51 protein-coding genes, 1 tRNA gene and 2 pseudogenes (1 of these 54 only partly in view) are annotated in these 57,671 nt (G+C 39.8%); 21 read left to right on the forward strand and 33 right to left on the reverse strand.

Features of this window, described 5'->3' with window-relative positions:
- From dnaG to ATS71_RS04650, 11 genes and pseudogenes are all read left to right on the forward strand, one after another.
- Positions 1–390: pseudogene (gene dnaG, locus ATS71_RS18800) on the forward strand (DNA primase); the annotation flags it as partial.
- Between the two features lie 124 nt (positions 391–514).
- A complete protein-coding gene (rpoD, locus tag ATS71_RS04605) occupies positions 515–2,359 on the forward strand; it encodes an RNA polymerase sigma factor RpoD (protein ID WP_058403752.1) in 1,845 nt (614 codons plus the stop codon).
- Between the two features lie 67 nt (positions 2,360–2,426).
- Positions 2,427–3,308: a 50S ribosomal protein L11 methyltransferase gene (prmA, locus tag ATS71_RS04610; RefSeq protein WP_058403753.1), complete on the forward strand. Its 882-nt coding sequence runs from the start codon at positions 2,427–2,429 to the stop codon at positions 3,306–3,308.
- 281 nt (positions 3,309–3,589) lie between these two features.
- The gene (gene dusB, locus ATS71_RS04615; protein WP_201020856.1) at positions 3,590–4,561 is read left to right on the forward strand and encodes a tRNA dihydrouridine synthase DusB; all 972 of its coding nucleotides are present in this window, start codon (positions 3,590–3,592) and stop codon (positions 4,559–4,561) included.
- Between the two features lie 19 nt (positions 4,562–4,580).
- Positions 4,581–4,871, forward strand: coding sequence for a DNA-binding transcriptional regulator Fis (fis, locus tag ATS71_RS04620; RefSeq protein WP_002957804.1), 291 nt, complete (start codon positions 4,581–4,583; stop codon positions 4,869–4,871).
- 325 nt (positions 4,872–5,196) lie between these two features.
- A complete protein-coding gene (gene purH, locus ATS71_RS04625) occupies positions 5,197–6,783 on the forward strand; it encodes a bifunctional phosphoribosylaminoimidazolecarboxamide formyltransferase/IMP cyclohydrolase (RefSeq protein ID WP_058403754.1) in 1,587 nt (528 codons plus the stop codon).
- A gap of 101 nt (positions 6,784–6,884) precedes the next feature.
- Positions 6,885–7,706, forward strand: coding sequence for a class I SAM-dependent methyltransferase (locus ATS71_RS04630; protein ID WP_058403755.1), 822 nt, complete (start codon positions 6,885–6,887; stop codon positions 7,704–7,706).
- 16 nt (positions 7,707–7,722) lie between these two features.
- Positions 7,723–9,006 carry a phosphoribosylamine--glycine ligase gene (gene purD, locus ATS71_RS04635; RefSeq protein WP_058403756.1) on the forward strand — a complete coding sequence of 428 codons (1,284 nt, stop codon included), beginning with the start codon at positions 7,723–7,725 and terminating at the stop codon, positions 9,004–9,006.
- A gap of 109 nt (positions 9,007–9,115) precedes the next feature.
- Entirely contained in the window at positions 9,116–11,656 is a 2,541-nt protein-coding gene (locus ATS71_RS04640) for an EAL domain-containing protein (RefSeq protein ID WP_058403757.1), read from the forward strand.
- Positions 11,657–11,679: 23 nt separating this feature from the next.
- The gene (locus tag ATS71_RS04645; protein WP_058403758.1) at positions 11,680–12,489 is read left to right on the forward strand and encodes a DUF2797 domain-containing protein; all 810 of its coding nucleotides are present in this window, start codon (positions 11,680–11,682) and stop codon (positions 12,487–12,489) included.
- A gap of 2 nt (positions 12,490–12,491) precedes the next feature.
- Complete coding sequence (locus ATS71_RS04650) at positions 12,492–12,785, forward strand: hypothetical protein (RefSeq protein WP_058403759.1); 294 nt, start codon at positions 12,492–12,494, stop codon at positions 12,783–12,785.
- A 15-nt stretch (positions 12,786–12,800) separates the two neighbouring features.
- Here the strand turns inward: ATS71_RS04650 and ATS71_RS04655 are convergent, their stop codons facing one another.
- The 5 genes from ATS71_RS04655 to ATS71_RS04675 form a co-directional block, all read right to left on the reverse strand.
- Positions 12,801–13,718 carry a histone deacetylase family protein gene (locus ATS71_RS04655; RefSeq protein ID WP_058403760.1) on the reverse strand — a complete coding sequence of 306 codons (918 nt, stop codon included), beginning with the start codon at positions 13,716–13,718 and terminating at the stop codon, positions 12,801–12,803.
- Positions 13,719–13,818: 100 nt separating this feature from the next.
- A complete protein-coding gene (locus ATS71_RS04660) occupies positions 13,819–15,360 on the reverse strand; it encodes a serine hydrolase (RefSeq protein WP_058403761.1) in 1,542 nt (513 codons plus the stop codon).
- Positions 15,361–15,373: 13 nt separating this feature from the next.
- Complete coding sequence (locus ATS71_RS04665; protein ID WP_058403762.1) at positions 15,374–15,865, reverse strand: gamma-glutamylcyclotransferase family protein; 492 nt, start codon at positions 15,863–15,865, stop codon at positions 15,374–15,376.
- Between the two features lie 26 nt (positions 15,866–15,891).
- The gene (locus tag ATS71_RS04670; RefSeq protein WP_058403763.1) at positions 15,892–16,518 is read right to left on the reverse strand and encodes a LysE family translocator; all 627 of its coding nucleotides are present in this window, start codon (positions 16,516–16,518) and stop codon (positions 15,892–15,894) included.
- On the reverse strand, positions 16,502–16,762 hold the full coding sequence (locus ATS71_RS04675) for a hypothetical protein (protein WP_152995665.1): 261 nt from the start codon (positions 16,760–16,762) through the stop codon (positions 16,502–16,504). The genes ATS71_RS04670 and ATS71_RS04675 overlap by 17 nt, the downstream gene beginning before the upstream one ends.
- A gap of 260 nt (positions 16,763–17,022) precedes the next feature.
- Between ATS71_RS04675 and ATS71_RS04680 the strand changes: the two genes are divergently transcribed.
- Positions 17,023–18,216: a hypothetical protein gene (locus tag ATS71_RS04680; RefSeq protein ID WP_058403765.1), complete on the forward strand. Its 1,194-nt coding sequence runs from the start codon at positions 17,023–17,025 to the stop codon at positions 18,214–18,216.
- Positions 18,217–18,524: 308 nt separating this feature from the next.
- Here the strand turns inward: ATS71_RS04680 and ATS71_RS19320 are convergent, their stop codons facing one another.
- From ATS71_RS19320 to ATS71_RS04690, 4 genes are read right to left on the reverse strand one after another with little or no spacing between them, the layout of a single operon-like run.
- Positions 18,525–18,647 (reverse strand): hypothetical protein, encoded by a 123-nt coding sequence (locus ATS71_RS19320; RefSeq protein ID WP_257903615.1) that lies wholly within the window; start codon positions 18,645–18,647, stop codon positions 18,525–18,527.
- Between the two features lie 12 nt (positions 18,648–18,659).
- The gene (locus tag ATS71_RS18615; protein ID WP_160327100.1) at positions 18,660–18,818 is read right to left on the reverse strand and encodes a hypothetical protein; all 159 of its coding nucleotides are present in this window, start codon (positions 18,816–18,818) and stop codon (positions 18,660–18,662) included.
- An 8-nt stretch (positions 18,819–18,826) separates the two neighbouring features.
- The gene (locus ATS71_RS04685) at positions 18,827–19,588 is read right to left on the reverse strand and encodes a hypothetical protein (RefSeq protein WP_058403766.1); all 762 of its coding nucleotides are present in this window, start codon (positions 19,586–19,588) and stop codon (positions 18,827–18,829) included.
- 18 nt (positions 19,589–19,606) lie between these two features.
- Positions 19,607–20,089: a CreA family protein gene (locus ATS71_RS04690; protein ID WP_058403767.1), complete on the reverse strand. Its 483-nt coding sequence runs from the start codon at positions 20,087–20,089 to the stop codon at positions 19,607–19,609.
- Positions 20,090–20,293: 204 nt separating this feature from the next.
- On the opposite strand from ATS71_RS04690, the gene ATS71_RS04695 reads away from it, so the two are divergent.
- Positions 20,294–20,623: a 5-carboxymethyl-2-hydroxymuconate Delta-isomerase gene (locus ATS71_RS04695; RefSeq protein WP_058403768.1), complete on the forward strand. Its 330-nt coding sequence runs from the start codon at positions 20,294–20,296 to the stop codon at positions 20,621–20,623.
- A gap of 18 nt (positions 20,624–20,641) precedes the next feature.
- Here the strand turns inward: ATS71_RS04695 and ATS71_RS04700 are convergent.
- Positions 20,642–21,310: pseudogene (locus ATS71_RS04700) on the reverse strand (substrate binding domain-containing protein); the annotation flags it as partial.
- A gap of 176 nt (positions 21,311–21,486) precedes the next feature.
- Here ATS71_RS04700 and ATS71_RS04705 point away from each other — a divergent pair.
- On the forward strand, positions 21,487–22,302 hold the full coding sequence (locus tag ATS71_RS04705) for a DUF4437 domain-containing protein (protein ID WP_058403769.1): 816 nt from the start codon (positions 21,487–21,489) through the stop codon (positions 22,300–22,302).
- Between the two features lie 72 nt (positions 22,303–22,374).
- Here the strand turns inward: ATS71_RS04705 and ATS71_RS04710 are convergent, their stop codons facing one another.
- From ATS71_RS04710 to ATS71_RS04720, 4 genes are all read right to left on the reverse strand, one after another.
- Positions 22,375–22,956 (reverse strand): porin family protein, encoded by a 582-nt coding sequence (locus tag ATS71_RS04710; RefSeq protein WP_058403770.1) that lies wholly within the window; start codon positions 22,954–22,956, stop codon positions 22,375–22,377.
- Between the two features lie 202 nt (positions 22,957–23,158).
- Positions 23,159–23,235 (reverse strand) — tRNA-Ile (locus ATS71_RS04715).
- Positions 23,236–23,521: 286 nt separating this feature from the next.
- On the reverse strand, positions 23,522–23,680 hold the full coding sequence (locus tag ATS71_RS18385) for a YqaE/Pmp3 family membrane protein (RefSeq protein ID WP_006791179.1): 159 nt from the start codon (positions 23,678–23,680) through the stop codon (positions 23,522–23,524).
- Between the two features lie 63 nt (positions 23,681–23,743).
- A complete protein-coding gene (locus ATS71_RS04720) occupies positions 23,744–24,307 on the reverse strand; it encodes a BON domain-containing protein (protein WP_058403771.1) in 564 nt (187 codons plus the stop codon).
- Positions 24,308–24,626: 319 nt separating this feature from the next.
- On the opposite strand from ATS71_RS04720, the gene ATS71_RS04725 reads away from it, so the two are divergent.
- Entirely contained in the window at positions 24,627–25,283 is a 657-nt protein-coding gene (locus tag ATS71_RS04725) for a LiaF domain-containing protein (protein WP_058403772.1), read from the forward strand.
- A gap of 59 nt (positions 25,284–25,342) precedes the next feature.
- Here ATS71_RS04725 and ATS71_RS04730 read toward each other — a convergent pair whose 3' ends face one another.
- Positions 25,343–25,759: a VOC family protein gene (locus tag ATS71_RS04730; protein ID WP_058403773.1), complete on the reverse strand. Its 417-nt coding sequence runs from the start codon at positions 25,757–25,759 to the stop codon at positions 25,343–25,345.
- A 250-nt stretch (positions 25,760–26,009) separates the two neighbouring features.
- Here ATS71_RS04730 and suhB point away from each other — a divergent pair, with 250 nt between their 5' ends.
- Complete coding sequence (gene suhB, locus ATS71_RS04735; protein WP_058403774.1) at positions 26,010–26,813, forward strand: inositol-1-monophosphatase; 804 nt, start codon at positions 26,010–26,012, stop codon at positions 26,811–26,813.
- 63 nt (positions 26,814–26,876) lie between these two features.
- On the opposite strand, the gene ATS71_RS04740 is transcribed toward suhB, so the two are convergent.
- From ATS71_RS04740 to queA, 7 genes are all read right to left on the reverse strand, one after another.
- Complete coding sequence (locus ATS71_RS04740; RefSeq protein ID WP_058403775.1) at positions 26,877–27,686, reverse strand: substrate-binding periplasmic protein; 810 nt, start codon at positions 27,684–27,686, stop codon at positions 26,877–26,879.
- Positions 27,687–27,698: 12 nt separating this feature from the next.
- On the reverse strand, positions 27,699–29,486 hold the full coding sequence (locus ATS71_RS04745; protein WP_058403776.1) for a bifunctional diguanylate cyclase/phosphodiesterase: 1,788 nt from the start codon (positions 29,484–29,486) through the stop codon (positions 27,699–27,701).
- A gap of 129 nt (positions 29,487–29,615) precedes the next feature.
- On the reverse strand, positions 29,616–30,569 hold the full coding sequence (gene secF / locus ATS71_RS04750) for a protein translocase subunit SecF (protein ID WP_058403777.1): 954 nt from the start codon (positions 30,567–30,569) through the stop codon (positions 29,616–29,618).
- A gap of 9 nt (positions 30,570–30,578) precedes the next feature.
- Entirely contained in the window at positions 30,579–32,438 is a 1,860-nt protein-coding gene (secD, locus tag ATS71_RS04755) for a protein translocase subunit SecD (protein WP_058403778.1), read from the reverse strand.
- Between the two features lie 19 nt (positions 32,439–32,457).
- Positions 32,458–32,793, reverse strand: coding sequence for a preprotein translocase subunit YajC (gene yajC / locus ATS71_RS04760; RefSeq protein ID WP_006791188.1), 336 nt, complete (start codon positions 32,791–32,793; stop codon positions 32,458–32,460).
- Positions 32,794–32,818: 25 nt separating this feature from the next.
- Positions 32,819–33,946, reverse strand: coding sequence for a tRNA guanosine(34) transglycosylase Tgt (gene tgt, locus ATS71_RS04765; RefSeq protein WP_058403779.1), 1,128 nt, complete (start codon positions 33,944–33,946; stop codon positions 32,819–32,821).
- Between the two features lie 184 nt (positions 33,947–34,130).
- A complete protein-coding gene (gene queA / locus ATS71_RS04770) occupies positions 34,131–35,162 on the reverse strand; it encodes a tRNA preQ1(34) S-adenosylmethionine ribosyltransferase-isomerase QueA (protein WP_058403780.1) in 1,032 nt (343 codons plus the stop codon).
- Between the two features lie 193 nt (positions 35,163–35,355).
- On the opposite strand from queA, the gene ATS71_RS04775 reads away from it, so the two are divergent.
- A complete protein-coding gene (locus tag ATS71_RS04775; protein WP_058403781.1) occupies positions 35,356–37,872 on the forward strand; it encodes an EAL domain-containing protein in 2,517 nt (838 codons plus the stop codon).
- A gap of 193 nt (positions 37,873–38,065) precedes the next feature.
- Positions 38,066–38,278 carry a hypothetical protein gene (locus ATS71_RS04780; RefSeq protein ID WP_058403833.1) on the forward strand — a complete coding sequence of 71 codons (213 nt, stop codon included), beginning with the start codon at positions 38,066–38,068 and terminating at the stop codon, positions 38,276–38,278.
- Positions 38,279–38,308: 30 nt separating this feature from the next.
- Here the strand turns inward: ATS71_RS04780 and ATS71_RS04785 are convergent, their stop codons facing one another.
- From ATS71_RS04785 to ATS71_RS04815, 7 genes are all read right to left on the reverse strand, one after another.
- On the reverse strand, positions 38,309–39,238 hold the full coding sequence (locus ATS71_RS04785) for a hydrogen peroxide-inducible genes activator (protein WP_058403782.1): 930 nt from the start codon (positions 39,236–39,238) through the stop codon (positions 38,309–38,311).
- An 82-nt stretch (positions 39,239–39,320) separates the two neighbouring features.
- Positions 39,321–40,589, reverse strand: coding sequence for an inorganic phosphate transporter (locus tag ATS71_RS04790; RefSeq protein ID WP_010556661.1), 1,269 nt, complete (start codon positions 40,587–40,589; stop codon positions 39,321–39,323).
- Between the two features lie 39 nt (positions 40,590–40,628).
- Positions 40,629–41,306: a TIGR00153 family protein gene (locus ATS71_RS04795; RefSeq protein ID WP_058403783.1), complete on the reverse strand. Its 678-nt coding sequence runs from the start codon at positions 41,304–41,306 to the stop codon at positions 40,629–40,631.
- 144 nt (positions 41,307–41,450) lie between these two features.
- The gene (phoU, locus tag ATS71_RS04800; RefSeq protein ID WP_058403784.1) at positions 41,451–42,152 is read right to left on the reverse strand and encodes a phosphate signaling complex protein PhoU; all 702 of its coding nucleotides are present in this window, start codon (positions 42,150–42,152) and stop codon (positions 41,451–41,453) included.
- A 46-nt stretch (positions 42,153–42,198) separates the two neighbouring features.
- Entirely contained in the window at positions 42,199–43,026 is an 828-nt protein-coding gene (gene pstB, locus ATS71_RS04805) for a phosphate ABC transporter ATP-binding protein PstB (protein ID WP_006791197.1), read from the reverse strand.
- A gap of 27 nt (positions 43,027–43,053) precedes the next feature.
- Positions 43,054–44,703 (reverse strand): phosphate ABC transporter permease PstA, encoded by a 1,650-nt coding sequence (gene pstA / locus ATS71_RS04810; protein WP_058403785.1) that lies wholly within the window; start codon positions 44,701–44,703, stop codon positions 43,054–43,056.
- 15 nt (positions 44,704–44,718) lie between these two features.
- Positions 44,719–46,953: an ABC transporter permease subunit gene (locus ATS71_RS04815; RefSeq protein WP_058403786.1), complete on the reverse strand. Its 2,235-nt coding sequence runs from the start codon at positions 46,951–46,953 to the stop codon at positions 44,719–44,721.
- Positions 46,954–47,317: 364 nt separating this feature from the next.
- On the opposite strand from ATS71_RS04815, the gene ATS71_RS04820 reads away from it, so the two are divergent.
- The 3 genes from ATS71_RS04820 to ppx all read left to right on the forward strand — a co-directional run bounded on the left by ATS71_RS04820 (position 47,318) and on the right by ppx (position 51,487).
- A complete protein-coding gene (locus tag ATS71_RS04820; protein WP_058403787.1) occupies positions 47,318–47,824 on the forward strand; it encodes a glycine cleavage system protein R in 507 nt (168 codons plus the stop codon).
- Positions 47,825–47,919: 95 nt separating this feature from the next.
- A complete protein-coding gene (gene ppk1, locus ATS71_RS04825) occupies positions 47,920–50,007 on the forward strand; it encodes a polyphosphate kinase 1 (RefSeq protein WP_058403788.1) in 2,088 nt (695 codons plus the stop codon).
- Positions 50,000–51,487 (forward strand): exopolyphosphatase, encoded by a 1,488-nt coding sequence (gene ppx, locus ATS71_RS04830; RefSeq protein ID WP_058403789.1) that lies wholly within the window; start codon positions 50,000–50,002, stop codon positions 51,485–51,487. The genes ppk1 and ppx overlap by 8 nt, the downstream gene beginning before the upstream one ends.
- A gap of 65 nt (positions 51,488–51,552) precedes the next feature.
- Here ppx and ATS71_RS04835 read toward each other — a convergent pair whose 3' ends face one another.
- From ATS71_RS04835 to ATS71_RS04850, 4 genes are all read right to left on the reverse strand, one after another.
- On the reverse strand, positions 51,553–52,008 hold the full coding sequence (locus ATS71_RS04835; protein ID WP_058403790.1) for a hypothetical protein: 456 nt from the start codon (positions 52,006–52,008) through the stop codon (positions 51,553–51,555).
- Positions 52,009–52,185: 177 nt separating this feature from the next.
- Positions 52,186–55,305 (reverse strand): efflux RND transporter permease subunit, encoded by a 3,120-nt coding sequence (locus ATS71_RS04840; RefSeq protein WP_058403791.1) that lies wholly within the window; start codon positions 55,303–55,305, stop codon positions 52,186–52,188.
- Positions 55,302–56,801, reverse strand: a complete 1,500-nt coding sequence (locus ATS71_RS04845) for an efflux RND transporter periplasmic adaptor subunit (protein WP_058403792.1) — start codon at positions 56,799–56,801, stop codon at positions 55,302–55,304. Before ATS71_RS04845 ends, ATS71_RS04840 begins: the two co-directional genes overlap by 4 nt.
- Positions 56,801–57,671 carry the 3' portion of a TolC family protein gene (locus ATS71_RS04850; RefSeq protein ID WP_058403793.1) on the reverse strand. It continues 488 nt past the right edge of the window, so the window shows 871 of its 1,359 coding nt (coding positions 489–1,359); its start codon lies beyond the right edge, outside the window; its stop codon occupies positions 56,801–56,803. Before ATS71_RS04850 ends, ATS71_RS04845 begins: the two co-directional genes overlap by 1 nt.

Genomic DNA, 57,671 nt, shown 5'->3' on the forward strand with positions numbered 1-57,671 from the left:
ATCGGTATTTTAGTTCAACATCCCAACTTAGCTAAAAGCGTTCCTTATTTACCAGAACTTGCACAAATGAACATTGCAGGTATTGGTTTATTGCTTCGCTTGCAGCAACAAGCACTTGAAAAAGAGAATATCACTACGGCTCAGCTACTCGAGTTTTTTAGAGATACTGACGATTATGAGCCTCTTATTAAGCTCGCTACTTGGCAACATGAAATAAATGAAGAGCGTTTAGAGACTGTTTTTAAAAATACTTTTAAATTTATTGAAGATCAGTGTTTAAATTATCGACTAGAGACCCTATTAATAAAGGACAAGACACAAGGTCTAAATAGCGACGAAAGGCTAGAATGTCATTTACTAATGACAGCGTTAAAAGCGACTAACAGCTAGTCAGATCTAGTTTTGGATGTTATACTGTGCTATTCACTGCGTCACATTGTTCTGGTTGGCATTAATGTAAACCAAGTGATGGCGCCTGTTGTATCAACTTATCAGAGTGGAAGAAACAATCTCTATGGATCCAACTCCTCAGTCACAATTAAAACTTCTGATTCAAAAAGGTAAAGAGCAAGGCTACTTAACTTTTGCAGAAGTAAATGATCACCTTCCACAAGACATAATTGACTCAGATCAAGTAGAAGATATCATAAGCATGATTAATGACATGGGTATTAAGGTTAGCGAAAATGCGCCTGATGCCGATGAATTAATGATGCAAGAAACAACGACAGACGAAGACGCAGCTGAAGCTGCCGCTGCTGCACTTGCTACGGTAGAAAAAGAAATTGGCCGCACTACCGATCCCGTTCGCATGTACATGCGCGAAATGGGCACCGTTGAACTTCTTACACGCGAAGGCGAAATTGTAATCGCTAAGCGTATTGAAGAAGGGATCAACCAAGTACAAATTTCGGTTGCTGAATACCCTGAAGCAATCACTTACCTACTAGAGCAGTGGGATAAGTTTGAAGCAGAAGAAATGCGTTTAAGCGATATCATCGTAGGATTTATTGATCCAAACGAAGACGAAGCGCCAATTTCAGCAACTAACATTGGTTCAGAATTAAGTGAAAAACAACTTGATGACGACGATGACGACGAAGATAAAAGCGACGACGATGAAGATGAAGAAGAAGTAGACACAGGCCCAGATCCTGAAGAAGCTCGAATTCATTTTGAAAACTTACGTGATTTATACAATAAAGCACGTGATACGTTTGAAGCTAAAGGTCGTTCACATCCTGATTCACAAGCTGCTATTTTTGAAATTGGCGAGCTTTTCAGAACCTTTAAACTAATTCCTAAACAGTTTGATCGCATGGTAAACAACATGCGCGAAATGATGGATCGCGTTCGTGTTCAAGAACGCCTAATCATGAAACAAGCTGTACAAATTGCTAAGCTACCTAAAAAAGCATTCGTTAAGCACTTTGCTAATAACGAAACTGACGCTTCGTGGGTTGATTTAGAAATTTCAAATAATGAAAAGTACTCAGCTAAACTAGAAGAAGTTAAACCTGAAATAATTCGCTGTATTAATAAGCTATCTATTATTGAGCAAACAACAGGTTTAAGTATTGAGCGTATTAAAGACATTAACCGTCGAATGAGCATTGGTGAAGCAAAGGCCCGCCGTGCGAAAAAAGAAATGGTTGAAGCAAACTTACGTCTTGTAATTTCAATTGCTAAAAAATACACCAACCGTGGCTTACAATTCTTAGATTTAATCCAAGAAGGTAACATTGGCTTGATGAAAGCAGTAGATAAGTTTGAATACCGCCGTGGTTATAAGTTCTCTACTTATGCTACGTGGTGGATACGCCAGGCTATTACTCGCTCTATTGCTGACCAAGCAAGAACTATCCGTATTCCGGTACATATGATTGAAACGATCAATAAACTTAATCGCATCTCTCGTCAAATGTTACAAGAAATGGGTCGTGAGCCAAATCCAGAAGAATTAGCAGAACGCATGATGATGCCTGAGGATAAAATCCGTAAGGTACTTAAAATTGCTAAAGAGCCAATTTCGATGGAAACACCCATTGGTGATGATGAAGATTCGCACTTAGGTGACTTTATTGAAGATACCACCATTGATTCGCCAATCGATTCGGCAACAATGGAGTCGCTTCGTGGCGCAACTAACGATGTACTAGCTGGACTTACAGCGCGTGAAGCAAAAGTACTTCGTATGCGTTTCGGTATTGATATGAATACCGACCACACTTTAGAAGAAGTAGGTAAGCAATTTGACGTAACACGTGAGCGTATTCGTCAAATAGAAGCGAAAGCACTGCGTAAATTACGCCACCCTTCTCGCTCAGATTTACTGAAAAGCTTTTTAGACGCTAAATAATTTAGCGCTATGTAAAAACCAAAAAGGCCGCTGTAGCGGCCTTTTTTCTATTTAAAGGAAAAAAATCATGGCTTGGATCCAAATCCGTATCAATGCCAATGCTGCAACGGCAGATGCAGTAAGTGACCTATTAATGGAGTCAGGCAGTGCGTCTGTTACTTTTATAGATGCTAAAGACACCCCTATTTACGAGCCTAAAATTGGCACTGTAGAGTTTTGGGCAGACACCACCGTAATTGGTCTATTCGAAGCTAATCACGATATGAACGAAGTGATTGCATTATTAAAGCGCCATGATGAAATAAACGAATCACTCATATACAAAATTGAGCAGCTCGAAGATAAAGATTGGGAACGTGAGTGGATGGATAACTTCCACCCTATTCAATTTGGCGAGAAGCTATGGATTTGTCCTAGCTGGCGCGACATTCCAGACCCTGAAGCTGTTAACGTTTTGCTTGATCCAGGCCTTGCGTTTGGCACAGGCACGCACGCAACAACTGCTTTGTGTCTAAAATGGCTAGAAAGCCAAGACCTAACCGGTAAAACCGTAGTCGATTTTGGATGTGGCTCAGGCATTCTAGGTATTGCTGCTATTAAACTTGGTGCAGAGCGCATGATTGGGATTGATATTGACCCACAAGCACTCGAGGCAAGCCTTGATAACGCAAATAGAAATGGCGTTGCAGACAAGTTAGAAGTATACCTTCCGGAAAATCAACCTGAGTTTACTGCCGATATTGTTGTTGCCAATATTTTAGCTCAACCGCTACGCGAACTGCACAGTGTAATTTTAGGGTTGTTAAAACCCGGTGGTAAAATTGCCATGTCGGGTATATTAGAAGAGCAAGCTCAGTCAGTAGCTGATATCTATGCCCCTTTTATTGAGCTAGATGATATTGCCGTTGAAGGTGATTGGACCCGTGTTAGCGGTACAAAAAATAGCTAATCACGTACATTAACAATTTTAGAGTATTAACTCAAAAGTCGCATGTAAAGCCTGTATTTAACAGGCTTTACTATTTTTTTACAAAATAAAAAATAAACATTATTTATTATAAAAACATCATTCGTTCAAATTTCATCCAAATAAACCCTTTCGTCATACGGTTATCAAATGTCAATACGAAAAGAGCAAAAAAAAGTCACTTTTGTTCAATTTATAGCCTTTGATTTTTGTCAAAAAAGCCGTAAACTTAGCGCCCCTTGAAAAGAGGCCTATTGAATACAGTGCGTATCGGTAAATACCAACTTGAGAATAATGTAATTGTTGCGCCTATGGCCGGCATTACAGACAGACCATTTAGACAACTCTGCCGTCGTTTAGGCGCCGGGCTTGCTGTGTCTGAAATGTTATCGTCAAACCCAAAGGTCTGGAAAACTGAAAAGTCGATGAACCGTATGGATCACAGCGGTGAGTCGGGCATACGCGCGGTGCAAATTGCAGGAGCTGATCCTGAGCTTATGGCGCAGGCCGCACAATTCAATGTTGCTAACGGTGCACAAATCATAGATATAAATATGGGGTGCCCAGCAAAAAAAGTGAACAAGAAACTCGCAGGCTCTGCCTTATTACAGTTTCCTGAACTCGTGGAAGAGATTATTGATGCAGTCGTTAATGCTGTTGATATACCTGTGACACTTAAAATCCGTACTGGATGGGATCCGGATAACCGTAATGGTGTAGAGATTGCGAGAATAGCTGAACGTTATGGCATTGCATCACTGGCTGTACATGGGCGAACACGCGCATGTATGTATAAAGGTGAAGCAGAGTACGCCACGATTAGGGATATAAAGCGTTCAGTGTCGATTCCTGTTGTTGCAAATGGTGATATAACTTCACCAGAAAAAGCAAGACAGGTTTTAGACTATACGGGTGCAGATGCCATTATGATTGGTCGAGCCGCCCAAGGTCGCCCTTGGATATTTAGGGAGATAGACCACTATTTGCGAACTGGTGAACACATGCAGCCACCTGCTATTGAAGAGGTGCGCAGTATTTTAATGGAGCATTTAACAAACCTCCATGCGTTTTACGGTGAACCAATGGGCGCGAGAATTGCTCGCAAACATGTATCTTGGTATTTGCAAACCCATGACAGTGATGGTCAGTTTAGGCGAGTATTTAATGCGCTCGACAACCCACAAGCACAGGTCGTCGCATTAGAGCAATACTTTAAAACACTAGCAGCTAACTAAGAAAGAAAGAGACTTTATAATGTTCGAACAAAACGTGACTTCTCCATTTATCACAAACCCTCATGTTCAGTCACACGAGAAACCGCAGCCATTGCGTGATGCAGTAAAAAAAGCTGTTCACCACTACTTAAAACAGCTTAACGGTCAAGATGTGCAAGACGTATACGACCTTGTTCTTTCAGAGCTAGAAGCGCCATTACTTGAAGAAGTAATGACATACACACGTGGTAACCAAACTCGTGCAGCTATTTTACTAGGTATCAACCGTGGTACTTTACGTAAAAAGCTTAAAAAATACGGCATGAACTAATACCAATTATATTGAAAGCGTAAGCATTCTAACGAGCTAAACAAGCCCATAACGGCGTTAAAAAGTTCTTATGTAGAATAACTACACTGTAAAATTTTTGCCTTGTTATAGACTTGTTTTTCTATCGTTATAACTGATTACTAATCCAATACAATTGGTATCATGCAAAAAAAGCACCTTAGGGTGCTTTTTTTATGCGTACAATTTAGTAGAGATGTTGCAAAATGCTCACGCTTATTGGCGCTTTATAAGTCGTTTTTTGAGTCGTAATCAGTTAAAATGCCCGCTTCTAAGCTAGCTCATTAACTGAGGAAATCAAACTACAATGGATACTCATCGTCCCATTCGTCGCGCACTATTAAGTGTGTCTGATAAAACCGGTATTGTTGAATTTGCACGCGCACTAGAAGCGCAAGGCGTTGATATATTATCAACTGGCGGTACGTGTAAACTCCTTGCTGATAACGGCATAAAAGTGACTGAAGTTTCAGATCACACCGGTCACCCTGAAATCATGGATGGCCGCGTAAAAACCCTTCACCCTAAAATTCACGGCGGTATTTTAGCCCGTCGCGGACAAGATGAAGATGTAATGGCAGATAACAACATTTCTGCAATCGACATAGTTGTAGTTAACTTATACCCCTTTGCGAATACTGTCGCTCAAGAAAACTGCAGCCTTGAAGATGCCATTGAAAATATTGATATTGGCGGTCCTACCATGGTTCGCGCAGCAGCTAAAAACCATAAAGATGTAACAATTGTGGTAAACGCGAGCGACTACGACCGTGTTATTAGTGAAATGCAAAACAACAGTGGCTCAACAACGTATAAAACACGTTTTGATTTAGCTATTGCCGCTTATGAGCATACAGCACAGTACGATGGCATGATTGCTAACTACTTTGGTAAAATGGTGCCTGATTACACCGAAGAAGCTGCTGAAGATACTAAATTCCCTCGCACTATTAATATGCAGTTTACTAAAAAGCAAGACATGCGATACGGTGAGAACTCACATCAAGACGCAGCTTTTTACGTTGAAAATGATGTAAGTGAAGCATCAGTGGCAACAGCAACTCAGCTACAAGGTAAAGCGCTTTCGTTTAATAACATTGCAGACACCGATGCAGCGCTTGAGTGTGTTAAAGAATTTGATGTACCAGCGTGTGTCATTGTAAAACATGCAAACCCGTGTGGCGTATCGATTGGTGAAAACATTCTTGCAGCTTACGAGCGTGCATTTAAAACAGACCCAACATCAGCGTTTGGCGGAATTATTGCCTTTAACCGTGAGCTTGATGCGCAAACAGCTCAAGCTATTGTTGACCGCCAATTTGTTGAAGTAATTATTGCACCAAGCGTTTCGAGCGAAGCCGCAAAAATTGTTGAAGCGAAAAAGAACGTGCGTTTATTAGAGTGCGGGCAGTGGAGTGGTAAAGCAACCGGTCACGACATTAAACGTGTAAATGGCGGTGTACTAGTTCAGGACCGTGATTTAGGTATGGTTACCCAAGGCGACTTAAAAGTCGTCTCTAAGCGTCAACCTTCTGAGCAAGAACTTAAAGATTTACTATTTTGTTGGAAAGTCGCTAAATTTGTTAAATCAAACGCGATTGTTTATGCCCGTGACGGTATGACCATTGGCGTAGGCGCAGGTCAAATGAGCCGTGTTTACTCTGCAAAAATTGCAGGTATCAAAGCTGCTGATGAAAACCTAGAAGTCCCGGGCTCTGTTATGGCGTCGGATGCGTTTTTCCCATTCCGCGATGGCATAGACGCTGCTGCAGAAGCAGGGATTACTGCCGTAATTCAACCAGGTGGCTCAATGCGGGATGAAGAAGTTATTGCCGCAGCTGACGAAGCAGGCATGGCCATGGTCTTCACTGGCATGCGTCACTTTCGCCACTAATCACAAAAAGGGTTAAGCTCAACGTTTAACCCTTTTTGTTTGCAAGCAATTCACGTATTCTGATTATTCTAACTCCTAATTTTAATGTGAAGGAACAAACGATGAAATTTGCACTAAAGTCTCTACTTGTTGCTAGCCTAGCACTTACTTCAACAATGGCATTAAGCCATAACCATGAATCAAGCCTAAGCCACGCAATAAAAGCAAGCGAGCGAAGCGCTAAAAATAGTGCTCGTGATGAATATCGCCACCCTGAGCAAACATTGGCATTTTTTGGCTTTAAACCGTCAATGACCGTTGTTGAAATTGCGCCAGGCGGTGGTTGGTACAGTGAAATTTTAGCGCCAGCATTGAAAGAGCAAGGCTTATATTACGCTGCTCATTTCCCTAGCGACTCATCGGTTGGTTACTATCAACGTTCATTAGCTGCGTTTAAACAAAAAGTAGCTGAAGACGAACGCTTTAGTAATGTTAAAATTACAGAGTTTGCCCCTTTAACCCACCTAGATATTGCACCTGCAGAATCTGCCGATATGGTACTTACCTTCCGCAATGTGCATAACTGGTATATGGGTAAAGATACAGACGGTGCATTAAGCGCATTTAAAGCGTTTTATAAAGCACTAAAACCAGGTGGTACATTGGGTGTAGTTGAGCATCGTTTAGCCGAAAATCGTGCTGACGACGACCAGAAAACATCAGGTTATATGAAACAGAGCTACGTGGTTGACCTTGCAAAGCAAGCAGGATTTGAGCTAGCAGCAACTAGTGAAATTAATGCTAATCCAAAAGACACAGCCGATCATCCTAAAGGGGTGTGGACGCTACCACCTAGCTTAAGACTTGGCGAACAAGACGCTGAAAAATATAAAGCTATTGGTGAAAGCGACCGTATGACGCTTAAATTTAAAAAACCGCTTTAAATAGGAATAGTACGCCATGAATGTATTAGTCATTGGCAGCGGCGGCCGCGAACACGCACTTGCGTTCAAAGCCGCTCAAAACACAAAAGTAAACACGGTATTTGTAGCTCCAGGTAATGCGGGTACAGCCCTTGAACCTAAACTCGAAAATGTTGCAATTAATGTTGAAGATTTAGATGGGTTATTAAACTTTGCTCAGCAAAATAATGTTGAACTTACCATTGTAGGGCCTGAAGTACCGTTAGTATTAGGTGTTGTGGATAAATTTCGTGAACATAATATGGCTATATTTGGTCCAACAGCGGGTGCTGCCCAGCTTGAAGGTTCGAAGTCATTCACGAAAGATTTTTTAGCACGCCATAATATTCCTACTGGCGACTACCAAACATTTGAACAAATAGACCCTGCCCTTGCATATTTAAAAGAAAAAGGCGCGCCAATTGTAATTAAAGCTGACGGTTTAGCCGCAGGTAAAGGCGTTATTGTCGCAATGGACGAGCGCGAAGCTGAAGACGCTATTCGCGATATGCTAGCGGGCAATGCCTTTGGTGATGCAGGTAGCCGCGTAGTAATTGAAGAGTTTTTGGATGGCGAAGAAGCGTCTTTCATTGTGATGGTAGATGGTAAAAACGTTCTACCGTTTGCAACAAGCCAAGACCATAAACGTGCTTATAATGGTGATGCAGGTCCGAATACTGGCGGTATGGGTGCCTACTCTCCTGCGCCAGTGGTGACAAACGAAATCCACCAACGCATTATGGATGAAGTGATCATCCCGACAGTAGAAGGCATGGCAAAAGAAGGTCATCCGTACACTGGCTTTTTATACGCAGGTTTAATGATAGACAGCTCAGGTACACCTAAAGTGATTGAGTATAACTGTCGTTTTGGCGACCCTGAAACACAACCTATGATGCTACGTTTACAATCAGATTTAGTTGAGCTGATAGAAGCGGCTAATCGTGTAGAGCTTGATAAAACCACCATTGAGTTTGACCCACGCGCAGCGGTAGGTGTCGTGCTTGCGGCTAAAGGTTACCCAGGAGATTATCCTAAAGGTGATGCTATTTCAGGCTTACAAGTTAACTACCCTGCTGGCGAAAAAGTATTTCATGCAGGTACTAAACAAAGCGGTAATGACGTTGTGACTGCTGGCGGACGCGTTTTATGTGCAACTGCGCTAGGTAATACCGTAACCGAGGCTCAAGCACGTGCTTATGAGCTGATTAAAGGTATTAACTGGGACGGCATGGAATACCGTACTGATATTGCTTATCGTGCCATTGCCCGTGAGCAGTAAGTTAGTAATAATTGATTGGTATAACCAGTTAATTTAACTAAAAAAGCGCAGTTCGCCTGCGCTTTTTTAGTGCTACACTAATTAAAAGTTTTTAAAAAGTAAGCATACATTGGAACTTAGAACTTTACGCTACCATTCACTAGCTGTTGCCATTTTGATATTTATATTTTTTATTATCAATACATTGGCTTCTAATTTAGTAGTGCCTACTCGTTACACAATTGATAAAACATCACCAATGTACCTCAATCACGCCTACTACATTGATGAAACCAAAAGCAAAACATTCGATACAATTATTAAGCAACCGAATTTACTCACCCATGCCCCTTTTTCAGAAATTCCTTGGAGCTTTACTCAGCAAAATTATTGGCTGTTTCTTGATTTAGAAAACAAAAGCCAAAAAAGTCAAAAGGTGGTGGCTCACTTTGATAACCCAATGGCCGATCACTTAACAGTCTATCGCTTAGACAAACAAAACCAGATACTACAAACATATAAATTGGGCGATAGAGAAGAAAAACTGACTTTGTTTCAGTACAGCGTGCCACACATCAACTTTTTAATGGAGCAAAAGTCATCGCAGCGCCTCGTAATTAAGGTAGATACGGTAGGCATTAGTAAAACACCTATCAATTTATACCGCGATAAAGAATTTGTAGATCTCATGCGTTCTCAAACAGGTATTTGGGGAATATTTGCTGGCGTATTACTCATGGCTGCACTGTACAACCTAGTACTCTATTTTGGCATAAAAGACCGTGTTTACCTTGTTTATATTGGTTACATAATTAGCGCACTGATACTAATGGGTATTGTGCTTGGATTTGGTTTTTACCTCTGGCCTTTAGAGTGGCAACTATTTTTTCATCACAAAGTCATTGTGAGTAATTACGCAGTTTCGTTTTTTACTCTCGCCTTTTGTACTATGTTTTTACGCTACCATAAAGATAAGTGCTGGCGATACACAATGAGCAAAGCCTTGCTTTATCTTATGTTTATTTTGGGGGTAGCTAGCTTTTTTATTCCTGAAAACATTGCTGCGCCACTCTTTTTTTGTGTATTAGCACTACTATATGTTGCATGTTTTATATTAATTTATAAAAAACTGCGTAGTGGTTTTAGATGGGCTAAATTTTACGTTTTTTCGTGGGTGCCACTTATTTTAGGTGCATTAATACAACCACTAGAGCTCACAGGCGTTATTGATTACAGTTTTACCTCTCGCCACGCCTTTTTGGTGGCAATTTTATGTGAAATTGTATTAATGGCTATGGCGCTGGCAGATCGCGTACGCTATCAACGAGAACGTGCTTTATATCATGCTACCCACACTCAGCAAACTAAGTTGCTCAATAGCTCTAAGCTCAAACAAGCATTTATGGCACTGCAAAGCCAAAACCGCTCTACCACTTTGTGCCTAATTAAAATATGTCATTTCAATTCGCTTAATACCATTATTACATCAACCCAAGGTTATACCCTCATAAAGCATATTGCTGAGCGACTAGAAAATGAATTAATGCATGAAAGAGAGTTTGCAAATCTTGAAACCGATTTAAATAACAGTCCTCGGCTGGCTGATTTAAACAGTGGTGTATTTGCTTGTATTTCAACTAAAACTCAAAACTCAGATATACTCAAAACGGTGCTTGCAAAAGTAATTAGTAACCTTCCTAAACAATATGAAATTAAAGGTTTAAGCCTGCAGCTCAATTACACAATAGGCATTAGTAGTGCAAACCAAAGTAATGATTTTGAATACTGGTTAAAGCGCGGTTATTTAGCCTTAAAAGATGCAAAAGGGCGTGTAGATCGCGTTGCGTCGTCCGCGGTTAATAACAACATAATAATGGATGTTAGTTTGGCAGCTCATTTGCAAAAAGCGATCAAAACAAACCAACTTGCCCTGTATTACCAGCCACAAATAAATTTAGTCAATAATCAAGTCACAGGAGCTGAAGCACTTCTTCGCTGGCCTGACCCAACCTATAATAATATTTCGATTGAAGAGCTTATAACTTTGGCTGAACATACAGGCATAATTAACGAGCTCACCTTATGGGTTATTGAACAAGCTTGTAAAGATATTGTAGAGCTAATAAACAGCGGCCATAAAGAGCACACGATTAGTGTTAACTTAAGTGCTAAAAACTTAGCCATTAATAACTTAGCTGAAAAAATAGAAAATATATTAATTAAGCATCAGGCTCCCGCTCACTTACTTAAGTTTGAATTAACTGAATCTGCTTTTGTAGAAAGCCAAAACGTGCTTATTAAATTAGTTGATGAATTATCAGCTTTGGGCATAAAAGTTGTACTGGATGACTTTGGCACAGGTTACGCATCATTGAGCTACCTTGTTAATTACCATTTTAGCGAACTAAAAATAGACAAGTCATTCGTTTTTGACTTAGTCAATAATCCAGCTCACCAAGTCATAGTGCAAACATCAATTGATATGGCGCATCAGCTTAATTTATCAATTACTGTAGAAGGTGTTGAAACCCAAGAGATCCACCAGCTATTAAAACAAATGAATGCAGACCGCGCACAAGGCTATTTATACGCTAAAGCATTACCTTATCCTGAGTACATTAACTTCTTAAAAAGCCAATACAGTTTAAAAATGTTAGACTCTTCTTTTTAAACATCTTTAGGGGCTATGTAAAGATGCAAGGCACACTGCGTAAATTAAAATCGAGTTTAACAGAACCCGTTCAATATCATCTTCCCGTTGGTGAAGAGCTAGTTGACTTAAATGCCTTTATAGGTAAAGAGCTAACGCTTACTTTTAGCGGCACTATTTTGTGCGCTAACTGCGGTAAAAAAACCAAAAAAAGTTATTCTCAAGGCCATTGTTTTGTGTGCATGCGTAAGCTGGCTAGCTGCGATATGTGCATCATGAAACCTGAAACTTGCCATTACGATCAAGGCACATGCAGAGAGCCACAGTGGGGCGAAGAAAACTGTATGATCCCACATTATGTGTATTTAGCTAATACCTCAGGCTTAAAGGTGGGAATCACACGCCATACACAAATTCCTACGCGTTGGGTTGATCAAGGCGCCACTCAGGCTTTACCTATATTTAAAGTGCAAACACGCTTGCAGTCGGGCTTGGTAGAAGTTGCATTAGCCGAGTTTATTGCCGATAAAACTAATTGGCGTAATATGCTTAAAGGTCAGAACGAAGTTATAGATCTCAAAGCCGCTGCCGCTGAACTTATTCCGCAAATTAGCGAAAAATTAAACGAGCTTAGTGAGCTATTTGGCGCAACAGCCATAGAGCAATTAGATGAAAACGTGGTTGATTTAAACTTTCCAGTCACTGAATACCCAACCAAAATCAGCTCATTTAACTTTGATAAAAACCCCGTTGTAAGCGGTATTTTACAAGGTATTAAAGGCCAATATTTAATATTTGATAACGGCGTTATTAATATACGAAAATTTACCTCATACGAAGTAACCGTAGGCTAACTATGTTAAACAGCTTTCCACAGTTAATGGTTATCTATAATGAGCTTGAAATAGCACACAACCAGCAAGAGCAAAATGAGTGCTTACATGGCATTACATCAAGTGAACTGAACGATGTGAGAGTGATTAATAAACAAGGTGAATACCTTAACTTGCAGGGTCAACTTTTCTCAGCCTTAACTGAAGAACAGCTAGCACAGCTTGTTACTGCTCATTTACTAAATGAAGGGCGTTGTTGTCTAGGTAAAATTAAAACGCTAACTACTTCACAGGCATTTGATTTACTCGGGCTTTAAACACAGTGTTAATCACTATTTCTCGCTAAGCACTTTAATATGCGCTACAGCACTTCTACCCAATGCTGATAGCGCATAACCTCCTTCCAGATACGATACAATCCCGCTACAGCCGTTTTCTTTTGCAACTTTGCATAGCTGTTCAGTTAACCAAATATAATCGTCTTCTACAAAGTTCAGACTTGCCATGTCATCTTCTACATGTGCGTCAAAACCTGCACTTATAAATAACAACTCGGGCTTAAAAGCCTTTAATTTTTCTAACCATTGAGTATTAAACACCTCTTTTAAATCGTCGCCATTACTGGCAATGGGTAACGGCGAATTAACAATATGGCTATTGTTTTTTACAGCTGTATTTGGGTAAAACGGGTATTGAAATAACGAGCAAAGCAATACACTTTCATCATCAATAAAAATATCTTGGGTTCCATTGCCATGGTGCACATCAAAATCAGCAATCGCAATTCGTTTAACTCCTTTGCTTTGGGCATACTTAACAGCAATAGCTAAGTTGTTAAATACGCAAAATCCAGATGATGCGTTTTTGTTTGCGTGATGACCAGGCGGGCGTACAGAGCAAAAAGCCGCATCTAGCTTATCTGCTAGTATTTCATCTACAGCTAACAGCCCGGCACCTACAGCGCGCTCAATCGCTTTAAATGAGTCAGGGCAAAGCCATGTATCGCCATCGAGGCTATTTAACCCCTTTTGAGGAATTAAGCGCTCAACTAAGTTTACAAGCGACTCATCGTGCGCTAATAAATAATGTTCTCGCTGAGCTTTAGGGGCTTGTAAATGCTTTAGCCCCACATCGACGCCACTGGCGAGTAAGCGGTCGGTAATTGCATCTAAGCGCTCGGGGCACTCTGGGTGGTCGTCTATCATTTTATGTTTACGGCAATGAGGGTGTGAAATAACTGCAGTACGCATAAAATGCTCCTAAGTAAACTAGTATGAGCGTTTAATATAACAAAGCCACCTAACGGTGGCTTTGCGACTTTGGTGTATAACTATATAACCCGAGCGTTAATCATTTGGTTTTTAAATTTAGGTTTCTAAAGTCAAAACTAAAGTCGGTAACCGCTGTTGAAACCGCCTGCATGCTCGCACGCTTTACACGGTTTGCAGTGCTCATTCCAAAATGTATAAACGCATCGGCCTCAAGTAGCTTTTCGTCCCACTTAACAATAAACGTGTTGCCAGTGTAGTGCTCAAGCTCCCCTTTTAAACGCTTTGTATGAGTAAAATCAATTCGTAACTTACCATCTAGCTCTTCAATAATGACATCGCCATACCAATCGTCATGCAATGTGCCCGTGTAATTTATATTAGGTAACTGTGGCTGATAATCCGCAGGTGCAGATGGTGTAGCATTAGCGTACGCATATTGTTTTCCTTCAAAATGCTTTTTGGCCAAATCTTCGACCCAATCTTTGTCCTCTAGATTGAGCACATCCTCAAGTACTTCGTGTGTAACTGCACTTAAGGCACTAAATGCTTGCTGGTTAGACAAAATAACAATACCGAGTTTTTTTTCTGGAAGCAAAGTGACTTGCGACACCATCCCTAAAATACCACCACCGTGGCCTAGTTTTTTAAACCCGTGGTAGTCCTCTATACTCCAACCTAACCCATAGCCTCTAAACTGTTGATGATATGCCTCAAAGGCACTTTTAGACGCCATAGAGGTTATATGTGGGTGCCACATTTGCGCTTGTTGTTTTTCACTAAACAATTGCTCGCCATTGGGCATTTTGCCACCAGCGAGTTGAGTTAGTAGCCATTGACTCATATCGCTTACACTGGATGCGATAGCGCCTGCTCCTCTAAAATCTTCTAAGTAATTTACAAAAAATGGATGCAGGCTCCCCTCCATTGGAATATGCCCTATTGCCCAGTTTTTGTTACTTTTTGGAATACGCGAAAAACCTGCGCGTGAATTGGTCATTTTTAGCGGCTGTAAAATATGTTTTTCAACGTAATCGTTCCAACTCATTCCAGATACACGCGCTACAACTTCACCCGCAGTCACAAACATTAGGTTGTTATATGCGTACCTACTACGAAAACTGCTAGCTGGTTTTAAATATTTTAACCCCGATAGAATATCATCGACTGATTTATCTGTGCTTGGCCATATCATTAAGTCGCCTTGCCCAAGCCCTAAGCCACTGCGGTGGCTTAATAAATCACGAACTCGCATTTCACGGGTTACATATGAGTCGTATAACCTAAATTCGGGTAAATGGTCTATTACGCGGTCATCCCAGCGCAATTTCCCCTCATCGACTAATTTAGCTAACGCGGCACTGGTAAATGCTTTTGTATTTGATGCTATACCAAATAACGTATCTTTATTTACTTCAGCCTTTGTATTTAGGTTTGCCGTACCAAACCCCTTTGCTAGCACAACCTCGTTATTTTCAACAATCGCAACCGCCATTCCCGGTACATCAAAGCGTGCCATAGAGGTTTTAATTACGTCTTCTATTTTGTTGGTATCAACCTGTGCCCAACTGCTAAAAGTAGTACTGGCTAGCAGTGCAAAAGCCGCTAATTTGGTCAGTTTCATATCAGTCCTTTTATTATTGATGCACTGCAAATTCTATTGCCGCGCGCTCTTTATTAGGATCGCTCTTTTGTGGGCGATTAAGTATGGCATTACTGTAAGCCTTTGGTACGCCCGCTTCAAGTGCTCCGCGATGAACGTGTTTAACGTACCAATCGTAGGGTAAAATACTTTCGTCATGAGTATTAGCAATATAACAATGAGTATCAATAATTTCCCCGGTTAACAGCTCAACCTTTATATCTACACAATCGTAACCAGGGCCTTCTATTGCATCTAAAGTGACCTTTTCGTTAGCGTTAATTTCATATACTACACCGTATACTAAGGCATCCGCTTTATCAGCTTTTTGAATGCTGCATTTACCTGAGCCATCAGAAAAAAGCATATCAAAGGTCAACTCATACCCTTTAAGCACTGCTGTACCAATACGCTTAGCATTTGGCAAACGTGCCAACAAACGATTAGACGACATGTTAGATCCAAACGAAAAATTATATAAGGGCATATTTACTCCTACTTGTATTGCATAAATTAAATAACAACGCGAATAGCCAACGCAATTAAAATAACGCCAATACCTCGGTCAAACCAGTAGCCGTGTTGCTGAAAAAAACCACGAACATAGGCTTTAGAAAGTACCAACGAGAGCGCAGAAAACCATGCCCATGTGGCAAGCGCCATATAAATACCGTAACCAATTTGTATACTCAGTGGCGTTGTTTGGCTTATCACCAAGGTAAATAACGACATAAAAAATAACGTTGCTTTTGGATTTAGTGCATTAGTGAAAAAACCACGCCTAAAAGCAACCCAAATAGACTCTTCAGGGGCTTGTTTGTTTTCAATATTTTCGGCTGATGATTCACTCGGCTTAGCGGCTCTTAATGCTTGTATGCCAAGGTAAGTCAAATAAGCGCCTGCAACATACTTAAGTGCCATAAATAAGCTGGGCGATTGAGATAAAATAAGCGCCACACCTAATACACAATAAGCGATGTGTAACAAAATAGCGCCGCCAACACCTGCACTCGTCCATAATGCGTTTCGCCTACCTTGTTGTACACTTTGCTTAAGCACAACAGCAAAATCAGGACCTGGGCTCGCAACAGCAAAAAAGTGAGCAATCACAATTAATAAAAATTCATCTAGGTATTCCATACTTGTCCTTGCTAGTTTGGCGAAATGGCGCTAAGGTTTTTTCCTCCAATGCTAAGGATGGGTGATTGGGTGTAGTAAATATTGCTGCACCTAAAGTGGCACCCACTAGAAATTTATCCGCGTACGCATCTTTTAAGGTCATATTACGACTTGGTTGAACAGCGGTTTGCTCTGCTACTATTTGTGAACAACTACACAAAATAAGTGTAAAAATGGCAATTAGCCCAAAATGAGGTCTTTTCATGTGAGTCATAGTATCAACTTTTTGGTCAATTATATTTTATAAGATTCATTGTAATGAAAATTACCTTCATTGCAGTTTATTTCAATGGTACTGCTATTATGTTTTTTAGTGAATTTACTCTGCTCAGGCTTTATAAAAGGATGTCCAAAATAGAGTGGCTTAAATTTTTTGTTGACGTTATTGCGGGGGGGGGGGTAATTTATGTTTAGGCAGTGTTTTTTAGCCTATTAACTCAAATTAAACAAAAAAGGAATTTTAATATGAAGGAGCTGTTTTCTAACATGATAAAAGGATTATTTTCAATTATAGTCGTTTTATCCATATTCCCAACAATCGCTGAGGCGAGCGGTCGTACAAAAACCCTTGCTTGTGATACTTGTAACTACAACGATGCCCTTGACTTGGCACAACAGTATCATGTAGCTCCATCATGTACTGCTTCTGATACTGATATATTCTTAGGACAAACGACATTTACTTGTCCAGCTACATCCAAAGATATCATTGTCTCTAATCCAATCACACAACGTAGTTTTAAATTTACAGTGCGTACAGAGCAGCTTTATAATTGGGCCCCAGCATATGATATTGTCGTTGAAGACGCTACTGTAACCGTTGCTGAAAACAATGCATTGCATATGTTTTATGACATTGACGACGACTTCAGACAAGCAATGGCGCACAATGAAACTGTTGGTTTTTCTGCAGCAACCTCTTCATTCGCTATTCAATCAACTAAAATATTCAGCACCAGCTCAATTACCGCTTCTACAAACTCTGACGCAAGTTGTAATAGCCATGCCTCAAATGTATTTGCCAATGACCCTAGCTTTCGAAACGATATTCGAAAGGGCTTTTCTGACAGAATTACCGAGGCGATGGGGCTTCAGTCTTGGGGTGAATTCACGTCCGAACGGAGAACTTCGGGGAGTTTGAGTATAGGAATGAGTACTGGAATAACTATCGATTTCAGTCACGTCGAAAGAAAATACTTTGTCACTCAAACTTGGCCAAACGGTGATAAGCTTGTATATCAAGTCAATTATAATGGTGAAACGCGCAATATAGTGCAAAAAGGAAGAGCGCGAACAATAAGGGAGCGTTTTCTTAATCTTTCGTACAGCCTAAGGCCAGGCTCATCTCGTATTGATAACCTTCCGCTTACTGAACTCACGAGAGGAATTATAGATTTAACCAATCTTCCCATTTCAGTTTGTTTAGCTAATCAACTTTCAGAGGTATTAGACGATGTGAAAGTAGTAGGGGGAGCTGCTGGTGATGGTGATTTGATTGACATCGTAGGTGCAGCTGCATCAAACGGTGGAACCCTAATTCCACCGGCAGGTATCTGGGTTAACTTAGCGGGTTGTCGTATTGTTGAATCAAAGGGAAGAATTTGTAGAGATGATACAGGCGACTGCATTCATGTCGTTGCTCGATATGTAGACTGCTAAGTTGAAACGTAAAGTCTTGGTGTTAGTACGAATTAGTTGTGGCAGCCTATTGGTTGTCACAACTTGTTTTTATGAATTCAATGCTTCAAAAAACTCATGTTTTGTAAGTGGAATTAATGTTATTTGCTACCCTCTGTTACAGCTGAATTTAAGATTGCTACAAGTCTTTGTGAAGATGATCTAAGAATTTTTGATAATGAAACAGTTTTTAGTCTTTGAACGCAAGCATTGTCACTACGGCAGAGCCTATTTCTTGTGTCGGTGACAATAATCAGACTATTTAAGTATTAATCTAGCTGAATTGTAACTCATACCAAGCTGTGTTCAGACGACACTTCTTTGTCGCTGCCTCTATCACCAAGGCGTTTGTCGTTAAACAGCAAACTGCCTTTTTCATTTTCACCGCGCCAAAACACACCAGAATCAAGCACTTTTAAATTAGCTTAAGGCACACTGTAGTCAGCCCTAGAACCAAAAGTTGAAGTGCGAGTATGCGAAAAAGGATGAGGTCTGCGGGCCTTGGCTTGTTTACCACCCACCGAGCTAGGCACAAATTTACTTCTTGCTTGCGATACCGATTGATTGACCAAACTGTTTGCCATAATACGTGCTAAGTTAATAACAGCGGGTTAGCTGAGTTATTTACCAATGCTTTAATCTCTTTTTGTGCTTTTTTAAACTCACCACGTAAGTGGGGCTTTAAGTGTTTTTTAGAGAGGGTGTCTTTTTTAAAGTAGCAAACTAATGCATGCATAAATACCGTATGTGTTTCGCTCAATTGTGCTTCACGGTTTGCGTACGGGTTATAACAAGAGCCACATCCGCCTTTAAACTGATACACCGTATTGCTCATCATTACACCAAACCCTAAAAAGCAGGCAAGCGCATCAGCTGCTTGAGGTAAAAATTCTTTTCCACCTGGGGGTAATACACCAACATGATGAATCATAATTGTAGCCAGAGTTCCGGCAAAGCTGGCTACTAAATCTTGCGGCTGATTTATTTGATTAGGGTTAAACGAAATATTAATAGCATGGCTCGGCGGCACAATTAACTGACAGCCCTCACCACGAATTGCACTACTAAACTCAAAACGTGGAAACACTTGCGGTTGTAATTGCTGGGGCGCAACTAATTGAATTGGCCATGCGCTCATTCCCGCATAAGAAGTGACTCGTTTAAATACGCTTGTGGCCATTTGCTCAATACTTGATACCGAATCAGGAAAGTATTGCCCTGTAGGCAATATTATTTGTGTGTGTTTGGTAAAAAACTCAGCATCAAAATTTTCGACAGCCCAAATAAAAGTATCAATAAGCCATTGTTGCTCTTGTTGCTCTAGCAAGGGCGCTGATTTAAATAACGCTAACATAGTGTGCTCTTAATTTAGTTATTCTTGTTCTTTTGCCCATTGCCACGCCTTTGTGTTATATAGCGGTACAGTTGATAATGCATGGTGATGGCTGCCGCTCGACTCTTTTGTTGAATACGACAAGTACAATAAAGTACGCGTTTTTGCATCGTATATTCGACGCACTTTTAACGATTTAAATAAAATGCTTTTTGATGACTTAAACACCACCTCTCCAGACTTACTACGATCAATTTCTTGTAATTGCTCCGCGGTGATAGGCCCTGTTTGACGACACGCAATCGACATATCTGACGGATCAGAAAAGTCTAAGTCGGCCTCAACATGACTGATGTGACACGTTACGCCTTTAATAATCGGATCTTGCTGCGAGTTTACCACCACATCTTTTGTAGTAAACAAACCTAAACTCACTGACGCAACATCATCAGAGCAGGCACTTAACGTAACCACTGCGCCCATAAGCAGGGCTAAACGTTTAATTTTTTGCTGAAGTTTCATATTCATCCTTAACTTAAACTCGGTTTTTATACGCTTATTTCAATAAGCTTGGGTTCACCTGTGTGTTTTTATACTAACATCAAAAATCAGCACAATTAAATTTGTTTAAAACAAACATTTTAGCCGTATGGGGTTTAGCGAGTCCTCGTGTATTTGTTACAATTAACGACACGCTTAATGCCGTAACCAATAGGAACCACCCACATGCCGCACATTATTATTGAGCACTCAGAAGACCTCCCTGTATTACCTCAAGTACTGGTTGAAAAAATTCATAACTGTACATTCGAAAGCGGTTTATTTGATTTAGAAACTATTAAAACTCGCGCTGTTGCATATCAGCAGTATCAGTTAGGTGTAGGAAAAGAAGGGTTTATACATGTACAGGCGCATATTATGGCAGGGCGAACAGTAGAGCAAAAGCAAATATTAAGTGAGCACCTACTTGCGTGTTTAAAAACCTATTGCAGGGAATCTGACAGTTTAAGCGTCAATATTTACGACATGGATCACGAGATTTACCGTAAAAACTAACACAAATACGGCCTTGTGCTAGTCGTCACAAGGCCACTCATCTTCACTAAGAATATGCTTTGCCAATAGCGATGCCCTAAGCGCCATTATTTTACTTTTTAACTCATCGCGAATAAGCCTTATTGCAGGCGAAATAAACTGCCTGCTCGGAAGCACTAGCCACATTTCTGTTAACGGGACTTTATAATTGGGAATTATTCGTTTGAGCTTACCGCTAAGCAAATCGTCTGCCACATCAATAGCTGACTTTTTAGCAATCCCGGCACCATCAATACACCAGCGCCTAACCATATCACCATCGTTTACAGCCCTATCACTGTTCATTTTAACTTTGTATTGCTGCGTATTATCATAAAATTCCCAATCAGCATGCACGACTTCGTAAAGTTTATAAAGTAATGCATTATGCTCGCTTAAATCGCTCGGCACGCACGGTTCGCCATTGAGTTTTAAGTAACTAGGTGAAGCACACACCACGTGTGGAATATTACAAATTTTAAACCCATATAAGTTAAGATCCTGAGCTACGCCTTTTTTCATCGCCCTTAGTGCAACATCAACCCCATCACGATAAAAATCGGCACGGCTATCACTTGCATGCAACCTCAATGTTATAGAGCTATGGGCATTCATAATATCATTGAGCAAAACACGCATTAAATTACGTCCCATTTCAGACGACACAGCATAGGCTCTGCCTTGTCTAAATACCAAACAGACTGGTGAAAATTCAACCTTGAGAGATAAACAGGCCCTAAAAAACTATTATTCACGTTTTAACGAAACTGTATTAAACATTAGCCTATTTATCGAATGATAAACACTCGCTATTGTGTCTGTATTCAACGTAAAGGAAACTATTTATGAAATGTAGAATTGTTTTATCGGCTTTAATGCTCACAACTTCGCTTATATCTGCACCTACTTTTGCAGACGAACACGAGTCAAAAGTAATACCTGCCAACAAAGTAAAATGGGGCTACTTAAACCCATTAAGAGGCGAGCAAAGTCCTGGTGCAGCTGATTTGTGGGGCGATCGTACTGCAGACACTCCAACAGGTATGCTAGTACGCTTTAAAAAAGGGTTTGAGTCTCCGCCGCACATTCATAACATTACTTACCGAGGTATCGTAATTGAAGGTCAAATGCACAATGACGACCCCACAGCTGAAAAAATGTGGATGCCAACAGGATCATTTTGGACACAACCCGCCGGTGAAAACCACACTACTGCGGCTAATGGCACTACAAATCTAATTTACCTAGAAATAGATTCTGGTCCTTATTTAGTAAAACCTACAAACAAACAGTTTGATAATGGCGAACACCCATTAAACTTACATAAAGACAACCTGGTTTGGCTAAACAAAAGCGACATAAATAATATTAATGCTAATGCAGTACAAACAACGTTTCTGTGGGGAAATACAGATGCAAGCTATGGCTCAATGATAAAACTACCAGCCGGTTTTAAGGGAGAAATTAGCACAAATGAAAATGAGTTTCGTGCAGTAATAATTGCAGGCAGTGTGCAATACAGCTCAAAAGGTAACTTACAAAACCTAAGTGCAGGCAGCTATATAGAATCTGCGGGAAAATTCATTCACTCGCTTGAAAACAAAAGCAATATCCCTGCAACTATTTACATTCGTAGTAATGAGACATATCAAGTAAATTAGGAAGTGCTAATTGCCTAAAGCAACATAAACAATTAAGCGCACCTCTTCGTGCGCTCAATTAACTGCTGGTGATTAAAAGCTGTAACGTGCTGTTAAGCTAATATAATCTAAATCATCTATTGTGGTGTAGCTGGTACCTACAGAAAAATTTGTATTTATATAATAACGAGCACCTAACGTAATAGCTGTTTCACTGTCATCTGCAATATCAATGTAACCTAAGCGGCCATCAATTTCGATGCTATCAGTTAGCATTGATCTAACACCCGCAGATAATCCATAGCCATTTTCATCATCCGAAAAATCACTACCGCTGTACGATACTTCAGTTTCTATGTTTTCATACGTTACTAAACCATAAAAATCAGTGCTTTCACTCATTGCAGTACGGTAACCTACGCCTGCGCTCAACCAGTTAAGATCTACATCTAAACCATCTTCTGAGTCGCCTACAGTCTTATATTGACCAGACACAAAAAAATTATCGCCTAGTAATTTACTACCATCAAGCGTCCAACCATTTGCATCATCGCCATCAAGATCTGCATTTAAGTAACCGCCAGACACATAATTAAAGTGAGGTGTTTCTGCAAATGCAGCTGGGGTGGCAAAAACGGAGCTTAATAATAAGAGTGCGACTTTATTCATTTTCATGGTACTTCCTTTTAGATATATTTAAACAACACATTGTTGTACCCAATAAAATACACACCTATATTATTGATTGCAATAAGAAAGTTAATAGATTAATTAAGAATCAAGATATAAGTTAAGCAAAATAAATAATATAGAAATTAGCGTTTTGAGTGTGCAATAAATTGGTATTTACTAGAATATACTTAGAATATTTGAGAAGTGGTGGCCCCTCCCAGACTCGAACTGGGGACCTAACGATTATGAGTCGTGTGCTCTAACCAACTGAGCTAAGGGGCCAACTTTATATAACTGCAAGGCAGTTAATTTTTGAAGCGTTTAGCCACAGAGCGACTAAAGCGGGTTGCAGTATAAAAACTTTTTTAGGGCTTGTCACTACCAAAAACCTTTATTTTAACAATCAGTAAGCTAACTGCTTAAATTGTAATCTTTTAAAGGGGCAGAGTGGTTAAATTTGGGAAAATTTTGAGTGGGTACGGTAAAAACCATTAAAAATAATAATTATTAATTGAATGCGCTGAGCGATATTTACTTACAACTAGCATAAATATAACTCAGCAACGCATTATTTTTTAGCAATAATATAAATTGCATGTATTAACCCAGGGAAGTAACCCAACAGCGTTAATAGAATATTAATCCAAAAATGCATGCCTAAGCCCACTTGTAAAAAAACACCCAGTGGTGGCAGCAAAACAGACAGTATTATACGAATGATATCCATTATTTAGCTCCTTCAAACAATTAAAAACAAAAAGCCCAGCAATGCTGGGCTTTGAGTATAACGTTATTCAGCTACGATAGATAAGTTATCTACCACATCACGAACGTCTTCAGCATTTTTAGCAATTTCGATTGCCAACTGCTTCTCCGCTGATGATTCAACCGAACCGTTTAATGTAACAACACCATTATCGGTATCTACATCAATATCGGTTCCACCTACTTCTGAATCAAATAGGAAACGTGTTGTAATAACGGTGGTGATTTTAGCGTCCGTTAGGTCGTTATCATCATCCATCATTTTAGAATCTGTATGTTTAGCGCTCATGTTTTTAACAACGGTTAGGCTGTTTTCAACGTCCATGACGCCATCTAGACTAAGTACAAGTTCTTCTGCTAGCTCTTTTTCTACTTCGCTATCAACTTTACCTGTAAGTACTACCTTGCCATTTGTTACATCAGTGTTTATGTCAAAGTTGTTTAGGTCTGTGTTCATAAGAAGCACAGTTTCTGCCTTGCCATCAATCCAAGCATCTTTACTTTCGTTTTCCCAGCTGTTTGCATGTGCACCCATTGCTGTTGTACCAAGAACTAACGCGGCGATAATAGATTTGTTAAATGTTTTCATAATCTTTCTCCTTTTGATTAAAGACACTTCAACTAATGCGAACATCAAGCCAACTTTATTTGACATTAAAAATCAATCACTTAATGATAAATTTGTATTGTTACAGCTTTGGCGTATTCCCCCTATTTACAGGGAAGTGAGTAAAACTTTCTCAAAGTGTGAAAATTACTAGATTATTGCTATTTTGGTTAATGTATCGTTAATATAACAACTAACAATTCAGCATTATAAAACTAAATCATTGATTATAAATAAAATTAATTATGGTACACGGTTTGCTAACTAGTTAACTAATAGCAAATACAATAAGGAATTACTCATGTCAGTTAAAGTTGAAGACCGCCCAATAGAGCAAGTACGCGAACAAGTGATTGATCAGTTAATTTATAACTATAGCCATGGCGTTATATCGGTTGAGGCATTTGAAAGACGATTAGACCAAGCAATGGACGCCAAAGACAATTCAGTGCTGCTAACGTTAGTAGAAGACCTAACACTTAATACCGACAAGCAATACAAAGCTGAAAAACAATCGCAGTTTACGCCAAATTACAGTGCACAACAGCATAGTGATGACGATATTACACTTCGCAGTATTTTGGGCTCAAACGAGAGAAGCGGACAATGGGTAGTGCCTAAAAATATTTACCTAAATAATTATATGGGCTCTGTGGTACTCGATTTCACCGACGCTATATTTACACATCAAAACGTAACAATTCATGTTAATTGTATTTTTGGTAGCGACGAAATTTATGTACCCGAGCATGTTAATGTAGTGTCTAAAATGTTTTGTATTTTAAGCACCTTAGAAAACAAATCAGTCACATTAAATAAGCGCCAAGGCCCTACCATTCATATTGAAGGCAAAGCGATATTAGGGTCGGTTGAAGTAAAGGTAAAGCGTACCATAAAAGAAAAGTTTATTAGCTTTGCAAACGATTTGAAGGCACAGCTAGGGGTAAGTAACAAATAAGTACAACCGTATTTGCTTTAATATGGCTGCTTTTTAGCAGCCATATTATCATTGCAGGCTTATAAATCATTATTTCGCTCAGCAGGAACATCGGACAAATACTCTACAAACTCAACCTCAAAACCCGAAGGGTCTCTGAAGTAGATGTTTTTTCTAAATGGATTTTCAGCACCGTGCTTATATGCTGCAAAACCCGCTTTATGTAAACGTGAAACCGTATTATCTAAATTAGCCGTTACGTAAGCAAAGTGAGCAAAACCAACTTGATGTCCTGAAAGCGCTCTGTTTTCACCCTCACCATGATCGCTCATTGCTATATATTGCGTGTCGTCACCAAAGTGGATCCAACGCCTTGGTTTTCCATACCAATCACCCCGTCCTTCGCTTCGTATTACCCAATGCGGGAAAATAGCTTGGTAAGAACGAATCATGGTATCGATGTTTTTAACAACTAAGTTTACGTGTTCTAAATACATACTGTGTCCTTGTGAGTTAATTTAAACGCATCATAAAACCTCAAGCTAACTTTAGGTAAAGTGCTTTTTTATAGTTTTTATATGTAATAGAGCAGATACACGATGATTTAAATTAAATGTGCAACACTTTCAATGCTGTACAAAAAACACTCACAAGTATTTAGGGTTTATTGTTTACTTTATGTCAAAAGTCGCTAAAATACGCCGGCTGAAATATACAAACGTTCTTTTACAACCCAAAGGTAACTCCATGCATCCAATGTTAAACATTGCGGTTCGCGCTGCGCGTAACGCAGGCAAAATTTTACTTCGCGCTAGCGAAGACTTATCAAAAGTTGAAGTGCAACAAAAAGGCGCTAACGACTTAGTAACTAATATTGATAAAGAAGCCGAAGCCGTAATCCGTGACACTATTTTACAGTCTTACCCTACTCACTCTGTTGTGGGCGAAGAACTAGGTGAACATAAAGGCAAGGATGATGATTACCAATGGATTGTAGATCCTATCGATGGAACAACAAACTTCATCAAAGGTATCCCACATTACGCAATCTCTATTGCACTTAAAGTCAAAGGTCGTTTAGACCAAGCCGTTATTTATGATCCAATCCGTGGTGAGCTTTTCACTGCATCTAAAGGTCAAGGCGCACAACTTAACAGCAAACGTTTACGCGTAAGCAAAACAACCGTTCTTGCTGGTACAGTTTTAGCAACGGGCTTCCCTTTTAAGCATAAACAACATACAGACGCATACACTGAAGCGTTTAAAGCATTATTTGTTCATACTGCTGATATTCGTCGTGCAGGTTGTTCTGCATTAGACATGGCGTATGTTGCAGCTGGCCGTGTTGATGGCTTTTTTGAAATTGGCTTAAAACCTTGGCACTCTGCTGCAGGCGAGCTAATGGTTAAAGAAGCGGGTGGTATGGTTGTCGATTTTGCTGGTGGTAATAACTATAACCACAGTGGCAATATCATTTGTGGCGCACCAAAACTGACTCAAGCTATTATTCGCGAAATTCGCCCAGTGTTAACTGAGTCGTTACTTCGCTAATAAATTGCTTTTACCAATATAATTGGTACAACTAAAAAAGGAGCCTAGGCTCCTTTTTTGTTTTTAAAAGTAAGGGTTTACCAATTTAATTTCAATAGTTTCCCCTTTTGTATAAGGAAGGGAGTTTAAATCTGTTGCAAAGTATTCATAAAATAGCGCATCAAACTCGCCATTTTGCTGCATTATTTCTATTCCCTGCTCAACCGCTTTCGCTAATTCGGGCTTATCCTTAGAGACAAAATAATACAACGCTGTTGGGTAGCTAATATATAAATTAGGCACAACACGTAAATTTTTATGCTGTGGCTCTAAAAGCTCAGAATTTACTTCAATAAATGAGCGCGGAAAATAATCTATGCGGCCTTGGCTAGTAAGCACAAACATGGCTTTTAGGTTTGATAATGGCCTCACGTTTAAACCGTTATTAACCAATATGCGCATATCAGGCCAGTCGTGCCCCTGTACCGAACTAAGCTTTGATAATTGCTCAAGCGTTTTTATGTCTTTAAATTTATCTAAATTGTCTTTATTTGTAACTAGCGCTCTTTTACCGATATAACCTTTAAACAATGGGATTTTGATGGCCGTGGCTAATGACTCTCGTTCAGGGCTACTCATGCTCCAATATAAATCAAGCGAGCCGTCATCAAGTGACATTAAGTTACGCTGCTGATGCGGGTGTACGTCAACAAATTCTATTTCGGCAGGATATTGGGCTCTTATCAATGCCTTGGTTAGCGTATCATAGAGGTAATCATCACGAGCAAAATGCGCATGTTGATCTTTCGGAATTTTTACACTATTTACTTCGCTTGCTACAGCATTTCCAATCAACAAGCTAACTACGCATACGATATACTTTAATGGCAACATCATGATCACCTATTAGTAAATTACCTTTTTACTAGTTGCTAATCGCACTACTGCAGGCGCTGGGCGCCTTCGCTTGCATGTAAAAAGATAGCTATGACGAAATCGTTTGGCTTCTTTCTTTGCATCCGTTGCTAATGCTGCAACCTGATGGCTATTTTTACACTGCTGTAAATCGGGTTCAACTAATCCTATTGATAAGGTAAGTAACGGTACAAACTGCTTTTCACCTTCACGATTTGTAGCCCAATAACCTTTACTGGCTATATGGTCGGGCGTAAAAAAGGTACGAGAACGATATTCAAACTGTTCAATAATACGGTTACAAATACTTACCGCATCATTTTGATCAAAAACAACCATAAAATCGTCACCACCAATATGCCCTACAAAGTTAGCACTATTTACACAGGCTTGCACTGTTACATCAGCCAATAATTTAATGACACTGTCGCCACTAGCGTAGCCATAAAGATCGTTAAACTGTTTAAAGTGATTCAGATCAATATAAGCTAGGTGAAATTTATTTTTATTGCGTAACCTTTGCTCTATAGCCTCGTTAATAGCGACATTACCTGGCAGCATTGTTAGCGGATTAGCGTGCTGTGCGTGGCGAATTTTTTCTTCTGTTATGTGTTTTAAAATATCTCTTAGTGGCGCGAGCCCTAAATAATTGCTATCTCTAGTAATAACAATATGGCGCCTAATATCGAAGTCTTGCTCAGTTATTTGCTTACTCACCGTATCTAGCTTTTGGTCTTCATCAACAATTAGGGGTTGTTTATCCATTAACTCTATAACAGGGCGCTTATCATAAAGGGCATGACCGTAGGGTGCTGCAAACACCTCGGTAAGTTGGTCTTTATGTAGTAAGCCAACAGGCCGCCCCTGTTGATTGATTACTGGTATGCTGATAATTGTTTTATCTTGCTCAAAAAGTAAATGCGCGTTTTTGCAACGGGTATCACTTGCAATAGCTTTTTGTGGCTGGCTTAGCGCACCAATTGCCATTGATTGGTCAAACTGATCACATAATTTAAATGTAAGGGCTTGTATTTGCGCAGAGCTAAAATCACGGCTTGGTTGCAAGTTAGGTCGTTCAAATAAAAAACCTTGTACGTTATTAATGCCTAAACTTTCAACCAATGCTAGCTCTTCAGAGCGTTCAATGCCCTCTGCAATCACTAAGGTGTTTGTTGCTTTAGCTAAAACAATAATTGATTTTAAAAACTCTTTTTTTACCTCACTTTGATCGCAATGATCGATAAAATAGCGGTCTATTTTTACATAGTCGGGACGCAGTGCCGACCACTGTTTCAAGCCAGAGTAGCCAGCCCCTAAATCATCAATCGCAATGGTAAAGCCCAGTTCTCGGTAATGCGCAATGGTTTTAATTAATAAGTCGTCGTTATCTACTTTGTCTTGCTCTGTCACTTCTATAACAACACGATTAGTCGCTAAACCAAAATGCTCGGTTAGGTGTCGTGTTTCGCCTTTTGGGTGGCAAGGATCGAGTAACGTTTTTGGGCTTACATTTAAAAAAAGCTTACCTTGCAGATTTAGCTTAACAAAGTTTTCTATTGCTTTTGAGCGGCACAGCAGCTCTAACTCAGAAATAAGGCCTTCTTGATGCGCAGCTTTAAATAACGAGTTGGGCATTTCTAATGGGCTACTTTGAGGACCGCGACTAAGTGCCTCATAACCAAGAATGAGCTGACCAGATATATCTAAAATAGGCTGAAATAACGTGGTTACTTCTCCGCTATATAAAATAGCCTCTAAGGCTTGTCGTTGAAGGGTCACTACTGGGCTCAATTATCATTTTGATTAGAGCAATAAAATAGCAACTGTGTATGACATATTTATTTCAAATTCTTATATTTCAGGCAACAAAAAACCGCTCATTGAGCGGTTTTTTTAATGCATTTAAGATTATGGCATTGCCATTGGATCTTGATCTGCACCTTCTTTTTCTATTACTTCTGGTATTAAATCTTCTTTACTCACCCCCATTGCAAGCGCAACTGAGCTTGCAACATATACAGATGAATACGTACCAATAAATACACCAAACAATAATGCAGTAGCAAAACCATGAATAGTTTGTCCGCCCCATACAAACAATGCAATCAATACCAAAATAGTGGTGATTGATGTAACAAGAGTACGGTTAAGTGTTTGCGTGAGTGAAATATCGATAATTTCAACGGTATCGTCGATGCGTACTTTACGGAAGTTTTCACGAATACGGTCAGATACAACAATAGTATCATTAAGTGAGTAACCTATTACCGCCAATATTGCCGCTAATATAGTTAAATCGAACTCTAAACCCAAAATTGAAAACAAACCTAACGTAATAATTACATCGTGTAATAGCGCGCCTACAGCACCAACAGCAAATCGCCATTCAAAGCGAAATGCAACGTAGATTAAGATACAAATAAGCGCAGTTAACATGGCTAGGCCACCCTGCTCTTTTAAGTCTTCACCGACACTTGGGCCAACAAACTCAATACGGCGCATTACTACGCTGTCGTCCGCTTTTTTTAGTGCATCAATTACTTGGTTACCAATCACTTCTGCTTTTACGTCGCTACCACGTGGAGCTAAACGCACTAATATATCTTGGCTTGAACCAAATAATTGCACTGACGCATCAGCAAACCCATTCTCAGCTAATACATTACGCACTTTTTTAAGGTCTGCCGGCTGAGAAAACCCCACTTCTACCGCGGTGCCGCCAGTAAAATCAAGACCAAAATTCAAGCCCTTCGTGAACATTGAAACTATCGACGCTACAATTAATAGCGTAGAAAAGCCCATTGCTACTTTTCGAAGAGACATGAAACGAAGGGTTCTACTACCCAAACTTAAAATTTGCATGTCTGCTCCTTAAATAGAAAGTTTATCAATGCGTTTACCACCAATAAATAAGTTGATCACCGCTCGGGTACCAACAATGGCTGTAAACATTGAAGTTAAAATACCAATAGCCAATGTAACCGCAAAGCCTGCAATTGGGCCTGTGCCCACAGCAAACAATATAATTGCCGCAATTAGCGTAGTGATATTAGCATCAAATATAGTGCTAAATGCGCTATCGTAACCAAAATGAACGGCTTGTTGCGGGCTACGACCATCGGCTAGCTCTTCACGAATACGTTCAAAAATAAGTACGTTAGCGTCAACCGCCATACCGACTGTAAGTACAATACCTGCAATACCCGGTAGGGTTAACGTAGCACCCGGAATAAGTGACATTATTCCAACAATAAGCACTAAGTTAGCAGCAAGCGCTAAGTTAGCTACTAAACCAAAGCCCTTGTAGTAGATAAGCATAAAGGCAAGTACAAACGCAAAACCAAGTGCAACCGCAGTCATACCCGCTTCAATGTTTTCTTGGCCTAGGCTTGGGCCTACTGTGCGCTCTTCAACAATCTGAATTGGCGCAACAAGCGCACCGGCACGAAGCAGTAAACTTAAGTTATGTGCTTCTGCTGGGTTATCGATACCTGTAATACGAAAAGAGCGATCTAAACGAGCTTGAATCGTTGCCACGTTAATAACCTCTTCGACCTTAATAGGCGGAAGTGCTTTTCCGTTTTCGTCTTTTTTACCTGATGGTTTGTATTCAATAAATACCGTTGCCATACGCTTGCCAATAGCACGCTTAGTAAAGGCATTCATTTTTGAACCCCCTTTACTGTCGAGTGAAATGCTTACCTGTGGACGTTGGTATTCATCTGCGCCAGATTGCGCGCCAGTGATGTGGCTACCTTCAAGAATAATGCGTTTTTTAAGTACTACAGGGTAACCGTCGCGGCTCATGATCATTTCAGTACCCGCTGGGATACGGCCTTGAGCTGCTGCGCTTGGGTCAGCGTTTTCGTCTACTTCACGAAATTCAAGTGTCGCCGTAGCGCCTAAAATTTCTTTAGCACGAGCGGTATCTTGCACACCAGGTAATTGCACAATAATACGTTCAGCACCTTGGCGTTGTACGTTGGGCTCTGCAACACCAATTTGATTAATACGGTTACGAATAATTGTTTCGTTTTGCTTGATGGCGTAATCACGAATCTCTTTTAGCTTTTGCTCACTCATGGTGGCAAAAAATGCATTATCGTTACTGCTGTCATCAATGTATACGTTAAGTGGATAACGAGATTCTAGAAAGCGCTCTGCGGCGTCTTTATCTTCTTCGTTACGCATTTCAACACGCATGCGGTCAGAGCCGGCTACACGACGAACGCTGCGATAGCGAAGTTTTTCTTCACGCAGATCGCTACGGAAATCTTGTTCCATTTGCTCAAGCTGGTTATCAACCGCTGTTGCCATGTCGATTTCCATGGTGAAATGTACACCACCACTTAAATCTAGACCTAGCTTCATTGGGTTTCCACCAAGGGATTTTAACCAAAGAGGTTGAGCAGGAGCCATATTAATGGCTGAAATGTAATCGTCACTTAGCGAGTCACGCAATAAGTCTTGCGCTTTTAATTGTTCTTCAACATTTTTGAAACGAACAAGTATTTGCCCGCCTTCAAGCTTGGTTGATTTAACCGCTACGTTATGTTTTTTAAGGGTTTCATTTACTTTGTCTACAACACTGAGATCAACATCAGCACCTTTAGCACCCGAAACTTGTATAGCCGGATCACGGCCATACAAGTTTGGAGAAGCATATAAAAGGCCAATGGCAACCACAGCTAAAACAAGTAAATACTTCCACACTGGAAACTTGTTTAACACGGGGTCGTCCTTATTATTTTTATAGCGACTTCATTGTGCCTTTTGGCAATACAGCAGATACAGATGCTTTTTGTACTGTCACTTCTGCTTGCTCATTTAAAGAGATAACGATGAAATCTTTATCTTCAGCAATTTTAACAATCTTACCAACTAAACCACCTTGGGTTAGTACTTCATCGCCTTTAGCCATCGCATTCATTAAGCCTTTATGCTCTTTAACGCGCTTAGCTTGTGGGCGGTAAATTAAAAAGTAAAAAACTAAACCGAAAATAGCTAACATAATTAGCATTTCCATACCGCCACCGGCTGCAGGTGCGCCAGCTGATGCGTGTGCGTTTGAAATAAATAAACTCATAATACTTCCTCTTTAAATTTAAAGTTTAATTTTTTATATCTGCAAGCTCTGGCACGTCTTGGCCGCGGCGAGCGTAAAAATCTTTTACAAATTCTTCTAGTTTACCTTCGCTAATTGCATTGCGCAGGCCTTCCATAACACGCTGATAGTAACGTAAGTTATGTATTGTGTTTAGTCGTGCACCTAAAATTTCGTTACATTTATCAAGGTGATGTAAATAAGCGCGCGAGTAATTTTTACACGTATGGCAATCACAATCAGGGTCAAGTGGACCGGTATCTGTTTTATGCACAGCGTTACGGATTTTAATAATACCCGTAGTAATAAATAAGTGACCGTTACGCGCATTGCGCGTTGGCATAACACAGTCAAACATATCTATGCCGCGACGTACCGATTCAACTAAGTCTTCTGGTTTACCCACACCCATTAAGTATCGTGGTTTATCTTCGGGCATTTTGTACGCACAATGATCAAGAATATTCATCATTTCGTTTTTAGGTTCACCAACTGATAAACCACCTAGTGCATAACCATCAAAGCCAATTTCTTCTAGACCAGCTTGCGATTGTGCACGTAATTCTGGGTACATGCCACCTTGAATAATACCAAATAACGCAGATGGGTTATCGCCGTGACCTTCTTTTGAGCGTTTTGCCCAACGAAGAGACAGCTCCATTGAATCTTTAGCTTCTTTTTCAGTTGCTGGATACGGCGTACATTCGTCAAATATCATTACAATATCTGAGCCTAAATCACGCTGTACTTCCATTGACTTTTCTGGCGACATCATTATTTGATCACCGTTTACTGGTGATTGAAATAAAACACCTTCTTCGGTAATTTTACGCATTGCGCCAAGGCTAAATACTTGGAAACCGCCTGAGTCAGTTAAAATTGGAAAATCCCAATTCATAAAGTCGTGTAAGTCGCCGTGCTGCTTAATAATTTCAGTACCAGGTCGAAGCATTAAGTGAAAGGTATTACCTAAACAAATTTGTGCACCTGTTGCTTTTACTTCGTCAGGTGTCATACCTTTAACAGTACCGTAAGTACCTACAGGCATAAATGCGGGCGTTTCTATTACACCACGGTCAAAAATCAGGCGGCCGCGGCGCGCTTTACCGTCGGTGCGGTCTAATTCAAATTTCATATCATCCTCAATGTCGGAAAAACAGTCCAACAAGCTATAATTTAACCGCTCGATTCTACCCTTTTTGCACAGCTAATACTATTAGCTGCGGTAAATTCGCTCGTGATAATCACCTACAACTAAAAACCCCAGCTAGTATGCTGGGGTTGAGTGTTACTTTTATTTAATAATAAATAAAACAGCGCTATTTACGTGTTAAAAACATAGCATCGCCATAACTAAAAAAGCGATATTTTTGTTCTATTGCAGTGTTATAAGCACCCATAATATTGTCTTGTCCGCTAAACGCGCTCACTAACATAATCAACGTTGACTCAGGTAAATGGAAATTAGTGACCATGGCATCGACGACGTTAAATTGGTAACCCGGAAAAATAAAGATATCGGTATCGCCAAAGTAAGTATCTAGCTTGCCGCCATGTATTTTGGCAGCCGACTCTAGTGAACGCATTGATGTGGTGCCAACAGCGATAACACGCCCGCCATTTGCTTTAGTTTGTGCAACGGCGTCTACCACATCTTGTGGAACTTCAATATATTCTGAATGCATTACGTGTTCGTCAATCGTCTCTACACGAACGGGCTGAAATGTACCTGCACCTACGTGTAACGTAACGAACGCCATTTTTACACCTTTATTTTTAAGCGCAGCCATAAGCGACTCGTCAAAATGTAAGCCTGCTGTAGGCGCTGCCACAGCCCCAGGCTTTTCACCGTAGACTGTTTGATACCGTTCGCGATCAGCTTCATTATCTGGTCGGTCTATATAAGGCGGTAATGGCATGTGGCCAATATCGTTAAGTGTATCGAGTACATTTTTGCTGTGATCAAATTCAAGTTCGAATAAAGTATCGTGACGGGCAATCATAATGGCTTTAGCTTTGCCTTCTAAAATAACCTCATTACCTGGTTTTAATGATTTACTTGCACGAACATGGGCAAGTACGCGGTGCTCATCCAATACCCGTTCTACAAGGACCTCAACCTTACCGCCCGATGCTTTTTGACCAAACATACGCGCAGGTATTACTCGCGTATTATTAAAGATGAGTAAGTCGTTTTCGTTAACTAGCTCAAGAATATCACTAAATACTTTATGGCTTATCTCACCTGTTGGACCATCAAGGCTTAATAAGCGGCTGCTCGTACGATCTTTTTTTGGAAAGCGAGCAATTAATTCATCGGGTAAGTCAAAACTAAAGTCAGCTACGCGCATAGTTGGTAATCCACATCATTAAAAATCGCGCCAAGTGTATATCTATCGTCAATTAAGCTCAAGAAGCCAGCTCAACTTCTGTAAACCTAAGCGTCCTTCTATTCAAAGTGATTATTCAAATCTACTTGTTCTTGCTAACAAAACTCATTACCCTTAGGAATGGTAGTAAGTTACGATTTTTAGGACCTCCTGCGTGGCAGAACAATTAAATTTGCTGATTTTAAATGCAAGCCGTGCTGAGCGCAGGGTAATTAAAGATACTTTAAAAAAGCTTAACGTATTTAGTTTTATTGAAGCAAACGATAGCCAGGAAGCCCTTAAAACTCTAAAGCAACAACCTGTTGATATTATTATCACGGGGCTGAATGTGGGGAAAATAGACGGTTGGCGTTTTTCTCGTATGATTCGCTCCGGGCTATTAAAAACCCCTAAAAACACCCCTATTTTGCTTATGCCACCGACTTACTGCGAACGAATTGCAGAAACAACCGCCCGTAGTTATGGAATCGATGCTGTTTTACCTTTTGAAAACCAAGACATGCTACCGCAAGTTTTGGCTAATGTTTTATCTACACATTTAGAAAAAAGCAGTCGACTCAACCTCCTTTTACTAGAGCCTCACGCCAATAAAGTTGAGTCTATAAGTGAAGAACTAAAACTCAACTTTGCTATTACACATGTTACAACGTGTAAAGCCGCACTTAACCAATACAATCAGCAAAAATTCTCTATTGTGTTACTTGATACCACGCAAGAAAAAGCCGATGAATCTAGCTTACTCGTTGAAAATATTTTACAGCACAACCCTAAGCAAGCCATTGTAACTATTATAGATAATGCTGATGCAGACTATGCCGAGCAGCTTTTGTTATCGGGCGTAACCGATTTTATTCGTGCACCTTACGAACCTTCATTTTTAAATAAAGTATGTGATCATGCCGCTCGCCGAGAAGACTTTATGGTGAGCTACGCCGAATTTGCACAAAAAGTAGAGCAGTTAAGCGTAAGCGAAGTAAGGTATAAAGAACTATTTTCAGCTCATCAGCGCATATTATTGCATCTTAATACTGTTGTACTTGAGCTCGACCAGTTAGGAAAAATTCGCTTTATAAACCCAGCTTGGGAAACCTTAAGTGGATTTGGCGTTAAATCGAGCCTACAAAAAAGCCTTACTCAATTTTATACTGGCGAATGCCAAATAAAGCTAAAAGCAACCATCGACGATATACTCGGAGGTGGAACCGATCATCAACAAATAGAAATAAAACTCCAACATAAAAAGGGAGGCCAAATTTGGGTTGAATGTCGGTTGCAGCTAATTAAAAACAGACGTAATAATGCAACGATCACTGTCACTATTGATAACATTCACGAACGTAAGCAAGCCGAACTTCAATTACGCCACCTTGCGCTACACGATCCATTAACTGGCCTACACAACCGATACCACTTTGACCAAGAGCTAAGTCGTATTTGTAAACCCAAACATACTCACAGCGATGTTGAGCATGCCTTGATTTACATTGACCTTGACCATTTTAAAATTATTAATGATAGCCAAGGCCATCATCAAGGCGACCTGGTCTTAAAAGATGTGGCACAGCTGTTTAAAGACAACATTGAAAAAGAACATTTAGTGTGTCGTATTGGTGGCGATGAATTTGCCGTCATTCTAAAAAATATGAACCTACTTGATGCGCACCTTATTGCAGAAGGTGTTTGTAGTGCCATAGAGCAGCATACCTTTAAGTCTAAAGAGCAAAGCTACACAATAAGCTGCTCTATCGGCTTAACGCAAATTACAGTAAACAATAACGACCCAAATGAGTGCTTAAAGCAAGCCGATATTGCTTTGTATATTGCAAAAAACTTAGGCCGTAATTTAGTTCATTGCTACTCAAAAGAAGATGCGCAAAACAACACGCTTCAAACAGGTCTTGAGTGGGGGCACGAAATCCGCCAGGCACTTCAACAAAATAACATTGAATTACATTACCAGCCTATATGGGATTTTAAAGCAGAAAAAGTTGCGTACTTTGAGGCGCTATTGCGGTTAAAACTTAAAGGCACTCTCATTTACCCTAATCAGTTTATTCCGTCACTAGAAATGCTGAACGACACTTTTTTAATGGATCAGTGCGTAATTAGAAATGCGATTGAAAGTGTTGCAAAATATCCTCAACTTAGCCAAGTTGCTATTAATCTATCTGCGCAATCATTCTTAGATGAGCGACTACTACCACTCATTGAGTCGAACCTTGAAAAGTACAATGTTCCCGCCACTCAGATAATTTTTGAGATCACCGAATCCGCAAGCATAAATAACATACAAGCTACACGTAAGATGATTGAAAAACTCAACTCTTTAGGTTGCCACTTTTCAATAGACGATTTTGGGACCGGCTTTAGTACTTTTAGTTACCTAAAACAACTGCCTGCTCAACATGTAAAAATAGATGGCTCGTTTGTTCGAGACATGCTTAATGACCCTATTGACCTTGCTTTAGTAAAAGCAATTAATGATATTAGCCGCTCACTTGATAAGTACTCTGTTGCAGAGTATGTTGAAAATAAAGAAATATTTTCTACTTTAAAAGATATTGGTGTGGACTACGGGCAAGGTTACTTTATTGCTCGCCCAGTGCCCGTTGAAAAAATAAATGATGAGCTTGAAAAAATTTATCAAAATAAAAGTATTTACCAACAGTAGCCTAGATTAAAACTAACAAATTCGAACAATTTCACGTCACTTTTTTCTTCCATTATCTTCTTTCTTGCCTATACTTTCTTTATCAGATAAAGAGGATGTCATGTAATTTAAAGGATTACACTGTATAAACATGACATTACCCACTAGCAACACATCGTTAATTTTAAGCTACAAGGGTTTTAGGGAGGAAGGTATGGCGCAACTAGTTATATTATTACTGATCATTCACTTTATTATTGCTTACCAATGTTACAGGTATGCAAGTTTAAAAGGTTACCCCGTTAAGGTGTTTACTGTATTAGGGTGCATACCCTACTTTAATGTAGTGGTATGGATTTACTTACTTTTTTTACCTGAACTGGAACCCTTTGAAAGCCAGGTTCAACGCCAAAAGCAGCCATTATAGGCTGCTTTAACTTTTTAATAGCGGTTAATTTTATTTGTCTGGCTCATTAAAGTTTAAACTACATTGGTGCTGTAAAAACACCTCAAGCTGCTGGCTAAACAATTTAAAATCGCGAATACGTCCTGTTGTTTTTCGCCAGAGAATACCAATATCGCGATAGGCATCGCTTTGTGAAGGCGTGGCTACCATCTGTTTATTATCTAAAATACCGGCATTAATTGCCATTTGTGGTAAAAAGGTCACCCCGAGCTGGTGTTCAACCATACTGAGTAACGTATGCAAGCTTGCCGCTTCAAATGGGTTAATACAACTAGAGCGGTTTAAATGGCACGCACTCAGCGCGTGACCCGTCATACAGTGCTCTCGCTCTAACAAAAACACACTGGCATCTGGTAATAAATTAAAGTCTTCTACACCCTTTGCTGGCATATAATCTTTATGGTGCACCAGACTAAAATGATCTTTCGCTAAAATTTGAGTATGAAACTTATCGGTTGCATACGGTAGTGCCAATAACGCTAAATCAATGTGTCCATGCTCTAACTTATCCAATAACTTATCGCTGGTATCTTCAATTAATACCAACTCTAATTCACAAAAAGTTTGCTGGCAAAAATGATACAAAGGCGCAGCAATAAAGCTAGCAATAGTCGGGATCACGCCAACGGTTAATTTCCCGCTAAGCGGCGTTAAAAAACTTTTTGTAAGCTCTTTTAGGCTGATAGTGTCATTGATTATTTTTCGTGAACGCTCAACAACCTCTTCTCCTATGCTTGTAAACATAAGGCTTCGGTTTTCACGCTCAATAAGTTGACAACCTAGCGTTTCTTCAAGGTTTTGAATGGCACTGCTTAGTGTCGACTGGCCAATAAAACAGGCACTGGCTGCGCGGCCAAAGTGCTGGTGCTGATGAACAGCAAGTAAATACTGAAGCTGTTTAATACTCGGAAGATTGGTCATTTTTTCTTTCCACAAATAAAAAGACCCCAATACCTAGGGCATTGAGATCTTTTCAAGCTAAAAGTCTTTTAGTACTTTTTTGTTAAACCCCAAATGCGGTTCTCAGTACGTAGAAGATAACAATAGCAAGGGCAGCACCAACTGGCAACGTTATTACCCAAGAAACTACAATGTTTCTGATAACGCTCATGTTAAGTGCACCAATACCACGCGCCATACCTACACCTAATACCGCACCCACTAAGGTTTGAGTAGTAGATATTGGCATACCAGTTCCTGATGCAATAACAACAGTAGAGGCAGCGGCAAGTTCTGCAGCAAAACCACGGCTAGGCGTTAAATGTGTAATGCCTTCACCAATTGTTTTAATTACTTTTTTACCTAAAATAGCAAGACCTGCAACAATACCAAAACCACCTAGAGGAAGAATCCACCAAGCAATCGCTGCTTTCTTAGCAATTTCACCATTGTTTTCAACAATGTTTACAACAGCAGCTAGTGGACCAATTGCATTAGCAACGTCGTTAGACCCGTGAGCAAATGCCATACAACAAGCCGTTAGTACCATTAATACCGCAAACACTTTTTCTACGTTATTAAATTGCATTTGCTTGTCAGCTTTAGGGTCGATGTTTAAGCGAGAGATAGCAATTTTACCAATAATGGCAACAACCACTGCAACACCAATTGAAAGCGCGTAGCCTTCAACAGAACCTAGGTTAATACCAACATGCTTTAAACCTTTTTTGATCGTAACTAAAGCCATGATAAAACCGGCTAAACCCATGTAGATTGGTACGTAGCGCTTAGCGTTCTTTAATGGTGCATCGGTATCAAATATAAGCTTTTGTGCGCTCATGAATATTAGGTACGCAATAAAGCCGGATATCGCTGGTGTAATGATCCAGCTTCCCACAATACCGCCTACTTTATTCCACTGGATTGCTTCTGTACCCACTGCAACTAGCGCAAAACCAATGATTGCACCAATAATAGAGTGAGTTGTTGATACTGGCCAACCTAAGAATGAAGCGATTAATAGCCATGAACCCGCAGCAAATAATGCGGCAATCATACCTAGTACCATCAGTTCTGGGATGTTTGCAAACGGTGCAGCATCAATTATTCCTTTACGAATAGTTGATGTAACTTCACCCCCTGCTAAATAAGCACCAGCAAACTCAAAAACCATGGCTATTAAAATAGCTTGTTTAATTGTTAATGCTTTTGAACCTACAGATGTACCCATGGCGTTCGCAACGTCGTTCGCGCCAATACCATAAGCCATGAAAAAACCAACAGCCGCGGCAATTAAAACTAATACCGTGCCGTAAGATGCAATGATATCCATTGTATAACCTTAATCTTTCGTGTTTGAACTGATTTTAAATTAACGAGCTAACATCAGCTCAAGACGTGATCCTACGCGCTCTGCAATATCTGCAAGCTCGCCAACCCATTCAATAATGCTGTATAAAAACATTACATCTACAGGGTTAAGCTCACCTTCTACTTCACGTAGTTGGCGGCGTACTTTAATTTGCATGTCATCCGTGTCTTGTTCGATTGCATCCAATTCAACGAGCATTTTTTCTACTAAGGTCACTTCGCGACCTTTAAAGCCTGTTTCTAATAGCTCTTCTAACTCGTTTATTGCTTTAGATGCTTGTTTAGTTGCATCTACACAACGAGTTAAGTAAGCCAAGAAATCAGCTTGCATGACTGCTGGTATGGTCATTTCACGACCGATTACACGTCCAGCAATGTCTTTTGCTTTATTTGCAATTTTGTCTTGTTGAGTTACTAATTCGAGCAGATCTGTACGTTCTACCGGCATAAATAAACCGCGTGGTAACTGTAAACGTATGTCTCTTTTCATGTCATCGGCTTCACGCTCTAAATTACGAATAGTAATACGAAGCTCTTCTGCTTGTGTCCACTCTTCTTTAAAAACGTGATTAAAAAAAGGTATCAAAGCTTTACTCGCTTGATGAACTTTTTTGATGTGATCTTCCATTGGTTTGAAAGGAGATTTTGCAAAAACTCCTAAAAACGCGTTTGTAGGCATAACTGACCCTTTAATCAAATTACATGCGTGCAGCATGCGATTTTACAGTATTCACAACAATTGTGAACGGTTTTTATTATTTAACTTATAGCTAAATAAACAAAGCGGCCTATAGCCGCTTTGTTAAAAATGCGCTAATGAACTTTAAAGCGATTTTTCAATATCTTCCTGTGATATATGGCGAATATCTTTACCATTTACAAAGTAGATAATGTACTCGGCAATGTTCTGACAGCGGTCACCAATTCGCTCTAATGAACGCACTGACCAAACTAAATCCATAATTTTTGGAATTGAACGTGGATCTTCCATCATGTATGTCATAATTTGACGTGTTATTGCTTCATATTCGCGATCAACTTTAGCATCTTCTTTGTGTACTTCAAATGCGCGTTGCACATCCATGCGTGCAAACGCATCAAGTACATCATGCAACATTTTTAGAACCTGACGACCCATATTTTCAATATTCACCAACAAATCTTGTTGATCTTTAGTGAAGGAATCAAGAGCCACTTTTGCAATACGCTCAGCTTCATCACCAATACGCTCTAAGTCAGCAATGGTTTTTGCAATAGCAATCACCAAACGTAAATCGCTTGCCGCGGGCTGGCGACGCGCAATAATACGCGTACATTCTTCGTCAATACTCACTTCCATGGCATTAACTTTGTAGTCGTTTTGACGCACTTTTTCTGCAAGTTCTGCATCATTTGTGCTTACCGCATCAAGTGCACTACTTAGTTGCTGTTCAACTAATCCACCCATGCTTAGTACATGGTTACGAACATTTTCAAGCTCTTGATTAAAGCGGCCAGAAATATGCTTATTAATATTATGTTCCATAATTACCTTCTCTCTAAATCTTGTACAACACAGTACTGTTAATTATTTAGCCGTAACGACCTGTAATATAATCTTCAGTCTTTTTCTTCGTTGGTGTTGTAAATAAGGTATTTGTATCTGAGTACTCAATCAGCTCACCCATGTACATAAAGGCTGTTTGGTCAGATACTCGCGCTGCTTGTTGCATGTTATGCGTAACAATAACAACGGTAAATTTGTTCTTTAAATCGTTAATTAACTCTTCAATAACTAAAGTAGAAATTGGATCAAGTGCCGACGTTGGTTCATCTAACAATAAAACCTCAGGCTCTATCGCAATAGAACGAGCAATCACTAAACGCTGTTGCTGACCGCCTGATAAACCAAAGGCACTGTCGTGTAATCTATCTTTTACTTCATCCCATAAAGCTGCGCCACGTAATGACTGCTCTACTACTTCGTCTAACTTACGCTTTTCTTTAATGCCCTGTAAGCGTAGACCATAGACTACATTTTCATAAATCGATTTTGGAAATGGATTTGGGCGCTGAAACACCATTCCCACGTTACGGCGAAGCGCCGCAACATCTACATTTTTATCGTAAATATTTTGCCCATGAAGGAGTATTTCACCTTCAATTCGACAAATATCAACTAAGTCATTCATTCGGTTAATACAACGCAGTAATGTTGATTTACCACAACCAGATGGGCCGATAAACGCCGTTACTTGGCCTTTTGGAATGTTCATATTAACTTTACTAAGCGCTTGTTTATCACCATAGTAAAGATCGAGATCTTTAATCTCTAACGCTTTTTGCTCGTCTGTTAAATTGTCTAAATCTAACTTCATGCCCAAATTGGCTTGGTTTACTTTTGGAGCGACTGTAATCATGTTTGTTACCTATTAAATCTTTACTAATTAGTGTTCAAGCGATCTGAATTTTTCACGTAAATGGTTACGTATACCAATGGCCGTTATATTGAGTGTAATGATAACCGACACAAGTAAAAATGCCGTTGCATATACCAGCGGACGTGCCGCTTCAACATTCGGGCTTTGGAAGCCAACATCGTAAATATGAAAGCCTAAGTGCATGAACTTTCTGTCTAAGTGAAAATACGGAAAGTTGCCGTCTAGTGGTAACGTGGGTGCCATTTTAACAACACCTACCAACATCAGTGGCGCAACTTCGCCTGCTGCACGTGCAACAGCCAGTATTAAACCCGTCATAATTGCAGGGCTTGCCATTGGAATTACGATACGCCATAGGGTTTCAACTTTAGTTGCACCCAATGCCAACGAACCGTCACGCACAGTGCTTGGAATACGTGATAAACCTTCTTCCGTAGATACAATAACAACGGGTAAAGTTAGTATTGCCAATGTTAATGCAGACCACATTACACCCGGTGTGCCAAATACTGGCGTTGGTGAAGACTCTGGGTAAAACAACTGGTCAATACTGCCACCAAGCATGTATACAAAAAAGCCTAAACCGAATACACCATAAACAATGGAAGGTACACCCGCCAAGTTGATTACCGCGATACGAATCATTTTTGTGACCGCATTTTTAGCCGCGTATTCGTGCAAGTAAATAGCAGCAACAACACCAAACGGCGTAACTATCACGGCCATCAACATAACCATAAATACAGTACCAAATATAGCAGGGAATACACCCCCTTCAGTATTTGCTTCGCGTGGATCGTCAGATACAAACTTGCCTAATTGACCAAAGTAATGACCTAGCTTTGCAAAAAAGCCCATGTCGTTCGGAAACCACACATCCAGTACTTGATACATTGGGATCGTGACTATTTCGCCGCGCATATCTTTTACCGTAACATGGTCGCGCTTAGCCTGTTTACGCAGTGCAAATAACTCTTTTTCAAGTTCGCCGTACTCTGCACGTAATTCTGCGCGCATTTTTGCAAGCTCTGCAACACGTTCATCTGTTAACTGGTTGTCAAGTAGGTAGCTTTTCTCTTTTAAACGTAGACGCTCAAGTTCATAGTTAATATGACCTATATCGCCATTTTGTAAATCCAATGCTTCATCGTTTAAATCTACAGCACGCTCAACAAGGTCATATAAAGCATCAACTTTATCACCCTCTACTGGTTTACCATCTTTAAATACACTTTCTACATAGCCGTAAAAGTTACCATTTTTGCTACGTTCAAATACTGCAAGCGTAGCGGGTGTAGACTTTGCTTTTATGTCGGTTTCAAGTATCCAACGAAAATCTAAATCTACGTATTCACGGTTACCTGTTTTAATAAGTAAGCGTTCAAATTCTTCTTTATCAAATGCTGAAACATCAACACCTGTTGCTGCCAAACGCTCTTTAGGTACGAGTTCACGGTCGTAAACTTCACCAATAACGGTTTGCTTTGCAATTGAGCCTTCAAGCTCAAACTGTACAACTTGAGAAGGCCAGAAAAAACTCAATCCCTTCCAGGCTATCATTGCTAATATACCTAAAACCGAAATCAAGCTGATGCTCACTGCACCGCCGGTCATCCAAATCCAAGGAGAACCAGACTTAAACCACTGCTTTACCATGTCGTGTCTCTCCACTTACATTGAGCTGTATTTTTCACGTAACTGCTGACGAACAAACTCAGCTAACGTGTTAAATACAAAGGTGAATATGAATAGTACAAAGGCTGCTAAAAACAATATTCTGTAATGCGAGCTACCTACTTCTGATTCAGGCATTTCTACCGCAATATTAGCCGCCAGCGTTCTCATGCCTTGGAAAATACTCCAGTCCATAATCGGTGTGTTACCTGTTGCCATGAGTACAATCATGGTTTCGCCCACGGCACGGCCAAGGCCCATCATTACCGCAGAAAATATACCAGGGCTTGCAGTTAACAGCACAACACGAACTAGTGTTTGCCATTGAGTTGCACCCAATGCTAGTGAACCATTTGATAAGTGCTTAGGTACGCTAAATACAGCGTCTTCCGCAATAGAGAAGATAGTAGGCACCACTGCAAAACCCATTGCTATACCGACTACCAATGAATTACGTTGGTCAAATGTCATGCCTAACTCGTTTGTTAGATACTGACGTACATTCCCGTCAAACATCCACAGCTCTACTGTTTCGCTCATCGCAAACGATAACCAACCAACCACTAATACAACAGGAATCAAAATAATTGAATGAGACCCTTCAGGTATTTTATGGCGAATACTCGCTGGTAATTTTGTCCAAGCAAGTGCTGAACCTAAAATACCCACAGGTAATAAAATGAGTAAGCCAACAATTGCAGGTAAGTGCTCTTCAATTAATGGGGCTAACCAAAGACCCGCTAAAAAGCCCAAAATAACAGTAGGAAGTGCTTCCATTATTTCAACGGTTGGCTTTACAACTTTACGTAACCCACTCGACATAAAATACGCAGTGTAAATTGCCGACGAAATCGCAATAGGTACTGCAAATAGCATGGCGTAAAAAGCCGCTTTAATTGTACCGAACGAAATAGGTACAAGCGAAAACTTAGATTCAAAGTCATCACTTGCAGAAGTTGATTGCCAAATATATGCAGGCTCTGGGTAACCTTCGTACCATACTTCTTGCCATAACGCAGACCAGGTTACTTCAGGGTGCTCGTTGTGAACTTCTAATACCGTTAACTTGCCATCCGCTAAAATTAACGCTGCATTTGAGCGCGGTGCAATTGCAAAGTGTTTAATTTCGCCTTCACTTACTTTACCTTGCCACAACTTAGCTTCGCTTGTTGTGTAGTAAACACCCAGCTCACCGTTACTACTAGTAGTGAAAAAAGTACGACGATAAAATTCTGTAAATATATTTAATTTACTTTGTTTAGTTGTTTCAAACGCACGAATTTTTTGAAACTGACGGCCAATATCTGTGTTTACTTCAAACCACTGCGATACTTCGCCGTTATCGTTAGCAAGCATTAATGAGTTTGCACCCGCTAGTAACTGAGCCGACACTATATTAGCGCTTTCTTCATTAGCTGATAATAATTGAATTTGCTCTACTTCACTTGGGTCGCGCGTGTCATAAACGTAAATTTGATTAGCTGAACGAATAAACGTACGTGTTGTATCTGGCGAAATTAAAAGCTCATCTACACGGCCTTCAATATCAAGCTCTGTTCTCTCAACAACCCACTCAACTTCACCCGTAAACATGTTTTCTTCGGCAACAAAACTGCTAAATAAAACACGCTTATCTGCGGTTAATGCAACAACCGCCGTTTTATCTTCATAATGAGTAAACGCAAAACGTTTAATTGCAGCGCCTTGAGCGTCAACTTCTAACGCCATTTCACCAAGGGGGTAATCAACTCGGGGCGTTAATTTACGTTCGTTATTTGGAAAGGTAACTAAAAACTTAGGTACAACCACCATCACAGTGCCGTTTTCTAAACCATATGCGTATTGGCCTTGAAACGGTGCGCTAGTTGCAAAGCTTGTTACTTCACTTGGAAGAGCAACATTAAGTGTTTTAAGTTTTTTACCAAAACGTGCTTTTTCTACATTGTAAAAATCAACTTGGCCTTGCTGGCTAAGCAAATAAGCAACTTCGGTTTGCTCTTCAACACCTAAGCCAACGATTTGATCTGCGTTACTTACAGTGAAACTGTCGCGCTTTTCAACTTTAGCCGACTCAAAAATTGGCTGTACTACATAAAGAAGGTAGAAAAATATTAACAACAGCGCTATTAATACCATTACTCCACCGGCGGTTATGCCAAATTTGGCAAACCTGTCTTTAAATAGACGGCTTCGATCCGTATTAAAAGACGGTTTATTCGGATTGGAAGTCATCAAAACACCTTTAAATCTTAACGTTCCATAAATTATATTTCATCAAGATGACAGTAATGTTACAACGGTCATAATAAGCACTTTAATTAAAGGTATATCTAAGGTGGCATATATTATTGTATTAATTAAGATGAAAATAAGGTGTTTAACAGAGAAACTAAATAACAAAAATAATTGGACAAAGCATTTAACGAGGTTAATACTCAAATGGTAAATTAAGGAATGCGCTTACCTTTTTCATTCACGTTAAATTAATCATTAGTACAATAAAATCATAAATTTATAATAGCGCGATAGCATCAAAACATAACTTTATTTAATGCCTACGCATTTACATTCTTCAGGCTAAAGAGAGGCACAATTTATGAAGCAGTTGGTAATAACTATTTTAGGAAAGGATCGTCCAGGCTTAGTAGAAGATATTTCATCGGTAGTTTTAAAAAATCATGGCAACTGGTTATGTAGTAATCTTAGCCATTTATTAGGTCATTTTGCAGGCATTATTCAGCTAGAAGTTGCCGAAGAGCATTTTCAGGAACTGCAAAATGCGCTGAGCGCTTTACCAAAACTTGAAGTACGTATTGAAGCTGGCAATACTGAAATCGAACCTTCACCACGTGAACAAATCAATTTAGTTATCACAGGGAACGATCGCCCTGGTATTGTCCAAGAGCTTGCAAGCGTAATACGACACAAAGGGGCAAGCATTACTCATTTAAATTCAAGACAACAAAGCGCTCCCAACTGGGGAGTCCCTATTTTTAGCGCTGTTGCAACTGTTGCCTTACCTAACGGAATGGATAAAGACGAAGTTATTGATGCGCTTGAATCAATAACCAGCGACTTGATAGTAGATACAGAAGAAGCGTAATTCTTATATTGCGTGTCATACAAGTGACACGCATGTCATTTTAATGTCATTAAATTGTTTTATATTTCATTTAGCGTTAGATAATGGAATATACGATGAATGCCCACATAGAACACACTCAAACTATTGAATACTTTGCCAAAGAGCTTAGTTGGCTGTCATTTAACGAGCGCGTACTGCAAGAGGCTAAAGACAAAAACAATCCAATAATTGAACGCATGCGCTTTTTAGGAATATTTTCTAATAACCTTGATGAATTTTTTAGAGTGCGTGTTGCCGATGTTAAACGCCGTATTTTATTAAACAAACTCCCCGATGCTAACTTTGAAGAAGATGAAGCTTTATTAAGTCAAATTCAGCAAAAAGTATTGCAACTAGGCAAAAAATTTAACCTAATACATCAACAAATTTTAAACGATTTAACCACTCATAATATCCATGTTGACCGCCCCGAAAAATTAACAGAGTTTCACCTCAATTGGCTAAAAACGTATTTTCATGACACAGTTTTACAGCATATATCGCCTATTTTACTTAATGAAAATAAAGATTACTCCGATTACATAAACGACACCATGACCTACTTGTTTATTGAAATGAGTGACGAAAAAAGCCACTACGCTATGCTTGAAGTACCCACAGACCGTGTTCCTCGTTTTATTATATTACCGCCTGAAAAAACACGTCGTCGTAAAACTATTGTCATGCTTGATGATGTTATTTCATACTTTTTAAATGATGTTTTTAGTAACTTTTTTCATTTTGATAAAATTCAAGGTCATGCAATAAAACTCACCAGAGATGCCGAATACAACTTAGACGACGAACTAGAAGAGGGCCTGCTAGATAAAATGTCGAAAGGACTCAAGCAACGTATTTATGCAGAGCCTGTACGCCTTGTTTACGACGAAAGCATGCCCGAAAGTATGTTAAAAGTGATGAAAAAACGTTTAAATGTGAGTCATCATGATGCGTTGATACCTGCAGGTCGCTACCGCAACTTTAGAGATTTTATTGCTTTTCCTAATGTCGGTCGCCAATACCTTGAAAACAAACCACTCCCAGCGATACAAAGTACTGCTTTTAATAAACATAGCAGTGTATTTGACGCAATAAGCGAGCAGGATATATTACTTTACTACCCATACCACACGTTTAATCATTTATTAGAATATGTTCGCCAAGCCGCATTTGATCCTATGGTAACGCAAATAAAAGTAAATATTTATCGTGTTGCGAGCAAGTCCCGGCTTATTTCTTTACTCATTAATGCCGCTAAAAACGACAAAAGCGTGACCGTAATGGTTGAGCTCAAAGCACGCTTTGATGAACAGAACAATATTGAATGGGCTAAAGTACTGAGCAGCGCGGGAATAAAAGTTATTTTTGGTATACCTGCACTAAAAGTACATAGCAAACTGTGTGTTATTCACCGTAAAGAAAAAAACAAAATAGTTAAATATGCTCATATTGGTACCGGAAACTTTCATGAAAAAACAGCTAAAATTTATACCGACTTTAGCCTTTTCACTAAGCATAACGGCATTTGTGAAGAGTGCGATAGCGTATTTAAATTTATAGAAAGCAGCTATAAACCCTTTAATTTTGAATATTTAATGATCTCCCCTGTCAATGCCCGCGACACATTACTTGATCTGATTGATAAAGAAATAAAGCATGTTGAAGATGGTTTTGCAGGAAGAATAACAATTAAAGTAAATAACTTAGTTGATAAGCAACTTGTAGATAAGCTTTATTATGCTGGTCGTCGTGGTGTAAAGATTCGAATTATTGTACGGGGTATGTGCTCATTAATATCTGGGGTGCCTCGCTTCAGCGAAAACATAAAGGTGATCAGTATTGTTGATCGCTTTTTAGAGCACCCTAGAGTCATGGTGTTTGGTAATAACGGTGACGATAAAGTATATATTTCGTCTGCCGACTGGATGACACGTAACCTTGATCAACGTGTTGAAGTAGGCGTGCCAATTTTAAATGATAAATTAAAACAACTCATTATCGATATTTTAGAGCTACAATTTAAAGACCGTACCAAAGCTCGGCTAATCGATAGCGAGCAAAAAAACACCTATGTTAGGCGCGGTAACAGAAGAAAAATTCGCTCACAGATTGCAATTTACGACCACCTAAAAAAATGGGAAAGTAACTATAATAATGAATAATCATCCATCAATAGCAGCCGTCGATCTAGGTTCGAATAGCTTTCACTTGGTCGTTGCGCGCGAAGTGGATGGCACATTGCAAATTTTGCATAAAGAGAAACAACGTGTTTATTTAGCTGATGGCCTAGACGATAAATTAAGGCTAAACCAAGATGCGATAGACCGTGCGCTACGTGTACTTAAACAGTTTGCAAATACACTTGAAGACTTCCCTCCTAGTAATGTAAAAGTAGCTGCGACTTACACTTTTAGGCGCGCTAAAAATATTCATGCCTTTTTAACCCAAGCAAGTAACGTTTTTCCATTTCATATTGACGTGATCCCCGGGCAAGAAGAAGCTAGGCTTATTTATCAGGGTGTGGCTCATTATATTCATAATGAAGAAAACCGCCTTATTATCGATATTGGCGGAGGCAGTACCGAACTTATTATTGGCAAACACTTTAAGCATAAGCTGCTTACTAGTCGAAATATGGGTTGTGTTAGCTACACAAAACAATTTTTTAGTGACGGAGCTATTACAGCCAAGCGCTTTAATCGAGCTGAAACAAAAGCAGAACAAGAAATCGAAGTTATTTATGCTAACTACATTCGCGAGGGTTGGCAAAATGTAATTGGTACGTCGGGCACTATAAAGTCAATATTAACCATGGTGAATGCACAAAATCCACAACAATCATTTATAAATATTGAGGATTTACTTACTCTTAAACAACAATGTATTGCTGCTAAACACATCGATAATATCTGTATTGAAGGGTTAACCCCTGAGCGTCAGCAAAGCCTATGTGGAGGGCTTGCCATTCTTATTGCTGTTTTTAAAGAATTTTCGATTAGCGAACTTACGTATAGTGACTTCTCTTTAAGAGAGGGATTACTTCAGGAAATGCAGCAGAAGCTGGCTGATAAAGATATTCGTAGCAACACAATTAATAACTTAAGTGAACGATATACAGTTGATAAACCGCATGCTTTGCAGGTTGCAAACACAGCACTTTGGATTTACGAGCGAGTTGGTAAGGCATGGCAACTTAATGATAATGACGACACAGCACTTTTAATCTGGGCGGCAAAATTACATGAGATTGGATTATCTATAAACTCTTCAGGAATTAATAAGCATAGTGCCTATATTGTGGCAAACAGTCAACTTCCTGGTTTTACTCAGCAGGAACAGCTCATTTTAAGTTCGCTAATTCGATTTTACCGTAAAAAAATTAAATTAGATGAACTACCAGAGTTTACAACTATCGCACAGCAACATGTCATTAAGCTTGTTACTATTTTGCGATTAGCCATTTTATTTAATCAAAAGCGACAAACAAGCCAGCAGCCTAATATGGATATTAGCGCCAATAGCACGGGGCTTTTCATTAAGTTTCATGATAACTATTTGCAAGAACATACATTGCTAGACGCTGACTTAGCACTAGAACAACGTTATTTAAAAAAGGTCGGAATAAGTCTTAGCTGCTCATAATAGAATTTAAAAAAGTGTATGGCAGGGCATTTATACCCTGCTTGTTTTTACTTCCCCTGATGTAACTACATATCCATATGACGATTTGTACTTTGCATCATTTGTTTAAGCCCTTGCTTTTCAAGCTCTAGTAGCTGCGCTAGCTTCTCTTGAGCATGTTCCGTTTCTGAACGTTCAAGCAGGTAACCGTAAAGCGCAATCACTTTTTGATGCTGGCCCGATAAGTAATTTTGAATTGCTTTTTCATCTAACTGTTTATCTTTGCTGATATCGTTAAACGTAATAAGTTCAGGGTTGCTGGCGAAGTACTCATAGCAAAATGTGTCGAGCGTGTTAATTTCGGTAATCGCTTTAAACCCCACTAAATCTTCAGCGAGTTTTTTTTCGTAATTAAGGTAATAATCCACCAGCATGGCATTACGCTCATCAAGTATTGGTTTCACGCTATAAAAATTAGCCGCCATTTGCGTATGAAATAATACAGTCCAGTCGTATACCTCTTTAATTGTTTTAACTTGCATGTGCATTCCTTACTTAGTTAACTGATAAGTTACGGGTGCTTGAATCATGCCAACAAAAAATACACTTTAAAACAATGGGTTAAACCTTATAGACAAATTAAAATGTAAATTAGTAGAATAACTTACAAACGATAGGTAATTTTTATAGGGCAATGATAAGTCATTACCCTATCACTGTTACTTAATAGCCTTTTTTCTCCATAATAAGTAAACCGCAGGAATAACCAATAAGGTCAATACTATCGCGCTCGCCATTCCACCCACCATAGGCGCTGCAATTCGGCTCATTACTTCACTACCGGTACCCGTTCCATAAAGCACAGGTAATAAACCAATAACAATAGTAGCCACCGTCATCATTACAGGGCGTACACGTAAGCCGGCACCTTCAATAATTGCTTGCTGTAACTGAGCTAACGAAAGTGCTTTATCAGCTCGCTTAGCTGTTAAGCACATGTTTTGATATGCCTGATTTAAGTAAACCAGCATAATCACCCCAATCTCTACCGCGACACCAGCCAGTGCAATAAAACCGACCCCTACGGCGACTGAAAAGTTAAAGCCTTCAAGGTACATGAGCCATACACCCCCTATCATAGCCAATGGCAGTGTGCACATAATAATAGTTACCTCAGCAAAGCTTTTAAAATTAAGATAGAGCAGCACAACAATAATGGCCAAGGTAAGAGGCACTACGTAGGTGAGCTTCTCTTTTGCACGTTGCATATATTCATACTGCCCAGCCCATGAAATAGAATACCCTGAAGGCAATATCAAGCGTTCATTTAGCACGGCTCTCGCGCTTTCAACATAGCGACCAATATCTACGCCATCTATATCAATATAAACCCAACCATTTAAACGTGCATTTTCACTTTTAATGCCAGAGGGGCCATTTTCAACAAATACATCGGCAACATCTCCAAGAAGAATGTGCTGCCCCTGCGGCGTCACAATGGGTAATAACATAAGGGCTTCAGGTGAATCTCTAAAAACTTGCGGATAACGTAAGTTAACCGAATAACGAGCCTGCCCCTCTATTGTTTGTGTTACATTTTTACCGCCAACAGCCGTTGCTATAACTTGCTGTATATTGCTTATGTTTAAATTATAACGCGCTGCTTTTTCACGATTTATATCAATTTTTACGTAGCGTCCACCTGCAACTCGTTCAGAGTAAACAGAGACGGTTCCTTTAATATCAGCAAGTAGTGTTTCTATTTGCTCGCCAATTTTTTGGATTTCACTTAACTGCGGACCTGCCACTTTAATACCTACAGGGGTTTTAATACCGGTTGCCAACATGTCTATGCGTGTTTTAATCGGCATAACCCACGCATTAGTTAAACCAGGAAACGTAACTAATGCATCAAGTTCGGCTTTGAGCTTTTCAAGCGTCATTCCCTCTCGCCATTCGTCTTTGGGTTTGAGTTGAATAAACGTTTCAATCATTGTTAGTGGGGCCGGATCGGTGGCTGTTTCGGCTCTTCCAACTTTACCAAATACTGTTTTAACCTCCGGCACGGTTGCGATTAATTTATCTGTTTGCTGCAACACCTCTCGAGCTTTAGCTATTGATATACTGGGGTATGTAGTGGGCATATACATTAAATCCCCCTCATCAAGTGGTGGAATAAACTCGCTACCTATTTTGTTCAGTGGGTAAAAACCTACCAAGGTCATAACTAAAGCAAATATTAAGGTCGTTTTTGGGTAATTAAGCACCCAGCTAAGCAAAGGGCGATAAGCTGCTACAAGCAACCGGTTAACGGGATTTTTATTTTCAGGTATTACTTTGCCTCTTATAAAATAACCCATTAATACAGGCACTAAGGTGATCGCTACCCCTGCTGAGGCCGCCATAGCATAAGTTTTAGTGTAAGCGAGAGGTGAAAACATTCGCCCTTCTTGCGCCTCTAAAATAAAGACAGGCAAAAAACTGACGGTAATAATTAATAAACTAAAAAACAGCGCAGGGCCTACTTCGCTTGTCGCTTTAATAACGACTTGCCAACGGTTTTGATCAGTCAGTGGTGTTTTTTCCATATGCTTATGCATATTTTCAATCATAACTATGGCGCCATCGGTCATGGCCCCTATGGCAATCGCAATCCCGCCCAAAGACATAATGTTAGCGTTAATTCCTTGCCAATACATTACAATAAACGCCGTTAATATACCCAGCGGTAAAGTAATAATAGCGACTAAAGATGAGCGTACATGAAACAAAAACACAACACACACAAGCGCTACAACAACAAGTTCTTCAACAAGTTTGCTAGTCAGATTATTTATTGCGTTGTTAATTAAGTTTGAGCGATCGTAAACGGAAATAATCTCAACGCCCTCGGGCAGTCCCTTTTTGAGCGATTCGAGCTTGGCCTTAACCAGTTCAATGGTTTTTTGTGCATTTTCACCATAGCGCATAACAACAATGCCACCGGTAGCTTCGCCTTCACCGTTAAGATCACTTACGCCACGCCGCATCTGGGGACCAAGTCGAATATTTGCGACATCGCGTAACTGCAAAGCAGTACCGTTTGCATTAGTACCTAATGGAATGGCCTCTAAATCGGCAACACTTTTAATGTAACCTGTGCTGGTAACCATATATTCCGCTTCGGCCATTTCAATAACAGAGGCGCCTGTTTCTTGGTTTCCTTGCTCTATTGCAGTTTGAATAAGGCTCAACGGAATGCCGTAAGCACGTAACTTATTAGGATCGACATTTACTTGATACTGCTTAACCATTCCCCCTACAGAGGCAACCTCAGAAACACCCGGTACGGTTTGTAATTCAAATTTTAAAAACCAATCTTGTAAGCTTCTTAGCTGACTTATGTCATGCTTATTTGTTTTATCAACCAATGCATATAAATAAATCCAACCTACGCCCGATGCATCGGGTCCAAGTTCTGGCGTTGCGCCTTCAGGCAGACGGTTTGCAGCTTGTGTTAGGTATTCTTGCACTCGGCTACGTGCCCAATATAAATCGGTGCTGTCGTCAAAAATAATATAAACATACGAGTCGCCAAAAAATGAAAAACCTCTTACGGTTTTTGCCCCTGGTACCGATAACATTGCAGTAGTAAGCACAAAGGTTACTTGGTCTTGTACCACCTGCGGTGCTTGCCCCGGATACGATGTTTTTACAATAACTTGTACATCCGATAAATCGGGCAAGGCATCTACTGCCGTATTTTTAACGGCAAACACACCACCACCCACTAAAATTAATGTAAGCAATAATATAAATAACCGGTTATAGACAGACCAGCGAATAACAGCAGCAATCATTTTACTTCCTCGTCCATCATATGTTGCATTGAGGAGTGATCCATTATTTCAACATGGTTTAAAGCGGTGATCACAAAATCATCATTCATAATGCTAAATGTGAAATTAATGGTTTGGCCTTTCACAAGAGAGTTAACCTCTATATGCGATGCTAATACAAAGTTCATTGTTGCTGGACCTCGGTTCCATTTTTGAATAGCTTCGCGGCTAATATTTACAACTCGCGTTTGTGCATCTATTGCATTTATAACGCCATTTACAGTTGCATTTTGAGAGGTAACATCGTTACTAGCATGAGCTGCTGGCATCTCCATTCGCTTAAAGTCTGAGCGTTTGCTCGACTCAGAATCTATTAAAAATTGTGCAGATGTGACCACACTCTCGTTTGCCATCACACCTGACAAAATAACCGTTTCATCAAGGTTTGTTTGCCCTACTTGTACTTCAACAGATTTAAAGCGCCCTTCACCTAATGCGACAACTACACGGTTTTGATGTTGCGTACGAATTACAGCTTCTTTTGGTACTACAAGCTGAGGCTTACTCACCTTTGTATTAATAACTACCTGGGCAAACATATTCGGTTTTAGCTCAAGGTCTTTATTTTCAAACCGGAGCCTGACCCGAAGTGTTCTATTTTGAGCATCGAGCGCAGGATAAATATAATCAACCTGCCCTTGCCATTCTTTTCCCTTTAAATAATCAAGAGTCATGGTTACCGGCAAGCCAACACTAATAAGCGACGATTGGCGCTCAAATATTTCAGCTTCTACCCATACCTCATCAAGTTGAGCAATGCTCATCATTGATGTACCTGGCTTTACATAAAAACCTTCTCGCACATTCAGCTCATCAACAATTCCACTTTGACGCGCATAAAAGGTAATATTTTGCATTATTTGCTTATTTTTTTGTAAGCGCTCGATAAATTCAGCAGATACATTTAACGACTCTAATCGTGCTTTTGCAGCACGAATTAGCACATTGTTATTTCTATTTACTGCCAATAAAAACTCTTCTTGTGCGTTAACCAGCTGCGGTGAGTACAAGGTATACAAAGGTTCGCCTGCGCTGATTTTATCGCCTTGCGCTTTTACGTATAAATTTTCAAGCCACCCTTCAACACGAGGATGAATATGCGTCATTTCATCTTGGTTATATTGCACATACCCCAGTGTATTAATATTATTTTGCAGTGCTTTTAACTGCACTTTTGTGGTTTTCACCCCTAAATTATTAATTACCACTGGCGAAATAGTAACCACCCCTTTTTCACTTTCGCTATTGCTAGCTTCGTCGTAAACAGGTACTAAATCCATCCCCATAGGAGAGAGGCCTGGAGCGTCACGCCTATAATTACTGTCCATGGGTGCGACCCAATACAAGGGGTGTTTTTCGGTAGTTGCCGGTTTTTCATTAGATGTAATTTGCGTAAGACCAGCCCAAAAGCCTGCTCCCACAACAGCGGCTATTAATAGTTTTAAATTAGCGTTCATCAGGCTGAATCCCCTACTAGTTCGCCCATAACTTGGGAGTCTAAGCTGCTTATATAATAATTTAGCCGTGCAATAATAATGTGTTTATCTACTTGAATATTAAGCGCGTCAATTTTGGCATTTAACTCACCAATACGCGCTTGCATTACATCAGAAAAGTCACCGTCATCACGCGTATAAGCATTTAAGGTTGCTTGTGATTGCTCAGCCATTTGTACTAATAACGTATTTTGATATAGTGTATTTCGCTTTTGTAACTGAGATAGCTGGCTATATTCTTTAAAATACATGCCTTTGAGTTTTTGCAAAGCGACTCTTTTTTGTGTTTTAGTCGCCTCCGCAATCGATATAGCCGATTTAACGTGTTGGTCTTGCCTGTTATCTGTAAACAAAGGTAGATCAATGCTAACCCCCACAGAAAGTAAGTCGGCCCTTGATTGGCCCATTGGTGTGTCTGCTCGATAGCCATACCCCACATTAATCCCTATCTGTGGCTGGTAGCTTTGTTTAGCTAGGTGCACTTGTGTTTGCTTGGCTAATACACTTTGCTCTATGGCTACAATGGCTGGGTGAGCCATAAGTAATTGTATAAGTTGACCAAATTCAAGTGTATTAAAATTAGTAAGCGCGGGAGGGGTTATAAATTTACCATCTAAAGGTTTTTCTAACATTGTTATGGGCAACCATTGCGCTAGCCGATTTTTAGCACTGTGAAGTTGTTGCTCAAGTGTGAGTAGCTTATCTTCTAAGCGGGTAAGCTCTAACTGAGCCCGAATAATATCTTGCTGGCGTGTCTTACCCTGTGTACTTGCGTAGCTGGCCTCAGTTATTTGAATAAGCTGAGTAAATAACTCTCTGTCTTTCTCTATT

The sequence above is a fragment of the Pseudoalteromonas sp. H71 genome (assembly GCF_001468485.1).
In the GTDB taxonomy this organism is placed as follows: Bacteria; Pseudomonadota; Gammaproteobacteria; order Enterobacterales; family Alteromonadaceae; genus Pseudoalteromonas.

Bases quoted from the DNA above. Each gene is read 5' to 3' on its own strand.
- ATS71_RS04670 (WP_058403763.1), bottom strand. From the start codon at position 16,518: ATGGAATACCTAGATGAATTTTTATTAATTGTGATTGCTCACTTTTTT.
- ATS71_RS04785 (WP_058403782.1), bottom strand. From the start codon at position 39,238: ATGACCAATCTTCCGAGTATTAAACAGCTTCAGTATTTACTTGCTGTT.
- phoU (WP_058403784.1), bottom strand. From the start codon at position 42,152: ATGGAACATAATATTAATAAGCATATTTCTGGCCGCTTTAATCAAGAG.
- ATS71_RS04815 (WP_058403786.1), bottom strand. From the start codon at position 46,953: ATGACTTCCAATCCGAATAAACCGTCTTTTAATACGGATCGAAGCCGT.
- ATS71_RS04695 (WP_058403768.1), top strand. From the start codon at position 20,294: ATGCCGCACATTATTATTGAGCACTCAGAAGACCTCCCTGTATTACCT.
- ATS71_RS04660 (WP_058403761.1), bottom strand. From the start codon at position 15,360: ATGAAACTGACCAAATTAGCGGCTTTTGCACTGCTAGCCAGTACTACT.
- ATS71_RS04675 (WP_152995665.1), bottom strand. From the start codon at position 16,762: ATGAAAAGACCTCATTTTGGGCTAATTGCCATTTTTACACTTATTTTG.
- suhB (WP_058403774.1), top strand. From the start codon at position 26,010: ATGCATCCAATGTTAAACATTGCGGTTCGCGCTGCGCGTAACGCAGGC.
- ATS71_RS04840 (WP_058403791.1), bottom strand. From the start codon at position 55,305: ATGATTGCTGCTGTTATTCGCTGGTCTGTCTATAACCGGTTATTTATA.
- ATS71_RS04835 (WP_058403790.1), bottom strand. From the start codon at position 52,008: ATGCAAGTTAAAACAATTAAAGAGGTATACGACTGGACTGTATTATTT.
- ATS71_RS04665 (WP_058403762.1), bottom strand. From the start codon at position 15,865: ATGCCCTTATATAATTTTTCGTTTGGATCTAACATGTCGTCTAATCGT.
- ppx (WP_058403789.1), top strand. From the start codon at position 50,000: ATGAATAATCATCCATCAATAGCAGCCGTCGATCTAGGTTCGAATAGC.
- pstB (WP_006791197.1), bottom strand. From the start codon at position 43,026: ATGATTACAGTCGCTCCAAAAGTAAACCAAGCCAATTTGGGCATGAAG.
- yajC (WP_006791188.1), bottom strand. From the start codon at position 32,793: ATGAGTTTATTTATTTCAAACGCACACGCATCAGCTGGCGCACCTGCA.
- ATS71_RS04790 (WP_010556661.1), bottom strand. From the start codon at position 40,589: ATGGATATCATTGCATCTTACGGCACGGTATTAGTTTTAATTGCCGCG.
- ATS71_RS04730 (WP_058403773.1), bottom strand. From the start codon at position 25,759: ATGTATTTAGAACACGTAAACTTAGTTGTTAAAAACATCGATACCATG.
- tgt (WP_058403779.1), bottom strand. From the start codon at position 33,946: ATGAAATTTGAATTAGACCGCACCGACGGTAAAGCGCGCCGCGGCCGC.
- ATS71_RS04740 (WP_058403775.1), bottom strand. From the start codon at position 27,686: ATGTTGCCATTAAAGTATATCGTATGCGTAGTTAGCTTGTTGATTGGA.
- pstA (WP_058403785.1), bottom strand. From the start codon at position 44,703: ATGGTAAAGCAGTGGTTTAAGTCTGGTTCTCCTTGGATTTGGATGACC.
- purH (WP_058403754.1), top strand. From the start codon at position 5,197: ATGGATACTCATCGTCCCATTCGTCGCGCACTATTAAGTGTGTCTGAT.
- ATS71_RS04720 (WP_058403771.1), bottom strand. From the start codon at position 24,307: ATGAAAACATTTAACAAATCTATTATCGCCGCGTTAGTTCTTGGTACA.
- ATS71_RS18385 (WP_006791179.1), bottom strand. From the start codon at position 23,680: ATGGATATCATTCGTATAATACTGTCTGTTTTGCTGCCACCACTGGGT.
- ATS71_RS04705 (WP_058403769.1), top strand. From the start codon at position 21,487: ATGAAATGTAGAATTGTTTTATCGGCTTTAATGCTCACAACTTCGCTT.
- ATS71_RS04725 (WP_058403772.1), top strand. From the start codon at position 24,627: ATGTCAGTTAAAGTTGAAGACCGCCCAATAGAGCAAGTACGCGAACAA.
- ATS71_RS04655 (WP_058403760.1), bottom strand. From the start codon at position 13,718: ATGCGTACTGCAGTTATTTCACACCCTCATTGCCGTAAACATAAAATG.
- ATS71_RS04685 (WP_058403766.1), bottom strand. From the start codon at position 19,588: ATGTTAGCGTTATTTAAATCAGCGCCCTTGCTAGAGCAACAAGAGCAA.
- secF (WP_058403777.1), bottom strand. From the start codon at position 30,569: ATGCAAATTTTAAGTTTGGGTAGTAGAACCCTTCGTTTCATGTCTCTT.
- ATS71_RS04680 (WP_058403765.1), top strand. From the start codon at position 17,023: ATGAAGGAGCTGTTTTCTAACATGATAAAAGGATTATTTTCAATTATA.
- ATS71_RS04780 (WP_058403833.1), top strand. From the start codon at position 38,066: ATGGCGCAACTAGTTATATTATTACTGATCATTCACTTTATTATTGCT.
- rpoD (WP_058403752.1), top strand. From the start codon at position 515: ATGGATCCAACTCCTCAGTCACAATTAAAACTTCTGATTCAAAAAGGT.
- fis (WP_002957804.1), top strand. From the start codon at position 4,581: ATGTTCGAACAAAACGTGACTTCTCCATTTATCACAAACCCTCATGTT.
- ATS71_RS04650 (WP_058403759.1), top strand. From the start codon at position 12,492: ATGTTAAACAGCTTTCCACAGTTAATGGTTATCTATAATGAGCTTGAA.
- ATS71_RS04645 (WP_058403758.1), top strand. From the start codon at position 11,680: ATGCAAGGCACACTGCGTAAATTAAAATCGAGTTTAACAGAACCCGTT.
- ATS71_RS18615 (WP_160327100.1), bottom strand. From the start codon at position 18,818: ATGGCAAACAGTTTGGTCAATCAATCGGTATCGCAAGCAAGAAGTAAA.
- prmA (WP_058403753.1), top strand. From the start codon at position 2,427: ATGGCTTGGATCCAAATCCGTATCAATGCCAATGCTGCAACGGCAGAT.
- ppk1 (WP_058403788.1), top strand. From the start codon at position 47,920: ATGAATGCCCACATAGAACACACTCAAACTATTGAATACTTTGCCAAA.
- purD (WP_058403756.1), top strand. From the start codon at position 7,723: ATGAATGTATTAGTCATTGGCAGCGGCGGCCGCGAACACGCACTTGCG.
- ATS71_RS04820 (WP_058403787.1), top strand. From the start codon at position 47,318: ATGAAGCAGTTGGTAATAACTATTTTAGGAAAGGATCGTCCAGGCTTA.
- ATS71_RS04690 (WP_058403767.1), bottom strand. From the start codon at position 20,089: ATGAAACTTCAGCAAAAAATTAAACGTTTAGCCCTGCTTATGGGCGCA.
- ATS71_RS04630 (WP_058403755.1), top strand. From the start codon at position 6,885: ATGAAATTTGCACTAAAGTCTCTACTTGTTGCTAGCCTAGCACTTACT.
- queA (WP_058403780.1), bottom strand. From the start codon at position 35,162: ATGCGCGTAGCTGACTTTAGTTTTGACTTACCCGATGAATTAATTGCT.
- ATS71_RS04795 (WP_058403783.1), bottom strand. From the start codon at position 41,306: ATGCCTACAAACGCGTTTTTAGGAGTTTTTGCAAAATCTCCTTTCAAA.
- ATS71_RS04710 (WP_058403770.1), bottom strand. From the start codon at position 22,956: ATGAAAATGAATAAAGTCGCACTCTTATTATTAAGCTCCGTTTTTGCC.
- ATS71_RS04845 (WP_058403792.1), bottom strand. From the start codon at position 56,801: ATGAACGCTAATTTAAAACTATTAATAGCCGCTGTTGTGGGAGCAGGC.